The sequence below is a fragment of the Polymorphobacter sp. genome (assembly GCF_051860865.1).
Taxonomy (GTDB): Bacteria; Pseudomonadota; Alphaproteobacteria; order Sphingomonadales; family Sphingomonadaceae; genus Sandarakinorhabdus.
In genome coordinates this window covers 35,087-90,743 of record NZ_JBIMKZ010000002.1, presented here as the reverse complement: position 1 = coordinate 90,743, position 55,657 = coordinate 35,087, and the positions used below count along the sequence as shown (strand labels likewise).

Below are 55,657 nucleotides of genomic sequence, written 5' to 3'. Positions count from 1 at the left end.
GGCCAGGTCTCCGGCGGGAAACACGTCGGCACGCCCCTCGGCGAACAGCAGGTAGATTTCCGCTGTCCAGCGTCCGATCCCCTTCACCGCCGTCAGCGCGGCGATCGCTGCCTCGTCATCGGCCGGCAGGGCGTCGACATCGAGCTGGCCCGACAGCACGGCCTCGGCCAGCGCCCGCACATAACCGGCCTTCTGGCCCGAGAGCCCGGCTGCGCGCAGCGCCTCGGGCGATAAGGCGGCCAGCCGCGCCAAGTCCGCCGCATCCCCGCCGCAGGCTGCCTCCAGCCGCCCCCAGATGGCGCTGGCTGCCGCCACCGAGACCTGCTGACCGATGATAGCCCGCAACAGCGTCGCCACACCACGCGGCGAGCGGCGCGGCGCCGGCGGGCCGGCAGCCCCTATCGCAGCCGCGAGCCGCGGGTCGGCGGCCGCCAGCCTCTGCATTGCGGCCTCGAGAGTGGGTGCATCAAGGCCCATGGCGGCCATTCGTTAAGGGTTGGCTGCGAACATGGCCAGAGGCTTCCGCCTGGTCTATGAAGACGGTCCGATGATCGACGAGCCACGCCGCCCCGGGTTCTTCCAGGACAAGAACCGCGCCTTCTGGACGCTCCAAAGCGCCGGCTGGATCGCCTATCTGCTGCTGCGGGCGCTGTCGGGCCTCGCCAACCGCATGGGGCTCAGCTTCATCCTGCCGGCGATGATTGTCACCGCCACGGGATTCTCGCTCACTCTGCTGATGGCCGCCGCCTACCGGCGGATCATCGTTATGAAGCCGCTCTATGTCTGGACGCTGACCCTTGTCGTGCTTGGCGTCGCTGCCGGTATTTTTTCGGTGCTCGAGGTCTGGGCGCATGCCACCTTCTACGAGCCGGGCTGGACGCCGCAGGGTATCGAGTTCCTCGGCGCGATCCTGCTCGATTTCTCGGTGCTGGGCGCATGGACGGGCCTGTACTTTGGCATCAACTATTATCTGCTGCTGGCTGCCCAGTCCGAGCGGATGGTCAATATCGCCCGTCAGGCCAACAGCGCCCAGCTCGAAATGCTGCGCTACCAGCTCAACCCGCATTTTCTGTTCAATACGCTCAATTCGATCTCGACGCTGGTGCTGATGCGCCAGACCGAGCGCGCCAACGCCATGCTGTCTCGCCTCGCTTCCTTCTTGCGCTACAGCCTCGTCGGCGAGCGCGAGGGGCTGGCGACCGTGGCTCAGGAGGCCGAGGCGTTGAAGCTTTACCTCGACATCGAGCGGACCCGGTTCGAGGACCGGCTGCGCACCCGCTTCGATATCGCCGACGAGGTGATGCAGGCCAGGCTGCCCTCGCTGCTGCTCCAACCGATTGTCGAGAATGCCATCAAATATGCGGTCACCCCGTCCGAGGACGGCGCCGATATCCTGATCGACGCGCGGCGGATGGACGACCGGCTGGTACTGACCATTGCCGACACCGGGCCGGGCCTCGCGGGCGGACCCCCAGCCGGCGAATCCGAATCGACCACCGCGAGCACCAATGTCGGCATCGCCAATATCCGCGAGCGGCTGATCCAGGCCTATGGTCCCGATCATCGCTTCGAACTGGCAGAAAATGAGCCGCATGGGTTGATCGTGTTGATCGACATTCCATATCAGGTGATGACAGGCGACCGTGCCAGGGACGAAACCAGAGACGATCTCAGAAGTTTCGACAATCTGAACACCGACACCGTGGGGGCACCCCTCGCCACGACGCCCAGCGTCGTGGCCAGCTGAAGGGCCGAAAATTCATGCCGATCACCACCATCCTCGTCGATGACGAGCCTCTTGCCATCCAGGGCCTCGAGCTGCGACTTCAGGCCTTCGACGACATCGAGATTGTCGAACGCTGCGCCAATGGCCGTGAGGCAATCCGGGCGATCAAGACCCTGAAGCCCGATCTGGTGTTTCTGGACATCCAGATGCCGGGCTTCGATGGTTTTTCGGTCATCTCCGGACTGGCCGATATCGAACCGCCGCTGTTCGTCTTCGTCACCGCGTTCCAGCAACACGCGCTGAAGGCGTTCGAGGCCCATGCAGTCGATTATCTGCTCAAGCCGGTCGAGGATGACCGGCTCGCGGCGACCATCGAGCGCGTCCGCCAGCGGCTGTCCGAGCGCCGATCGAGCGAGGACAAGGCCCGGCTGCAGGGCATCCTCAGCGAACTGGCGCCTGATGCGGTGCCTGCGACCATGGGTGAGGCCGACCAGCCTGCCGCAAGCCGTTATGAAAAGACCCTCAACATCAAGGATCGCGGCCAGATCTTCCGCGTCGACGTCGACGATATCGAGCGGATTGACGCCGCCGGCGACTATATGTGCATCTACACCGCTGACCAGACGCTGATCCTGCGCGAGACGATGAAGGATCTGGAAAAGCGCCTCGATCCGCGCAAATTCCAGCGCATCCATCGATCGACAATCGTTAACCTCGACAATATCAAGAGCGTCAAGCCGCACACCAATGGTGAATGCTTCCTGGTTCTTGGGTCAAATACCCAGGTGAAAGTATCCAGATCCTATCGGGAAGTGGTTGCGCGCTTTCTGTAATCACAGGCCGGACGATCTGAACGCTAGCTTTCCGCTGGTTTCAGAACTGGTTCACCGAATCGCAGGCATTCTTGCATCATCGCCCATCGGTAAGTCCGATGCGGTCGAGCAAGGAGGCAAGTGATGCGCACGCTGATAGTTGGGATAATGGCCGCCACGATGCTCGCTGGCCCGGTGATGGCGCAGCAGCGAGGCAACGATAGGCAGGAATGGCGCGAGGACCGACAGGAGTTTCGCGACGATCGTCGTGATGATCGCCGCGATTTCCGTGAAGAGCGCCGTGAAGATCGCCGCGACTTCCGCCAGGATGTCCGACGCGACCAGAACAATTGGTATCGGGACCAGCGGCAATGGCGCTCGGTTGGACGCGACGACTGGCGCTGGGCCGGGCAGCGCTTCCAGGCACCCCGCTATGTCTATCCGCGCGGCGCCCGCTATCAGGCCTGGGGCGTCGGAAACCGCCTGCCGCAGGCTTATTTCGGCCAACCCTATTGGATCGCCCAGCCGAACATCTACCGGCTGCCGCCCGCCAATCGCGGCGCCCGCTGGGTTCGCGTCGGTCCTGATGCGCTGATGATCAACAGCGCCAATGGGCTCATCCTGCAGGCGGTCCGCGGCCTTTGGTAGCCGCTATGAAATAATCGAGACTGGTGTCCTGGCCAATCACAAAGCCGGGGCCAGGACGCCAGCTCAGCCCGGTCACAATCCCCACCACGAGCCCGGCATGAACCAGCGCCTCCTCCAATTCGGCCGGCGTCATGAAACGCTGCCACTGATGGGCGCCGCGCGGGATGGTCCGAGCGATCCACTCGGCGCCGGCAATCAGCACCGCCCAACTGGCCGGCGTGCGGTTCGGCGTGCTCATCACCAGCAGCCCACCCGGTGCCAGCAGCGACGTGATCGCTTGCAGGAAGGCATCTCGCCGCTCGACATGCTCGATTACCTCCAAGACCGTGATCAGGTCGAACCGGGCCCCGGTCGCTGCCAGCGACTCGACGGACTGGCACTGATAATCGATCGACAGACCCTGAGCGGCAGCATGGGCGCTGGCCACCGCGATATTCTCCGGTGCCGCGTCGATCGCCGTCACCGCCGCGCCCATCCGCGCCAGAGGCTCGGCCATCAAACCGGCACCACAACCGATATCGAGCGCCGCCAGCCCGGCGAGTGGCCGCCGGCTGCGTCCCGACACCCCGAAGTGCGCCGCCGCCTGGTCACGGATAAAGGCCGAGCGCACCGGCGTGATCCGGTGCAGCATTGCTGAACTACCACGCGGGTTCCACCAGTCTCCGGCGAGCGCGCCGAAAAAGGCGGCTTCCGCCGGTGCAATGCTGTTCGGAGTCTCGGACAAGGCCTGTGAAGTCATTTCGGCACCATAGTCCGCTTTGACGCTTGCCGCCATGCGGCGCCTTGCTTGCCAAGCCGCCCTCGCGTTTCTAAGTGGCTAGGCCCGTCATGCTGGCTGGCAAAGAATACAAGGACCGGGCAGCCGACCATGGCGCTGATCGTGATGAAATTCGGGGGCACCTCGATGGCAGGCGCCGAGCGCATCCACAATGTGGCGACGCGCGTCAAAGCCGCCGTGGAAGCCGGGCACCAGATCGCCGTCGTCGTGTCGGCGATGGCCGGCGAAACCGACCGACTGATTGGCTTCACCCGCGAGGCCGCCGCCTCGGGCGGCAGCGCGATCGCCGATCGCAAGGAATATGATGTCGTCGTCGCCGCCGGCGAGCAGATCACCTCGGGGTTGCTGGCGATCACGCTGCAGGCGATGGGGATCAAGGCGCGTAGCTGGCTCGGCTGGCAGCTTCCGGTGCAGACCTCGAGCGCCCATGCGTCCGCGCGCATCGAATCGATCGACACTCGCGCAATCCTCGCCGCCATGGCATCGGGTGAAGTCGCTGTCGTGCCCGGATTCCAGGGGCTCGACAGCCTCGGTCGCGTCACCACGCTCGGCCGGGGGGGCTCGGACACCTCGGCGGTGGCGCTGGCCGCGGCGCTCAAGGCCGAGCGCTGCGACATCTATACCGATGTCGACGGCGTCTATACCACCGACCCGCGGATTGTGCCCCGCGCCCGCAAGCTGCCGCGCATCACTTATGAGGAGATGCTGGAACTGGCCAGCGTCGGCGCCAAGGTGCTGCAGACCCGGTCGGTCGAATTGGCGATGAAGGAAAAGGTCCGCGTCCAGGTGCTGTCGAGTTTCAGCGACGCGCCAGGCACGATGGTCGAGGATGAGGATAGCGAAATGGAACGGGAACTGATTGCCGGTGTCGCCTATGACCGGAACGAGGCCAAGGTCACGCTCGTCGGCGTGCCGGACCGGCCGGGTGTCGTCGCCGCCATCTTCGGGCCGCTCGCCGCGGCCGCCATCAATGTCGACATGATCGTCCAGAACATCGGAACAGGCGTCGGTGCGGGCGGCGAGGGCCATACCGACGTTACCTTCACTGTGCCACGCGCCCAGTTGCCGCTCAGCCTCGACGTGCTGGAGCGCGCCCGCGCCGACATCAAGCATCGTGACGTGCTTTCCGATCCTGCAGTGGCCAAGGTCAGCGTCGTCGGTGTCGGCATGCGCAGCCATGCCGGGGTGGCCGTCACCATGTTCGAGGCGCTGGCGGCGCGCGGCATCAACATCCAGGCGATCACCACCTCCGAGATCAAGATCAGCGTGATCATCGCCGAGGAATATGTCGAGCTCGCGGTCCGCGTGCTCCACACCGCCTATGGCCTCGACGCGCCCGAAACCGACCTGCTGGAACCGGTGGCATGAGCCAGCTCGATCAGTTGACCGCACGCGGGCGCGCCCTGCTCGGCAGCCGCCATGCGATCATGGCTGGCGCGATGAGCTGGGTCAGCGAGCGCAATCTGGTCAGCGCCATCTCCAATGCCGGCGGGTTCGGCGTCATCGCCTGTGGCGCCATGACCCCGGCGCTGCTCGATGCCGAGATCGCTGCCACCCGCGCGCTCACCGACAAGCCGTTCGGCGTCAACCTGATCACCATGCACCCGCAGTTGATGGAGCTGATCGCTGTCTGCGGCAATCACGGCGTTACCCACATCGTGCTTGCCGGCGGACTGCCGTCGGGGGCTGCCATCGAGGCGATCAAGGCGGGCGGCGCCAAGCTGATCTGTTTCGCCCCCACGGCGGCGCTGGCCAAGAAACTGGTCCGTTCGGGCGCCGATGCGCTGATCATCGAGGGCTCGGAGGCCGGCGGCCATATCGGACCGGTGTCGCTTTCGGTACTGGCGCAGGAGATATTGCCGGTCATCACTGACGTCCCGGTGTTCGTCGCCGGCGGCATCGGGCGGGGCAATGCGGTAGCGCTGTGGGCGCAGATGGGCGCGTCGGGCGTCCAGCTCGGCACTCGTTTTGCGGCGGCGACCGAGAGTATCGCCCATCCGGCCTTCAAGAAGGCGTTCTTCCGCGCCTCGGCGCGCGATGCCATCGCCAGCGTCCAGCTCGATCCACGGCTGCCGGTGATCCCGGTGCGCGCCCTCAAGAATTCCGGGGCCGAGGCGTTCATTGCCAAGCAGCGCGAGATGGCCGAAAAACTTGATGCCGGCGAGGTCGACCTGCCCGCCGCCCAGCTGGCGATCGAGCATTACTGGGCCGGGGCTCTCCGTCGCGCGGTGATCGATGGCGATGTCGAGGGCGGCTCGCTGATGGCCGGCCAGTCGGTCGGGATGGTCACCCATGAGCAATCGGTCGCCGAGATTATCCAGGACCTGGTCACCGAGGCAAATGGCGCACTGGCCACGCGTGCACCCCCCATCGCGTTCGCAGCGGCGTAAGGAGGGCTGATGCCGCCGGCCAACGCCGCCCGTGAAATCCTTCGCCGCCTCCACGAGGTCATGGCGTCGCGTACCGGTGCCGAGGCCAAGCTGGGGCAAGTCGTCCGTATCATTGCCCAGGCGCTGTCCAGCGAAGTCGCCTCGATCTATCTGCTGCGCGACGGGATGCTCGAGCTTTATGCCACCCAGGGGCTGAGCCAGGCTGCCGTCCATGTTACCCGACTCGCCATGGGCCAGGGGCTGATCGGCGTCATCGCGGCCACCCGCGAGCCGCTGAACCTCGCCGAGGCGCGCGAGCATCCGGATTTCGCCTATCGCCCGGAAACCGGCGAGGAGCTTTATCACAGCCTCGCGGGGGTGCCGATCGTCCGCCGCGAGGCCGCCATTGGCGTTCTCGCCGTCCAGCACCGCGAGCCGCGCGACTATGACGATGTCGAGATAGAGGCGCTGCAGACGGTCGCCATGGCGCTGTCCGAACTGATTCACGGCGCCGGCATGGTCGATGATGCCGAGGCGGCCCGCGCCCGCGCCACCAACACATTGCCCGGCCGCCTGCAGGGCCTTCGCCTCGTCGACGGGCTGGCGCGCGGCGTCGCCGTGTTCCATCAGCCGCGCGTCATCATCGAGCACACCATGGCCGATGACGTCGAGGCCGAGCGCAACCGGGTCCAGACCGGCTTCCTCCGCCTGCGACAGCAGATCGATGCGATGATGGGCACCGCCGAATTCTCGGCCGGCGGCGATCACCAGGAGGTGCTCGAGACCTACAAGATGTTCGCCTATGACGAGGGCTGGCTGCGCCGCATCAACGAGGCGATCGACACCGGCCTCACCGCCGAGGCCGCCATCGACCGGGTCCAGGCCCGCACCCGCGCCCGGATGCGCTCGATCGAAGACCCCTATTTGCGCGAGCGCCTCGCCGACCTCGATGATCTCGCCAACCGTCTGCTGCGCATCGTCTCCGGCCAGCTCGGCACCGCCGCCCAGATGGGCCTGCCCGGCGACACCATCCTGCTGGCTCGCAACCTCGGGCCGGCAGAGCTGCTCGAATATGACCGCCGCTTCCTCAAGGGCGTCGTGCTTGAGGAGGGCAGCCTGACCGCCCATGTCACCATCGTCGCCCGTGCGATGGGGGTGCCGATGCTCGGCCGGGTGCCGGAGCTGTTCGGTCAGGTCAGCGAAGGCGACGAGCTGATCGTCGATGCCGGCAATGGCATGCTGCTGCTGCGGCCGCAGGCGGCGATGATCAAGGGCTATACCGAGATGAGCGAGGCGCGCGCGCGGCGTGCCGAAAGTTTCGCCCGGCTGCGCGACCTGCCCGCGGTCAGCCGCGATGGGCGCCGCATCGAGGTGATGATGAATGCCGGCCTTGCCGATGACACGCAGGCGCTGGACCAGACCGGTGCCGACGGCATCGGCCTGTTCCGCACCGAATTCCAGTTCCTGGTCTCCGCCACATTGCCCCGCCGTGAGCGCCAGCAGGCACTCTACAAGCATGTGCTCGATGCTGCAGGGGACCGCCCGGTGGTTTTCCGCACCGTTGACATCGGCGGCGACAAGACGGTGCCCTATCTGTCCGGCGGCGAGGATGACGAAAATCCAGCGATGGGCTGGCGGGCGCTGCGACTCGCGCTCGGCCGCACCGGGCTGATGAAGGTCCAGGCACGCGCCCTACTGCAGGCCGCCGCCGGGCGCACGCTCAACGTGATGTTCCCGATGGTCAGCGAGCCCTGGGAGTTCGCCGAGGCGAAGGCACTGGTCGAAGCCCAGCGCGCACTGCTCGCTCGTCAAGGCCATCCATTGCCCTCCCGTGTCGCCTATGGCGCGATGATCGAGGTGCCGGCACTGATCGAGGTGCTCGATCACCTGCTGCCAATGACCGATTTCGTCTCGGTCGGCACCAATGACCTCACCCAGTTCCTGTTCGCCGCCGATCGCGCCAACCCCCGGCTTGCCGACCGCTACGACTGGCTGTCGCCGGCGATCCTGCGCGTTCTGCGCCGGATCGTCCGCGCCGCCGGCGCCGCGGGCAAACCCGTGACCGTTTGTGGAGAAATGGGCGGACGCCCGCTGGAGGCGCTGGCCTTGCTGGCGATCGGCATCGACCGGCTGTCGATCACGCCGGCCGGCATCGGGCCGGTCAAGGCCATGGTCCGCTCCACCGATCTGGCCGTCATCACCGAGGCGATGCAGGGCTGGCTCGACGCGCCGGGAAGCGATGTCCGCGCCTGTTTAAGCGCGCTGGCCAGCGAGCAGGGGATCGATCTTGGCTGAATGCCCTCAGGCGGCCGGAATGACCTTGTGCCAATTCGTAACCGACCGGCTCTCGAATAGCCCGACCTGATGATAGGGATCGTTGGTAGCAAACGCGATCGCTGCATCGCGGTCGTCGAAGTCGATGATCAGCAACGATCCCATAGCGCGCCCATCGGGCCGCAGCAATGGACCCGCGACCAGGACGGCTTCCCCCATCGCCGCGATATGCGCCAGGTGCGCTGGCCGATTGGCGAGCCTCAACTCCGCCGAATCCGGCTTGTCGATGCAATGTATGGCAAAATAGGGCATTCTGAACCTTGTACGACCATTACCGCGAGCCCCGAGCCTAGACCGCCAGCGGCGCAGCGGAAAGTCCCCGCGTGACGGGTCCGCAACATTCGCTGCTCGCTGTGGTGCCAGGCATCGCCCTGTGCGTCGTGCTGGCGATAGCCGGCGAAGCGCTGGTGACCGTGCTGGCGCTGCCACTCGCCGGCCCGATCATCGGCCTGCTGGTCTATGCACTGTGGCTGGCGAGTCAGCGCGCCGTCGACTGGAGCCGGCCCGGCGCGCTGATGCTGGCCCGCTGGCTCGGCGCCATGCTCGTTCCGGTGCTGGTCGGTCTCACCGTCCATGTCGCAATGCTGGCCGCCGCCTGGGCGCCGCTACTGCTGTTGATGGTCAGCACGACGCTGGCCACCGCTTTGGTCACCGGCCTGCTCTATGCCTGGCTGGTCCGCCGATGACCCTGCTGTCCAGCGCCGGCACCTGCCTGGCCGTCCTGACAGTCTTCGCACTGATGCGCCGCCTGTCGGCCCGGCTCGGTCATCCCGCCTGGGCAAACCCGGTCCTGGCCGCCGCCCTGACGGTCATCGGAGTGCTCGCGGCCACTGGCGTGCCGATCGCGACCTTCCAGCGGCTGGCAGCGCCGCTGGGCTGGGCGCTCGGCCCGGCGATCGTGGCGCTCGCCGCCGTCGCCGATGTCGTCCGCCCACTGCTCGCCGGCCGCGCCCGCCCCGCACTGATCGCCATCCTCGGCGGCACCATTTTCGGCCTCGGCATTGCCTGGGGGATGGCCCGGCTGCTGGGTCTCGACCCCCTGCTCATCACCGCGCTGGCGACCAAGACCATCTCCTCGCCATTCCTGATCACCATTCTCGGCCGCCTCAATGCGCCGGTCGCGCTGCCGGCCGCCCTGTCGGTTGCCACCGGAGTGATCGCCGCGATGCTGGCGCCGCCGCTGTTCAACCGACTCGGCCTGCGCGACCGCGATGCCCGTGCGCTGGCGCTGGGTGTCTCCGGCCATCTCGTCGGCAGCGAATATGCGATCCGCCAGGACCCCCAGCGCGGCGGCCTGGCGATCATGGCGCTGGTCACCGCCGGCCTGACCGCCGCCGTCCTTCTGCCGCTGGTTTGGCAGATGCTGGCGGGCTAGAGCAACCCTGTGCCGATATTAGCCGGGCGCGGCGGTTGACCCGCGAGCCGCCCTCCGCTAATGCGCCCTCTTCGCTCGCCTGCCTGCAGGCCGGGCCATGCAGACAAGTCGCCGATCAAGCTAAGGACGTTCATCATGTCGCGCGTATGCGAACTCACTGCCAAGGGCCGCATGGTTGGGAACAACGTGTCCCACGCCAACAACAAGACCAAGCGCACCTTCCTGCCCAATCTGCAGAATGTGACGCTGATCTCCGACGCCCTCGGTCGCTCGGTGCGCCTTCGCGTCTCCACCAACGGCCTGCGCTCGGTGGAGCATGTTGGGGGCCTCGACAACTGGCTGATCAAGACCAAGGCTGACCTGCTCAGTACCCGCGCCCAGAAGCTGAAGCGCGAGATCGCCAAGAAGCTGACGCCGAAGGACAGCGCGGCCGCCTGAGCCTCACTGCCGATTCGAATCGACCAGCGGCCCGGGTTTCCCGGGCCGCTTTCGTTACGAGGACAGCATCAGCTCAAACTTCATCAGCACGGTCTTCTGCAGGCTCGTCAGATTGTCGTCCGAGACGATGAATACAAAGGTCCGCTTGCCTTCGCGGACCACGGCAATGCCTTCCATATTGTCGAGAGTGAACGGCATTGCCCACGAGGCCAGGACTTGCCCTTTCAGCCGCGTCGCCGGCTTTACGGCCAGCAGAGGCGACAGGTCGACCATACTCACCGCCGCCCCGATACCCTTCAGATTGAACCGACGGTGCAACAGCAGCATCCGCGATCCGTCTAGCATCACTGCGTCTGTAGGCTTGTGCTCGGGCACACCCTCGATCCCGACATAGCGCGTCCGCGACTTGTGAGTGAACAGCGTCAGCCGATGGCCATCCTCGAGCACCCGGTCCTCGCCGACAATGACCCGAGCCGGCTGCCCGTCGGGCGCCTTCCAGACCACCACCGCCTCGCCGCCGCCATTCGACGGCCAGTCGACCATCTCCGGCAGTCGTTCCGTCCAGCGCGCGGGCGCCGACAGCGTCGCGGGCCTGGCCGGATCGAGGCCCTTCCAGTGCATCAGGCGATGCTGGCCTTCGAAGACGACGCTGGCGTCGCCACTCTCAGGATCCCATTCCAACGCTTCGGCATCGATATCGCGCTTGAACTCGGGTATTTTGCCTTCGCCATCGCGCATCGGGACCAGCCGCGCCTCGCGGATGCCGACCAGCCGGCCATCCCGTTCGAGCGACCGGAAGCTGAGCCAGTTGCCGGTGTCGGTGACCGCCAGGAAATAGCCATTTTTACCGGCCCGCAATCCTGAAATGCCCCCGAAGGCCGGATCGGACGACCGGATGTGCACGGCGCCCATGAAGCGCAGCGCGCCGATCCGGTCGACGCCGGGATCGTTGACGTTGAGCGGCAACGGCGCCGCGCTGATCGGCAGCTCATCGCCCGGCGAGGCGGCGCGCGAATCGTCGCCGCCAAGATTGGCGGGATCGTAGAAAAGCGCGCAGGCGGCGACCGCAAACATCATGACGGCCACACGAACGGGCCGCCGGGCCTTCAACCTCGCGGCCGTCAGAAAAGCGCGATATTGCATTGCACCAAGCAGTAGCAGCCCCCGCCGCAAGCGGCTATCCATGCCGCGATATGATGCCCTCCCCCCACGATGTGCTGCACCGCGTCTTCGGCTTCACCGCCTTTCGCGGCCAGCAGCAACCGATCATCGAACGTGTCTGCGGCGGCGGCGACGTGCTGGCGATCATGCCGACCGGTGCGGGCAAGTCGCTCTGCTATCAAGTGCCGGCGCTGGTCAGGCCTGGTTGCGCGCTGGTGATCTCGCCATTGATCGCGCTGATGGAGGACCAGGTCCGCGCCCTGCGTGCCAGCGGGGTGCGCGCGGCCACGCTCAACAGCCAGAGCCAGGACAGTGGCGCCACGCTCGACGCGCTGCGCGACGGCCAGCTCGACCTGCTCTATGTCGCCCCCGAGCGCGCCGCCACCGAAGGCTTCCGGTCGCTCATCGGCCGCATCGAGATCGCCCTGATCGCCATCGACGAGGCGCATTGCGTCAGCCAATGGGGCCATGATTTCCGTCCCGAATATCGCCGGCTCAAAAGCCTTTGCGATGCCTTGCCCGGGGTACCGCGCGTAGCGCTCACCGCCACCGCCGATGTCGAGACCCGTGCGGACATCTGCACCCAGCTCGGCATTGACATCGCCCATATGGTCGTAGCCGGGTTCGACCGGCCCAACATCCGCTACCAGGTCGCCACCAAGACAGACGCACGCCGCCAGCTGGTCAGTTTCGTTCAGACCCAAGGTGGCCAGTCCGGCATCATCTACGCCCCCACCCGCGCCGATACCGAGCGGGTGCGGGACTGGCTGAACGAGGCCGGCCTCAACGCGCGGGCCTATCACGCCGGCATGGACCCGGCCGATCGCCGCGCCAACCAGGCGGCCTTCGTCCGCGCCGAGGACATGGTGATGGTCGCCACCATCGCCTTCGGCATGGGCATCGACAAACCGGATGTCCGCTTCGTCGGCCATCTCGGCCTGCCGAAATCGATCGAATCCTATTATCAGGAGACCGGCCGCGCCGGCCGCGACGGCGACCCGGCCACTGCCCAGCTGATCTGGGGCGCCGACGATATCCAGAGGCTGCGCGGTTTCATCGACCAGTCCGATGGCAATGATGATCACAAGGCCCGGGAGCGCACCCGGCTATCAGCTCTCGTCGCCTTCCTGGAAACCGCCAACTGCCGCCGCCAGCCCTTGCTCCGCTATTTCGGCGAGCCGACGCCGCCGCCATGTGGCAACTGCGACAATTGCCTGTCGCCGCCGCCGGTCGACGACATGACCGAGGCGGCGCAGAAATTCCTCTCGGCCGTCGTCCGCACCGGCCAGCGCTTCGGCGCCGGCCATGTCATCGATGTCCTCTCCGGCAAGCCGAGCGAACGCAGCAGCCGCTTCGGCCATGAGACGCTCAGCGTCTGGGGCATCGGCAAATCGCTGAGCACCACCCGCTGGCGCGACGTCGTGCGCCAACTCGAGACGATGGAGGCACTGTACCGCGATCCGGAGCATCGCGGCCTGACGCTCGGCCCCGCTGCCCGTGGCTTGCTGCGTGGGGAAACGCAGCTGTCGATGCGCCGGGAAGTCAGCGACCCGCTCAAACCCGACCGTGGTAGCGCCCGCAAGCGCGACACCGCCGCTGCTAGTGAGAGCCTCAGCGGTGCCGATCAGATTTTGTTCGAAAAGCTGCGGTCGCTGCGTCGCGAACTCGCCGTCGAGGCCGGCCTGCCGCCCTATGTGGTGTTCCATGATTCAACGCTGCGGGCCATGGCGAGCCGCCGGCCGGCGACGCTGGAGGCGATGGCGGGCATTTCGGGCGTTGGGGCCGGCAAGCTCGCGGCCTGGGGGCCGGCATTCCTGTCAGCGATCACCGAGGGCGAGGGCCTCCGCTAGGCGGAGGCCCGTGCCGTCAGCGGCAGCGGCGATCGCGGCCGCTGCGCTCGATGGTCGACCCGAGGACGCCACCAAGACCGGCGCCGACAACGGTACCCATGGTCTTGTCGCCGCGCTGGGCGACCTGGTCGCCAAGCACGCCACCGATCACCGCACCCAGGACCGCGCCGGCGACGCCGCTGTTGCCACGGCATTGGTCGAAGCGGCGATCATAGCCGTTATAGCGCGGGTCATAACCCCTGCCCTGCCAGCCGGGCTGGGGATAGCCGCGCGCCGGGGCGTAATAGCCGCCCCCATTCTGATAATAGCCGTTCTGATAGCCGCGCCGATCGCCACGACGGTCGAAGTGGCGGACATCCTGATAGCCGTTCCAGCCATGCGGGGAGCCCCGGCGCCAGTCATCGGCCAGGGCGGGAGCGGAAAGGCCACCAAGCGCGGCAGCCGCAGCAACAACAAGGGAAATGCGCATGATCGCGGTCTCCATGGCAACCCGCCAATCGGGCTGTGTTAGAATGAATGATCGAGTCGCACTTAATCGGTTCTGAATTCCGCTATAAGCACATGTTCAGGATGAAAACGGCAGGGTGCGACGATAACAGAGGAGCCGTTCATGCGCATTTTCACCCCACTCGCCTGTCTCGCCATCGCCGGCCTGATGCCCTTGTCTCCGGCCATGGCACAGCGCACTCGCTATGAGCATAACGGGAAATATTACCAGAGCCGGGCCGAATGCCTGCAAGCCAAGAAGCGGGCCGAAAAGCGCGGCACCATCGTCGGCGCTGCGGCGGCCGGGATCGGCGCAGCGCTGCTTGGCGGCAATGTTGGCGAAACGGCGCTGGTCGCCGGCGGCGGTGCGGTCGTCGGCAATGTTATCGCCGGTAAGTCGAAGCGCTGCTAGCCTGAACAGCTGGCCCCGCCAAGCACGCAAAAGCGCGCACAATGCGGGTGATTGAGCGCCACCGGGGCTGACGCCTCGGCCAGCGTTTCGCCCATTTCAAAGTCGGATCGGTCTGCGATCAGCGTACACGCCAGTACCACCGGCCGGTCGGCGCCGCGCCGCTTCACTACCATACGAGAATGGGAGCACATCTGGTCCTGTGGCCGTACGCCCAAGATCTCCCAGCAGCCGGTGCTGATCTCGGGCACATCGGCAGCGGCGTCCATCTCCGGAAACAGCACCAGCGGTGGACAGGCCATGCCGATCCCGGCGAACAACCTTGCATAGCCCTCACGCGCGGTGGCCTCATCCTCGCCGGTCAGGTGACGTCCGGCGACGGCTACAGCAAACCCCTGCCCCACCAGCCAGCACAGCCCGTCCAGCGCCTTGTCGAAGCTGCCGGCGCCGCGCTCGGCATCATGGACAGCGCGACTATGATGGTCGAGGCTGACCCGGAACGTCAGCCGCTCGCGCCGCAGCCCGGCCAGCGCCGCCTCGAACCGCCGCATCGGCCGCATCGCATTGGTCAACACCAGAACATCATGGCCGCACGCCTGCGTCGCCGCGATCATGGCCACCATCTCGGGGTTCATGAACGGCTCGCCACCCGTGAAGCCGATCTCGCGCAGCGGCAGTCCCGTCTGCGCCGCCTCGTCGAGAAACACCATCATCTCCGCCAACCGCAGATAGACCAGCGCGTCGTTGGTCGGTGAGCTTTCGATATAGCAGTGCTTGCAGGCGAGGTTGCAGAGCGTGCCGGTGTTGAACCACAGCGTCTCCAGCCCCACCAGCGCCACCTGCGCCCGCCGCTCGCCGCGCGCCGTGACCTGCGGATCACGGAACTTGTCCGGCGCTGATGTAACCAGGCTCTGCGTCATGTCGCGGGACGTCTCCAAGTAAGTCAGCCTATTGAGGCCCCAATGTTTTACAACCACAATGCGGCATGAGCGAACACCAGCCCTACGCCAACCGGCCGTGATCCACTGACATGCGCGTGCTCGTCACCGGCGCCGCCGGACTGATCGGGGCCGAGCTGGTCGGCCGCCTGGCCGCCCAGGGCCATGCTGTGACAGCCCTTGTCCATCGCAACTCGATGCTTATCGATAACGGCGGCCGCGTGCTGCCCAGCCGTGAGGACGCCCTGCCGGCAGCCGGCGACATCGTCATCCGCCACGGCGATGTTCGCCTGCCCGGCCTCGGCCTCGCCACGCCGCCGCCGATCGACTTACTCGTCCACGCCGCTGCGGTGACCAGCTTTGATGCGCCCCGAGCCATGCTGGAAGCGGTTAACGTCAGCGGCACACACCATGCTATCGATGTAGCGCGAACGGCCGGGGCACGGCTGCTCCATATCAGCACCGCCTATGTCTGCGGCACCGACGACGGACCGACCAGCGCCAGCCACATCGGCCGCCGCTTCACCAACGGCTATGAAGCCAGCAAGGCCGCCGCCGAGGCGCTGGTCCGGGCGTCTGGCATACCCTTCGTCATCGCCCGGCCCTCGGTGGTCGTGGGGGACTGGGCGGAGGGGCAGATCGCCCGCTTCGAGAATATCTACATGATTTTCAAGCTGATCGCCGAGCGCCGCATCCGTATGCTGCCGGCCGCCGAGGGCGCGACGCTCGACCTGGTGCCGATCGACCACGTCATGGCCGGGCTGCTGGCCATCATCGCGCATTTTCCTGCGCTCGCCGGGACCAGCCGGCATCTGGTGGCGGCGACACCGACCCCGGTCCCGGCGATCCGCGCGGCGATGGCACGGGCCGGGCTGGGCATTCCCGAGTTCGTTCCCTCCGCACACTTCGATCCCGCCAGCCTGCCGGCCGGCGAACGCCGTTGGCACGCCGCCGCGGCCGCGCTCTACACGGCCTATCTGCTGCGCAATCCGCGCTTCGAGCCCGGTGGCCCGCCCCTGCCGGCCTGCCAACCGACCGACGATGCCTGGCTTGACCGGCTGATCGCCCATGCAGTGCGGGCCGGCTTCGTCAGCGCACGTCCGGATAAAGGCGTCCCAGCGTCTTCAGCCGCCACCCCAGCCCCCAGCGAATGCCGACCTTGAGATAGATCCAATTGGCCCGCAGCTCGCCCCAGGCGGCGACGCGCCGGTCCGAGGTGATGACAATGCGGTTCAGAAGGCGCGTCCGCCCCTGCGGCACCATCCGCACGCAAAGATCGGCCTCCTCCATTACTGCCAGCTGCGCGTCGAAGCCGCCAACCGCCTCGAACGCTGTACGCCGAAAAAACATCGCATGGTCACCGAACAGCAGCCGCCCGCCGCGCAGGAACAGCCAGGGCCGGAACAGCGCCGGCGCATACCAGGTCTTCAGCCAGTTGTGCAGCGAGGTCACCCAGCGAGTCTTCTCCGGGCCGGCGAGGATCGCGGTGAAACCGGCAAGCACGGTCTTCGGATCGGCCATGGTGCGTACCGCCACCGCCATCGCATCGTCGGGCAGCCAGGTATCGGCATGGAGGATCATCACGATCGGTGCCTTGGTCGCCGCCACCCCGGCGTTGGCCTGTCGCCCGCGCCCCTTGGCCGAGACCATGACGGGGATGCCCAGCCGCGCCGCCACCTCCAGCGTGCCATCCCCGCTGCCGCCGTCGACAAGCATGATCTCGGCCGGCGGCGGATCGAGTGCAGCCAGGCAGCGCGCCAGGCGCGGCAGGGTTGCCGCCTCGTTCCAGGCCGGAATAACGATGGCGACGCTCATGCCAACAGCCATGGCCAGCGAGCCAGATCTTCGGGCCGGTCACAATCGGCGAGCACCGGCAGCTGCGGGATGCCCGCCGGCAGCCGCGCCAGCGTCTGTGTCGCCACAAGGTCGCTGCCCCAGTCGATCCCCTCGAACACCCCCGGCAACGGCGCCGCGAGCCCGAGCAGCCAATAGCCGCCGTCCGCCGCCGGTCCCAGCACCGCAGGATGGTCGTGGAGCGCCGCCGCCGCCGCCTGCAAATGGCCGGGCTGGAGATCGGGACAATCGGCGCCGATCAGCAGGCATGGCGCCGGCACCCGCGCCAGCCGCGCGCCAAGATCGCCGTCGCCCTGATCGACAATCATCAGGTCATCACCCAGCCAGCGGGCAAAATCCGCTGCGGGCGCACCGGTCACCCGCATCTCAGCCGGCAATCCCGAGGCGCGTACCACCGCCATGGTCATCTCCACCAGCCGCCGGTGCAGCGCCGCCGCCCGCTCAGCCCCCAGCGCCGGGATCAGCCGCGTCTTCGCCACGCCCGGCACGGGAAAGCGCGTGACCACGCAGACCCGCAGACCGGCAGGGCTAGCGGCGGCCACGCCTGGGCGTATCGCTCTCGAACAGGCCGGCCAGCTGGTCGATGATCGTGCCGCCCAGCTGCTCGGCATCCATGATCGTCACCGCGCGGTCGTAATAGCGCGTCACGTCATGGCCGATGCCGATGGCGATGAGCTCGACCGGCGACCGCGTCTCGATGCCCTTGATGACGTGACGCAAATGCCGTTCCAGATAATTGCCGCTGTTTACCGACAGCGTCGAATCGTCGACCGGCGCGCCGTCGGAGATCACCATCAGGATTCGCCGGTCCTCGCGCCGCGCCAGCAGCCGGTCATGGGCCCAGAGCAGCGCCTCGCCGTCGATATTCTCCTTCAGCAGCCCCTCGCGCATCATCAGCCCGAGGTTCTTGCGGGCCCGCCGCCACGGCGCATCGGCGGGCTTGTAAATGATGTGGCGCAGGTCGTTGAGCCGCCCGGGCTTCGGCGGGCGGCCATCGGCCAGCCATTTCTCGCGCGCCAGCCCGCCCTTCCAGGCCCGCGTCGTGAAGCCGAGGATCTCGGTTTTCACCGCACAGCGTTCGAGCGTGCGCGCCAGGATATCGGCGCAGATCGCCGCGATCGAGATCGGCCGCCCGCGCATCGAGCCCGAATTGTCGATCAGCAACGTAACCACCGTGTCGCGAAAATCGGTATCGCGCTCGACCTTGTAGCTGAGTGCATAGGCAGGATTGGTGACAATCCGGCCAAGCCGCGCGGCATCGAGCAACCCCTCCTCCTGGTCGAAGTCCCAGCTGCGGTTCTGCTGTGCCATCAGCCGGCGCTGCAGGCGGTTGGCCAGCTTGGTCACCGCCGATTGCAGCGGTACCAGCTGCTGGTCGAGATAGGCCCTGAGCCGCGTCAGCTCGTCGGCGTCGCACAGCTCCTCGGCAGTGATCACCTCGTCATGCGCGGTGGCATAGGCCTTGTAGTCGAAGTCGGACGGCAGACCGCTGTCGGGCCGATCGGGACGCCAGGGGGTCATCCCCTCCTGCCCCTCCTCGCCCATCTCGGCCTCGGACACCATGTCGGTGTCCATCTCGATCTCACGGGTCTCGCCGTCCTCGGGCGGGTCCTCGCCCTCTTCGGCGCGCATCTCGGTCGACTGCTCGTCGCCGCCCTGCTCGGGCGTGTCATCATCCTCGCCGTCGCCGGGCTGGTCGTCCTGATCCTCGGACTCATCGCTCGCCTCGTCGTCATCCTCGTTCAGCGTGTCCGGGTCCTCGCCCAGCCCGAGGTCGGCGAGGATGTGGCGCATCACCCGGGCAAAGGCCGCCTGGTCACCGGTTGTCCGCGCCAACTCGTCAAGATGTTCCCCCGCCTTCGCCTCGAGGTCGGCGCGCACCATGGCCAAAGCCGTCTGCGCCGTCGCCGGGGATGGCGCACCTGTAAGCCGCTCGCGCGCCAGCAGCCCGAGAGCGGTCGCCAGCGGCACTTCCTCGGCCGAGCGGGCGCGCACGATCGGATCGGCCCGCACCCGCGTCTCGGTCATCCGCGCCAGATTGACCGCAACGCCGGCCATGTCGTTGCTGCCCAGCGCCTCGACCCGCGCCTGCTCAAGCGCGTTCCAGATGTCGCGCGCCGCGCCGCTTTCGGGCTGGCTCTGGCCATGGAGCCGGGCGTCATGATGCCGGTGCCGCAGCGCGAAGCTGTCGGCCCAGCCGCGCACCTCGGCGACCTGATCGGCCGGCAACGCCCGCCCCGGCTGCGGCACCCGCGCCGAATCACCGATGCAGCCCGGCTTGTCGGCGGTATAGGCGAGCTCCACCTCCCAGCGCGGATCGCCGGTATTGTGGCCCATCGCCCGCAGCGTCGCCGCCACGGCCTGGCGAAAGTCCTCGAGCGGATTGTCAGCCTGGGCCATGCCGCACCCGGCCTAGCGACGCGCCTTGACGGCGACCGATTCGGGCAGCTCCTCGCCGAACACCCGCTGGTAATATTCGGCGACGATGCCCCGCTCGGCCTCGTCGCACTTGTTGAGGAAGGACAGGCGGAAGGCGAAGCCGATATTGCCGAAAATCTTGGCGTTCTGCGCCCAGGTGATCACCGTGCGCGGGCTCATCACCGTGCTAATGTCACCGCCGATGAAACCGGCCCGCGTCATGTCGGCGACGCGCACCATGTTCGCCACCTGCTTGCGACCCTCATCGGTATCGAAACTCGGCTCCTTGGCGACGACGATCGCCGTTTCGGTATGGTGCGGCAGATAATTGAGCGTTGTGACGATGTTCCAGCGGTCCATCTGCCCCTGGTTGATCTGCTGGGTGCCATGGTAAAGCCCGGTGGTATCGCCCAGGCCGACCGTGTTGGCGGTAGCGAACAGCCGGAACCACGGGCTCGGCCGGATCACCCGGTTCTGGTCGAGCAGCGTCAGCTTGCCCTCCACTTCCAGCACGCGCTGGATAACGAACATCACATCAGGGCGGCCGGCGTCATATTCGTCGAACACCAGCGCGGTCGGCGTCTGCAGCGCCCAGGGCAGCAGCCCCTCGCGGAATTCGGTGACCTGCTGGCCGTCCTTCAGCACGATCGCATCCTTGCCGATCAGGTCAATGCGGCTGATGTGCGAATCGAGGTTGATGCGGACGCACGGCCATTTCAGCCGCGCCGCGACCTGCTCGATATGGGTCGACTTGCCGGTGCCGTGATAGCCCTGGATCATCACCCGCCGGTTGAAGGCGAAGCCGGCCAGGATCGCCAACGTGGTATCCGGATCGAACACATAAGAGGGATCGAAATCCGGAACCCGCTCGTCGGCGACCGAAAAGGCCGGAATCGCCATGTCGACATCGACGCCGAACATTTCGCGGGCATCGACGGTCATGTCCGGCGCCGACAATACGGTGCTTCCATGGGGGTTGGCGAATTCGGGAACAGCGGGGGCAGTGGCCACAGGAATCAGGACTCCGACTTGAAACGAGGTTGTGCGCGCAAATGCGTATAGGCTGCGACGATGGCCTGCAACTTTCCTTCGTGCGCTCTGTCGCCGCCATTGCTGTCCGGATGATAACGGCGAACCAGCGCCTTGTAGGTGCGGCGCACGGTCAAGGCGGTGGCGCTGTCGTCAAGCCCGAGCGCGCCCAGCGCCCGTGCGTCGCCGGCCGCCGGCCAGCGCAGCACCGGCCGGGCTGGCCGCGCGTCGGCCCCGAACATCTCGTGGATATCGCCGAAGTGAAAGGCCTGGCGCCCCCGTTCGGTCACCACCTTCTCCCAGCCGGCCAACGGCGACTGCGCTTCGTAGATCTCGTCCGGGGACAGGCCATCGAAGAAATTATACCGCGCATTGAACGCCCGGACATGCTCCAGGCAGAAATATTGCCATCCGGCGCGGTCGCCGGGCACGCGGTTGCTCAGCGGCGCGCGGAACTCGCCCGCCTCGGCGCACCCCGTTGCGGCGCAGGCACGCGGCTCGGGCTGGGGCATGCGGCCATGAAAGCGGCTGGCGGCGATGGGGGTCTATCCTTGGGTTCAGGGAAAACTATTGTATGAAGCGGCTCACCCGCCAGACGCAATGGCCGACAGGAAGACAAAAATGGGCCCAGTCGCAAAGGAAATGCAGGCGCGGTTGATCGCCGCACTCGCCCCCAGCCATCTCGAAATCATCGATGACAGTGAAAAGCACCGCGGCCACGCCGGCCACAATGGCGCCGGCGAAAGCCATTTCACCGTCGTCATCGAGTCCGCAACATTTGCCGGCCAGAGCCGCGTCGCCATGCAGCGCGCGATCTATGCCGCGCTCGGCGACCTGATGCACGAACGCGTCCATGCGCTGGCCATCCGCGCGTCTGCGCCAAAGGCGCCCTGATGCGCCCGATGTTGCTCGCCGTGCTGCGCCCGCTGCTGCTCGCCCCCCTACTGATCGCCCCGCTGCTGACCAGCCAGGCGCGCGCCGCGACCGAAACCGTCGGCAGCCTTGACGGCATTCCGGTCATCGACCGGCTCGACGTTGCCGACCAGCCTTCGGGGCGCACCAGCCGCTTCTGGTTTCGCGCCGGCGACACGGCGACGGCCCAGCGCTGGCTGGTGCCGGTCATCGTCGTCAAGGGCGCCCGGCCCGGCCCGCGGCTGCTGGTCACCGCGGGTGCCCACGGCGACGAACTGAACGGAATCGACGTCATCCACCGTCTCGTCGCCAGCCTCGATCCGGCCGGCCTCGCGGGCACGGTCATTGCCGTCCCGGGTCTCAACCCGCCCGGTCTGTTGCAGAGCACCCGGGAATTCACGGCCACCGGTTCGCACAACAGCCCCAATCTCAACCGCGAGATGCCGGGAAGCCTCGATGGCAGCGCCGTCGCCCACCATGCCGCGCTGCTGTGGCAGAACCTGATGCGGCCCAATGCCGATCTCGCTGTCGACCTTCACACCCAGTCCCGCGGCACCGCCTATGTGATGTACGTCTTCGCCTCCAATGCGCGGACGCGGCGTATGGCAGAGCTGATGCTGCCCGATGCCATCAAGCTCGATCGCGGCGACAAGGGCACCATCGAGAATACCCTGACCGACGACGGCGTACCGGCGATCACCCTCGAACTCGGCCATCCCGAACGCTTCGACGCAGCCATGATCAGCCGCGGCGTCGCCGGCCTGCAGAACCTGATGCGCGAGCAGAAGATGCTCGCCGGCACGGTCATCGAGCCGACAGCGACGGTCACAGGCAATGCACTCGCCAGCGTGCGCGCACCCCGCGGCGGCTGGGCCCGGCTCGTCGTCCCGCTCGGCAGCCGGGTGGAGCAGGGCCAGCCCGTCGCCAGCATCTCCGATGCCTTCGGCCGCACCACTGACACGCTCGTCGCGCCCCAGGCCGGCATCATCTCCAGCAGCGTCACCGATCCGCGCGTCGAGCGCGGCAGCACGCTGGTCCGCATCCTCTACAGCTCGCCCGATCCGGCCTGCGCCTATGGCTGTCCCTGATCTTGCCCCTGAACCCGCTCGCGGCTAGTGCAAAGCAGATGCCGGATTAGCTCAGCGGTAGAGCAGCGGTTTTGTAAACCGAAGGTCGGGGGTTCAATCCCCTCATCCGGCACCAGCATTGCCGCCTGTGAAAGACGTGCGGCTGCGCACCCCATAGCCGATCGGCCGGCACATACACTGGTCTCCTCTTGTCAGGTTCGGTGCGGGTATCGCAGGCCACGGTCTCCGGGACATTTCAACCATGCTCGCACCCACCTCCGACCGGGGCAGACCATGACCCTCGCGTCGGCAATGCCGACAGCGCCGCGGTGGATCTGTCTATTGCGTCAGACGCCCTGCACGACGCCGGCAGTTGTCGGCGGTTGAAAGCTATAGCAGGATCGTCGACAGCCAATCATGGGAAGACTGGTCTGCGCCGATTTCACATTCTTGCGGTTGCAACGTTGGTCGCCCTTGCCGGGGCGATTGTCCCGATTGTCGGGATGCTATGGATCACGTGGTCGCTGGCAATCAGTGATGAAGAGGCAATGCTGGACGCCATCGCCGAGCGGATCCTGACCAGGACGCGAACGGCCACGGCCGACGCCCAGCGCGTGTTTGATGAACTGGCCACGGATCGCGCGAAACCCTGCTCGCCTGCGCATATCACCTTGATGCGCCGGCTAGTGTTCAACACCCGCGCCATCGAGGAGATCGGCTATTTCGAAAATGGTCGCCTGCGATGCACATCTTGGGGGCCGATCGGCGACGAAATCATGTTCGAAACGCCGGACTTCGTTACCCGGGACGGGTTGGGGCTGACGCGAGGTGTCCAGCCCGCGCTGCCGGGCGGCGCCGTCAAACTGGCGATCAGTTCGGGACAATATAATGCGCTGATCGATCCGTTGCGGTTTGTTGACGTCATCGCCGAGCCGCAGATCATGATGGGACTAGCGACGCGCGACGGCCTGATCATCGCCACGAGCAACGACACCATAGGCCATGACGAGCTTATGGCCCGATTGGCCGACGCGCCACGCACCGACCGAGATGGCAAATTCGCTTTCAGCGCCATTCGATCCGGCGACTGGACGGCCATTGCCATGGAACGCGAGCCGAGCTTCCTGTCGACCCTGCGTCGCGAGCAGTTGCTCCTGCTGCCCATCAGCCTGTTCATCGGAGCGTTGGTCGTGTCGCTTGTCATCTGGCAATCGCGACGGCGACTGTCGTTCAAGGCCGAGATCGCAACGGCGCTCCGCAACGGCGAGTTCGAGGTCCATTACCAGCCAATCGTCGAGATCAGGACCGGACGCTGCGTCGGCGCCGAGGCCCTCGTCCGATGGCGGCGGCCGGACGGCAGCTGGGTCAGGCCAGATCTTTTCATCCCCGCGGCCGAAGATACCGGGCTGATCGGCGATATCACCAAGTTGGCGATCCAGCACATCGGCACCGACCTCGGCACCACGCTGGCCCGCAACAGAGAGTTGCACATCTCCGTGAATCTGGCGCCGGACGCATTGCACACCGATATGGCGCTGGCGCAGCTGGACGAACTAGTATCGTCCCATGGCGTTGCCACCAGCCAAATCTGGCTCGAAGTCACCGAGCGCAGCTTCATGGATTATGATGCCGCCCGCGAGATCATCTTTAAGATACGGGCATCAGGCTATCGCCTGTCAATCGACGATTTCGGCACGGGCTATTCCAGCCTTCAGCATCTCCAACAGATCACCTTCGATGCCATGAAGATCGACAAGTCCTTCATAGACACGATCGGCGTGCCATCGGCCAAAAGCGCAGTGATCTTCCACATAATTGAGATGGCCAAGGCGCTTGAGGTGACAATCATTGGCGAAGGTGTCGAGCGGCAAGAGCAGGCGGACTATCTGCGCGACAACGGCGTCCCCTTTGCGCAGGGCTGGCTTTATGCACGGGCACTGCCGGCGCCGGAGTTCAACGCCTATCTGGCCACCCAATGTCCGGATCTCAACGCCTGACCGGCGCAGCTACCGGCCTGTCGGCTCGGGAGCGGTATCGACAAGCGCATCCCCGCCGAGCGCCCGATACAGGGCGACCGCGTTGCTGGCGGCGATAAGCCGCGTGTTTACCTGCGCGCGCTGGGCGACGTAGAATGACCGCTGCGCATCGAGGCTGGCAAGGAACGTGTCGATGCCACCGCGATAGCGAGCCTCTGTCAGCTTGAACGTCTCTCCTGCTGCTTCAGCCTGCCGGTCGACGGCACCGAGCTGCGCCGTGATCGTCCCTTGCCGGGCCAGCCCGTCGGCGACGTCCCGAAAACCGGCCTGAATGACGCGCTCATAATTGGCGAGCGCGGCATCGCGCCGCGCGCGGCTAACCTCGACCCCGGCGCGACCCGCTCCGGCGCGGAAAATCGGATAATTGACCGCCGGACCGGCGCGCCAGGTAAAGCTGTCGCCGCTGAACAACGACGACAGGGCATCACTCGCAAAGCCGACGATGCCGGTCAGCGAAATCGTCGGAAACAGCGCCGCGCGGGCCGCGCCGATCTCAGCATTGGTGGCACGCAGTTCATATTCAGCCTCGACGATATCGGGCCGGCGCAGCAGGATCGCCGAATCGAGTCCGGCCGGCGGAGGGGCCACGGTGGGCGCTGCCACGTCGATCGACGCCGGCAGCAGCGCCGGGTCGATGCCGCTTCCGACGAGCAGCCGCAAGGCATTGACGTCCTGCGCCAGCGCCGTCGTCTGCGCCGCGACATCAGCCTCCGCCTGCGCGAGAATCTGCCGGGCCTGAGCGAGATCGGTGCGCGGGGCAATCCCGCCGCTCAGCCGGGCCTCGGTAAGCGCGACACTTCGCCGGGCATTGGCGACCGTGTCCTGTGCCACGCCGAGCAGGCTGCGGTCGGCAGCATAGGCCAGCCAGGCGTCGGCGACATCGCCGACCAGCGTCAGCCGGGTAGTGCGCGCCGCCGCCTCGGTGGCGAACCAACGGTTGAGCTGCGCGTCAGAAAGGGATCGTAATCGCCCAAAAAGGTCGATTTCAAAGCCACTGACACCGATATCAGCAGAGAAATTATTGCCGGAACGAGCAAATCCGCCGCCAGTTCCGGTCCCGCTGCTGGCAGTCTGAGAGCGGATATAGCCGGCCCCGCCATCGAGCTGCGGGAAGATGCTGGCCCGCTGGACGCGATATTGCGCCCGCGCAACGGCGATATTGGCCGCGGCGATCCGCAGGTCGCGGTTATTGGCCAGCGCCGTCTCGATCAGCGCTTGCAACGAGGGGTCACGGAACACGTCCCTGTAGGTGACCGTCGGCAGCCCCGCTTCGGTCTGACGCAGATAGGCATCGCCGACCGGCCAGGACGCCGGCACCGGCGGCGCCGGCCGATCGAGACGCGAAGTCAGCGAACAGCCGCTCGTCGCCAGCAGAGCCAGCAAGGCGAATTGCCGGTTCATTCGGCCGCCACCGGCTTGGCGAAGGCATCGCGGACCGTTCGCCGCACCAGCACGAAGAACAGCGGGATGTAGAAGACCGCCAGCACCGTCGCCGTCAGCATGCCGCCGATCACCGCCGTGCCGATGGCAATCCGGCTGTTGGCCCCCGCTCCGGTCGACAGCGCCAGCGGCAGTACGCCGAAGATGAAGGCCAGGCTGGTCATCAGGATCGGGCGGAAGCGGCGGCGCGACGCCTCCAGGGCCGCATCGATGACCCGCTGCCCCTCGCGTTCGGCCCGCTCGGCGAACTCGATGACCAGGATTGCGTTCTTGGCGGCGAGCCCCATCGTGGTCAGCAACCCGATCTGGAGATAGACGTCATTCTCTAGTCCGCGCAGCGTCACCGCGAACACCGAGCCTACCAGCCCGAGCGGGATGATCAGCATCACCGCGATCGGCACGGTCCAGCTCTCATAAAGTGCGGCCAGGCAGAGGAAGACGATCAGCAGCGAGATCCCATAGAGAAATGGCGCCTGACCGGACGACAGTCGCTCCTGGAAGGACAGGCCGTCCCAGGCGACGCTGGTGCCCGGGATTTCGTTTGCCAGCGCCTCGATCCGGTCCATCGCCGCGCCCGAGCTGACCCCTGCTGCCGCCTGGCCCTGGAACTCATAAGAGGGCAGCCCCTGAAAGCGCGACAGGCTCGTCGGCGCCTGCGACCAGCTGGTGCGGGCAAAGGCATCGAACGGCGCCATCTGGCCATCCGACCCGCGCACGAACCACTGGCCGATGTTATCGGGCTCGGCGCGGAACTGGGCGTCGCCCTGGACAAACACCCGCTTGACCCGGCCACGATCAATGAAGTCATTGACATAGCGCCCACCCCAGGCCGTCGAGAGGGTCTGGTTGACATCATTCTGGTTGAGCCCGAGCGCCGCGAGCTTCTGCTGGTCGATCTTCACCTCGAGCGTGGCAACTTTGGGCAGTTCGGACAACCGCACGCCGGTGAGCTGCGGATCGGCATTGGCCGCCGCCAGCAGCCGGTCGCGCGCGGCGTCGAATTCCTCGGGCGGCATGCCGCTGGCATTTTGCAGCTGCATGGTGAAGCCGCTGGACTGGCCGAGCCCGCGCACCGACGGCGGCACCAGCGCGAACACCTGCGCGTCACGGAAATTGGCAAAGGCCGCCGTCGCCCTCGCGACGATGGCATCGGCGCTGTTCTCCTCGGCTTCGCGTTCCGACCAGGGGGTGAAGTTGAGAAACCCCTGGCCGGTATTCTGGCCCGAGGAGCCACCACCGCCACCGCCGGCAACGGTGAAGATCACGCTGGTATTGGCGCGCTCCTGCTCAAGAAAATATTTCTCGACCGCCCGCTGCACCTCGATGGTGCGCCCCTGGGTGGCGCCGGCCGGTAGGCGGATTTGCAGGCTGGCGGCGCCCTGGTCCTCAGTCGGCAGAAATCCCGTCGGCAATCGAACGAAAAGCAGGACGAGAATGGCCAAAATTCCCGTGTAAATGGCAACAAATATCCATTTGCGGTCGACCATATAGGATACCGCGCCGACATAGCGTTCAGTCGTCTCGGTGAAGCGCCGGTTGAAGCCTTCCCCGAGACCGGACATGAAACCATAGGCGCGCGGGAAGCGACGTTCCGCCCAGCCCTTCTCCTCTCCGCCCTCCTCCGACGGCGACTTGAGCAGCGTCGAGGTCAGCGCCGGGCTGAGGATCAGCGCGACCAGCGTCGAAAGGATCATCGCCGCGATCATCGTCACCGAGAACTGGCGGTAGATGACGCCGGTCGACCCGCCGAAGAAGGCCATCGGCAGGAACACCGCCGACAGCACGATAGCGATGGCGATCAGTGCCGCCTGGATCTGCTCCATCGACTTGATGGTTGCGTCCCGCGCCGACAGCGTCGGGTCCTCGCGCATCAGCCGGTCGACATTCTCGACCACGACGATCGCATCATCGACGAGCAGGCCGATGGCCAGCACCAGGCCGAACAAGGTGAGCGTGTTGATCGAGAAGCCCGCCACATAAAAGATCGCGAAGGTGCCGAGCAGTGTCACCGGCACGGCGATGGTCGGGATCAGCGTTGCCCGCCAACTCTGCAGGAACAGGAACATGACAAGGACGACAAGGACGATTGCCTCGAACAGCGTCTGCACCACTTCCTCGACCGACAGCTTGATGAACGCCGTGGTGTCATTGGCATAGGCAAATTTGAGGCCGGCAGGAAAACCTGGCGCGGACGCCTCGACCATCGCCTTGACCAGTTCGGCCGTCTTCAGCGCATCGGCGCCCGGCGCCAGCGAGACCGAAATGCCGGCGCCGGGATGGCCGTTGATCCGGCTACTCGAAGCATAATTTTCCGCCCCCAGCTCGACCCGCGCCACATCCTGCAGGCGCACGGTGGCGCCGCTCGGCTCGGTCTTAAGAACGATGGCCCGAAATTCCTCCGGCGTCTGTAGCCGCGCCTGGGCGGTGACGGTCGCGTTCAGCCGCTGGGTCAGCGGCTGCGGCTGCCCGCCGATCTCGCCGGCGGCCACCTCGGTGTTCTGGTTCTGGATGGCGGTCACCACGTCGCCGGGCATCAGCCCATAGCTGGCGAGTCGATCGGGATTGAGCCAGATTCGCATCGCATATTGCGATCCATAGACGTTGATCTCGCCGACGCCCTCAATGCGGGCCAGTCGATCCTCGAGATTGGAGGTCAGATAGTCGGAAACGTCCCGGTTGGTGCGTTGGTCGGTCTCGTCATAGACGCCGACAATCATCAGGAAGTCGGGGTTCGACTTGGTGACGCGCAGCCCCTGCTGCTGAACCTGCTGCGGCAACCGCGGCAGCGCCTGCTGGACCTGGTTCTGGACCTGGACCTGGGCGATATCGGGATCGGTGCCCTTCTCGAAGGTGGCGGAGATCGTCACCTGCCCGCGCGAGGACGAGGAGGAACTGAAGTACAGCAGGCCGTCGATGCCCGTCAGCTGCTGCTCGATGACCTGGGTAACGCTGTTCTGGATGGTCTCGGCCGAGGCGCCGGGATAGGTGGCGCGGACGTTGACGCGCGGCGGTGCGACATCGGGATATTGAGCGATCGGCAAGGACAGAATGGCGCCGACACCGGCCAGCATGACGATGATCGCCAGTACCCAGGCGAAGATCGGCCGGTCGATGAAGAACCGGGACATCAGCGCGTCTCTGCGGCGGGGGCCACGATATTCTGCGGCGCATCAGCCCGGACCGGCCGGACGGCGGCGCCCGGCTCGATGGACCCGGTGCCCTGGACCACAACCTTGTCGCCCGGCTTGAGACCGCCGGTCACCACCCAGTCCGTGCCCTGTGTCCGGGTCGCCACGACCGCACGCTGGGCGACCTTGTTGTCGGCGCCGATGACATAGACCGTGGCATCGCCGCGCGCCTCGCGGGCGACGGCCGCCTGCGGCACCAGGATCGCATTGGTGTCGATGCCCTGCGCCAGCCGGGCGCGGACGAACATGCCGGGCAGCAGTTCGCCTTGCGGATTGGGAAAGCGGGCGCGCAGCGTCACCGTGCCGGTCGTCTGGCTGACCATCACTTCCGAGAACTGCAACGTACCGGCCAACCCATATTCGCTGCCGTCCTCGAGCAGCAGCCGGACGCGGGGGCGGGGCGGGGCGAGCCCCCCCGGCGCCAGCGCCCGCCGCAGCGCCAGCAGGTCGGCGCTCGACTGCTGGATGTCGACAAAGATCGGATCGAGCCGCTGGATCACGGCGAGCGGTTGGGCCTGGTTGGTCGTAACCAGCGCCCCCACGGTGAACAGCGACCGGCCGATCCGGCCGCTGATCGGCGCCGGTACGTCGGTGAAGGCCAGGTTGATCCGGGCAGTCTCCACCTGCGCCCGCGCCTGCGCCACGCTGGCCTCGGCCTGCCGTGCGGTGGCCTCGGCATCGGTCAGGTCCTGGGCGCTGACCGCTTCCATCTTCGCAAGCGGCGCCAGCCGCCCGGCCCGTATCCGCGCCGCCTCGACGGTTGCCTCGGCGCTGGCGAGGTTGGCGCGCGCCTGGTTGAGGGTGGCGGCGTAGAGCCGGGGGTCGATCCGGTACAGTGTCTGCCCGCGCCGCACGACGGCGCCTTCGGTAAACAGCCGCTCACGGACGATGCCCTCCACCTGCGGTCGCACCTCGGAGGTTTCATAGGCCGTCACCCGACCCGCCAGCTCGGCGACCAACGGCACATTGGTATAGACGACGGAGACATAGCCGACCTGGGGCGGCCCCTTGGCCTCACGCGCCGCATCGTCGCCCTTATCGCACGCGCTGAGCATGGCGCCCGCGACGATCATACTAAAGGCAGCAAAATGGCGACGCCGGGAGGGTTTCAATACAACACTCGCTCTCGTTCGGCGGAACACCAGAGCCGCACGCCACTGAACCATACCTGCCCGGGCAGGTTGACTATCGATAACGGGTCGCAACGCGTCTGGCCAGCCGGCATATCGATTTCTCGGCTCGTGAGAAGCGATACGTCGGGACTGCACTCTGCGTTCCACCGGGCGCGGGATGACAAGACTGGCGGATGCCGATGAAATAGCCTGTACTGCCATGGCACCACAAAGCTCAGGCTCCGAATGATCGACCGACCCCTCATCGACCGCACCCCGCCCCGCCAGTGTTCACCGGCGCCGCTGCCATGAGCGGTGCCGTCCCGCACCATGTCCGGCAGTTCACCCCCACCGCCCATGCCGACATCACCCGGCCGCTGCCGGTCGAGGCGGCCGTCGCAATCGAGATCAACGGGCTCGGTTATGCGGTGATGATGGCGACCCCCACCGACCTCGAGGACTTTGCCACGGGATTCCTGCTTGCCGAACGGCTGGTCGATGCCGCCAGCGATATACATGAGGTCAGTACCCAGGAGACTCCGCTCGGCTGGCGGCTGATGGCCCGGATCGACCGTCGTCTGACCGACGCACTCGTCGACCGTGTCCGCGTCCGCCTGTCCGAGGGCAGCTGCGGCCTGTGCGGTCTGGAGACGCTTGAACAGATCGCCCGGCCGCTGCCGCCGATCACCGCCACGCTCGATGTGCCCAGCGCCTCGATCTTCACGGCGCTGGCGTCGCTGCGCCCTCACCAGCCACTCAATGCCACGACCGGCGGTGTCCATGCCGCTGCCTTCTGCGGGCCCGATGGCCGGATCCGCCTGGTGCGCGAGGACGTCGGCCGCCACAATGCGCTCGACAAGCTGATCGGCGCTCTCGCCCGAGCCGGCATCCTGCCATCTACCGGCTTCATCCTGGTCACCGCGCGGTGCAGCTATGAGCTGGTGGAAAAGACCGTCATTGCCGGTTGTCCGCTGCTGGTCAGCATTTCGACCGCGACCACGCTCGCCGCCCGCCGCGCCGCCGCAGCCGGGCTCCGGCTGGTGGCGCTGGCCCGGCCGGACTCGGCGCTGGAAATCGGCGCCGAGGCTGGCGCATGATGCTTGTGCTGGTTCCCCCTGTCACCAAACCGCTCTAGAGTATTGCCATGCAGAACTTCTTCATCTTCGTCTCCTGCGAGCGCGGCCAGACGTACAAGGTCGGCCGACGTATCGTGAAGGAGGTTCCGGGCGTGCTCGAGGTGTCCTCGATCAGCGGCAAATGGGATCTTCTGGTCCGACTTGCCATCGAAGAGCGCAAGGATGTCGGCGAACTGGTCAACGACAGCCTTGCCGCCATCGATGGCATCCGCAAGACGAAGACACTTGTCGCCTATCATGTGTACAACCCGGACGACGTCTATTTCTGAGGACTGGTCCGGGAGGAGGCCGGCTCAGCCCGGCACCACCGCGGTCGCCTCGATCTCGATCATCGCCGCCGCTTCCATCAGCGCGCTGACCTCGACAACGGCCATCGCCGGAAACAGCTTGCCGAACGCCGCGCGATAGGCGGCGCCGATGGCCGGCGCCTCGTCGAGATAGGCCTGGCGGCTGGTGACATACCAGGTCATCCGCACGACATGTGCGGGCTCAGCCCCAGCTTCGGCGAGGATAGCAACGATATTGGCGAAGGCCTGGGCCGCCTGGGCCGTCAGGCCCTCCGGAAAGGCCGACTGCGCGTCCCAGCCGACGACGCCGGCGGTAAAGACCAGCCGGCCCTCCGGGGCGATGGTCGCCGCAACGCCATTGGCATAGCCCTTCGGGCGCGGCCAGCCGGCGGGCTGGAGGATCTGATGGGTCATTCAGCAGCGTTCCGGAAAGCGAGCGTGGCATCGGTATGATGCCGCTTGGGCTTGGCCTTTTTGGCGAGTTCGGCCTGTTTGTCACGGGTCTTTTCGCTCTCCCGATAGAGCTGCGAAGCGCCCGGGAAATAGGGCGCCGGCACCGCAATCGCCCGTGTGCCATACCAGGCGGCGGCGTGCAGGCTGAAGTTCGGGTTGGTCAGGTGCGGCCGGCCGACGGCGACCAGATCGGCACGGCGGCAGGCGATGATGGTGTTGACCTGCCCGGCCTCGGTGATGGCGCCGACGCACATCGTCTTCAGCCCGAGCACGTTCTTGACCGCCTCAGCGAAAGGCACCTGGTACATGCGGCCATAGACCGGCGATTGGTTGGGCACGGTCTGGCCTGTCGAGACGTCGATCAGATCGCAGCCGGCCTCGCCGAACGCCTTGGCGATCGCGAAGCAATCGGCCTCGGACAGGCCGCCGTCCGCCCAGTCCGATGCCGAAATGCGCACCGACATCGGCCGCTCTTCGGGCCAGACCGCCCGCATCGCCGTGAACACCGCCAGCGGAAAGCGCAGCCGGTTCTCGATCGAGCCACCATAGGAATCAGTGCGCCGATTGGTCAGCGGCGACAGGAAGCTGGCCAGCAGATAGCCGTGCGCGCAGTGCAACTCGAGCAGGTCGACACCGGCGCGGGCCGCGCGCTTGGCACCCTGGACGAAATCGCCGGTGATTGTCGCCATGCCGGCCTCGTCGAGCGCGATCGGCACCTGGCTGGTGCCTTCGAACCACGGGATTGGCGAGGCCGAATAGAGCGGCCAGTTGCTGTGTGCATCGGCGATCGGATAATCCATCTTCTCCCAGCCGAGCTGGGTCGAGCCCTTGCGCCCGGCATGGCCGAGCTGCATGGCGATCTTCGCGCCGCCATTGTCGTGGCTGAAATCGACGAGCTTCTTCAGCGCCGCTTCATGCTCGTCGCTCCACAGCCCGGGGCAGCCGAGCGTGATCCGCGCATCGGGGGTCGGGCAGGTCATCTCGATATATACCAGCCCGGCGCCGCCGAGCGCCCGGGCGCCATAATGCATCATGTGCCAGTCGCCGAGCACGCCGTCTTCGGCCTTGTACTGCGCCATCGGCGAAACGACGACGCGGTTCGGCAGGGTCAGTCCGCGCAGCGTCAGCGGCGTGAACATCGGCGTTGGGCGTGTTTTGCGGCAGTCATGGCCGGTCTCGGCGAGCAGCGTCTCGTAGAATTCGTCGTCAACGGCCTTCACGAACTCGGCATCGCGCAGCAGCAGATTGTCATAGGTGATCGACTTGGCGCGGCTCATCACGACATTGGCAAACTGCATCTTCGGCATGTCCCAGCTGCGCGCGACATGCTCGAACCAGGCAAGGCTGACCTTGGCATTGTGCTGGATGATCTCGACCGGCGTGCGCCGCGCCGCTTCATAGGCGGCGAAGGCGGCCGGCACGTCATGCTCATTGGCCAGCAGCGCATCGGCGAGCGCGATCGCGCATTCCATCGCCAGCTTGGTGCCCGATCCGATCGAATAATGGGCGGTCGCCTTGGCATCGCCGAGCAGCACGATCCGGCCATGCGACCAGGCCTTGCACTCGATATGCGGGAAGTTGCGCCACAGCGAGCGGTTGGTGATCAGCCCATGGCCTTCGAGCTCGGCCGCGAACACGCCTTCCAGATAACGCGCCGCCTCGTCTTCGCCCATCTCGGCGAAGCCGTGGGCCGCCCAGCATTCAGGGTCGGTCTCGAACACCCAGGTCGAGCGGCCCGCCTCATATTGATAGGTGTGTGCGGTAATGATGCCATGCGCGGTGTTCTGGAAGAAATAGGTGAAGTCGGTCAGCGGTCGGGTCGAGCCCATCCAGGTGAATTTGTTGTTCATCAGCGTGAGTTCGGGCTGGAAATGCTCCGCGAACTGCGTGCGAATGCGGCTGTTGATGCCGTCCGAGGCCAGGATCACATCGGCATCGGGGAACCGGGAGTCGAGATCCGCCGGATCGATGACCTCGCCGAAGCTGATCGGCACGCCGAGCTGGCGGCAGCGCGCGATCAGCACTTCGAGCAACGCAAGGCGCGAACAACCGGCGAAGCCATTGCCGCCGCAGCGCACCGCCTCGCCGTCGCGAACGATACGGATATCGTCCCAATAGGCGAAGCGGTCACGGATCATCGCATAGGATTCAGGGTCGCGGCTGAGGAATTCGTCGAGCGTCTCGTCGGAGAAGACGACGCCGAAGCCGAAGGTATCGCCTTCGCGGTTCTGTTCATGGACGCTTATCTGCCAGTCCGGCCGCGCCTTCTTGGTCAGGATCGCCGTATACAGCCCGCCGGGGCCGCCACCAATGACTTCGATCTTCATGTCCGGGCTCCTTTTGCCAAAGCCAGATGCTCGCGGGCGATGACCACCCGCTGCACCTCGGATGCACCCTCATAGATCCGCAGCGCCCGCACCTCGCGGAACAACGTCTCGACGATATGACCATGGACCACGCCCAGCCCGCCATGCATCTGCATCGCCTTGTCGATCACGCTCTGGGCGCTGTCGGTGGCGTGGAGCTTGGCCATCGCCGCCTCGCGGGTATTGCGCAGGCCCTGCACATCGCGCGTCCAGGCGGCGCGGTAGATCAGCAGCGCCGCCATGTCGATATCGAGCGCCATGTCGGCCAGCTGCGCCTGCACCACGGCATTCTCCGCCAGTGCCTTGCCCTGAAGCTGTCGCCCCAGCACCCGCTGCGTGGCCTCGTCCAGCGCACGCCGGGCAAAACCCAGCGCCGCGGCGCCGACCGTGGTGCGAAACACATCGAGCGTCGCCATCGCCTGCATGAAGCCGCGCCCGGCCTCGCCGACCAGCGCATCGCCTGGCAGCCGCATTGCGTTGAAGCGCAGCGTCGCCAGCGGGTGCGGCGCGCTGACTCTGATCCGCTCAACAATCTCCAGCCCGGGCGTATCGGCCGGCACCAGGAACGCCGAGATCCCGCGCGCGCCGGGCGCCTCGCCGGTGCGGGCGAACAGCACATATTGCGAGGCGATGCCGCCGTTCGAGATATAGGTCTTGGCGCCGTCGATCACCCAGTCGTCGCCGTCCCGAACCGCCTGGGTGGTCATGCCGGCAACGTCCGAGCCGCTGTCGAGCTCGGTCAGCGCGAACGCGCCCATCCGGCTGCCCTCGGCAATGCCCGGCAGGATCGCCGCCTTTTGCGCGGGGCTGCCGAACAGCGAGACCGTGCCCGATCCCAGCCCCTGCATGGCGAAGACAAAATCGGCCAGCCCCGAATGGCGCGCCAGCGTCTCGCGGATCAGGCACAGCGACCGCACGTCGAGCGTCTCGAACACGCCGCCAAATTGCGCCGGCACGGCATAGCGCAGCCAACCGCCCTCGCCGAGCCGGCTCAGCAGCGCCAGGCATTGTGCATCGATATCGCTGTCGTCATGGCCGGGCGACGCCAGTTCCTGAACGCACCAGTCCTCCAATCGCTCGGCCAGCGCCCGGTGACTGTCATCGAGGAACGGCCAGTCGAGGAAGCTGCGGTCAGCCATTCAATTGCCTTCGAACAGCGGCTGGCGCTTGTCGGCAAAGGCCTCGAACGCGCGCACAAAATCCTGCGTCTTCATGCAGATCGCCTGGGCCTGCGCCTCCATCTCGATCGCCACGTCGAGGCTGACCGACCATTCGATATTGAGCTGGGTCTTGGTGATGCCATGGGCGAAATTCGGTCCGACGGCGAGACTTGCCGCCAACGCCCGCGCCTCATCGAGCAGCGCCTCTTCGGCCACCAGCCGGTTATGGAACCCCCAGCGCTCGCCTTCCTCGGCGGTCATCACCCGGCCGGTGAACAGCAGATCGCTCGCCCGGCCCTGGCCGATGATGCGGGGCAGGATCGCGCACGCCCCCATGTCGCAGCCGGCCAGTCCGACACGCGTGAACAGGAAGGCGGTCTTGGTCCGCGGCGTCGCCAGCCGCAGGTCGGACGCCATGGCCATGATCGCCCCGGCGCCGACGCACACGCCGTCCAGCGCCGCCACGATCGGCTGCGGGCAGCCGCGCATCGCCTTTACGAGATCGCCCGTCATCCTGGTGAAATCGAGCAGCTCGGGCATGGTCATCTTCGTCAGTGGCCCGATGATCTCGAAGACGTCGCCGCCGCTCGAGAAATTTCCGCCGGCGCCGGTCAGCACCACGGCCTTGACCTTGGGCCAGTAGACAAGGCTACGAAACAGGTCCCGCAGTTCAGCATAGCTTTCGAAGGTAAGCGGGTTCTTGCGCTCAGGCCGGTTGAGGGTGATCGTCGCTACCCCGGCATCGAAATCCCAGCCGAAATGCTGCGCAGCATAAGTAGCGGCAGTCATGCGTCGTCCCCGCCGACAGCCGCCGCGATCGAGCTTTTCAGTCGACCGAGCTGACCCATCAGCGCCAGCCGTTCCGCGTCCGAAAGACCGGAAAACATGTCCGCCACCCAGTCATGATGCGCCGTCGCCATCGCCTTGAAACGCGTGCGGCCCTCGTCGGTGATGGTAACGATCGCCGTGCGGCGGTCCCCCGGCGCGCTTGCCATCGTCACATCGCCGTCGCGGACCAGCGTCTGCACCAGCCCGGTGATATTGCCATTGGAAACCAGCAGCGCCCGACCCAGCGCGCTCATGCTCAGCCCGGCCTCGGCACGGTCGAGTGCCGCTAGAATGTCGAAGCGCGGCAAGGTGGTCTGGAACTGCTCGGCCAGCCCGCGCTTGATGTGCTTCTCGATCACCATGGTGCAGGAAAGCAGCCGCAGCCAGAGCCTGACCGCATCGCGCTGCATCTCGTCGTCGGCATCGCCGAGCACGCCATCATGTTTCTCGCGCAGCAGCGCCACAACCTGTCCGCTCACATCACCTCCCCGCCGGCCACCGCGATGGCCTGGCCGTTGATCGATCCGCTGCCGGGCGCGCACAGCCACGCCACCGCATCGGCAACTTCTTCCGGCATCACCAGCCGCCCCTGCGGATTGAACGCCGCCAATTCCTCGCGCGCCTCGGCCTCGCTGCGACCGGTCCGCGTCTGGATCTTGGCCACCGCTTCGATGACGATTTCCGTTTCGGTAAAGCCGGGGCAGACGGCATTGACCGTCACCCGCGTCCGCGCCAGTTCCAGCGCCAGCGCCCGCACCAGCCCGATGGCGCCATGTTTGGCCGCGCAATAGGCGGAGGTATAGGCATAGCCCTTCAGCCCGGCGGTGCTGGCGACCACCACCAGCCGCCCCGCAGCGGCCGCCCGCAAATCGGCCAACGCGGCGCTGGCGCAATGGCTGAGTCCATCGAGATTGACCGCCATGATCTGCCGCCAGACATCGAACGACTGGGTTTCGAACCGGGCACTGACAACGGCGCCGGCGTTGCAGACCAGAACCGAAATCGGGCCATGCGCCGCTCGCGCGTGCCGGAAGGCGGTGGCCACACTTTCAGCATCGGTGACGTCGCCGGTGACCCATTGCGCCCCCGGCAGCGTCGCCGCGACTTCAGCCAGCGGCCCCTCCCGCCGACCCATCAATGTCACCCGATGTCCGCTGGCGGCCAGCCCCTGCGCGATTGCCGCGCCAATTCCCGTCCCGCCGCCGGTGATCAGCGCATGCGGTCCGGCCGGCAAGGAAGTGGAAGAGGCACCGGTTGTCATAAATTCGTGCGCAAACGCCCCGTATCAAGAAACTGGCATACGCAATATTTCATAGTTGAAGAATTGCCTGTCGCCAAGGGCCCTTCCGCCGCAGCCAGCCCTACCAGGCCCGTCCACCCACCCAGTCCCCGGCCACCGCGCTGAACGCCCGCACCTCGATCACTGCCCAGACGCCAGCCTTGAAATAAGGGTCCTGCGCGATGAACGCACGGGCATCGGCCTCGTCTTCCGCGTGCACCACGAGCAACGATCCGCTCACCGCGCCGGTCGCATTGCGTAGCGGCCCCGCCACCGCCAAGCGTGCCATATTGGCCTCCACATGGGCCAGATGTGCAGCCATATACTTGGCCCTGATCGGCCCGCTGCCCGGTGCGTCCTGTCCCATTACGGCAAACAATGTCGTCATGATCATCTCTCCCACCGGTTGGCATCGTGTCTGGAACGGTCTAGCTTCGCCCAAAATCATGGGGAGGCAAGCTTGCACCGCACGCTGATGCTGATCATCCTGATGCTGGCGCCCGCCCGCGCCGACGCCGCCGCCCGCATCGCCGAATCGGGCCGCTACATCTGCACGGACGGCAATGACCTCCGCTTCGATCGGCGTGGCTATGGCCCGGTGCTGATCCTCGATGGCCGCGAGCACCGTCTGGCCCAGCGCTGGGTCTGGAGCGGCTTCCGCTTCACGGCGCCCGGCCTCGCCGTCCGCGGCCGGGGCCGTGAAGGCGAGAAGACGGTCACCCTGTCCCGCTCCAACCGGCCCGACCTGCTGTGCAATGCCGTGCCGGCCGGCACCAGCCCGGGCGTCGTCACCGGCAGCGTCACTGGCGCCGTTACCATCCCCCAAGGCGCGCGGCTGACAATTACGCTGGCCCGGCCCGGCAGCACGACACCCATCGCCAGCACCATTATCCGGCCAGGCCGCACGCTGCCGTTGTCCTGGTGGCTGGCCTATCCGACCAATGCCTCGGGCGCGGTACTCAGCGCCACGCTGCGCAACGCCCAGGGCCTGCTGCTCGCCCGCAGCGCCGCCACCCCGTTACCAACCGCCCCGCCTCGGCGCCATGCAGCGGCAACACTGGTCTTGCAATAGTCCCGCCTAAAGCAGCCAGCGCGCCGTCCAATAGGTCCCCCCGGCCGCCAGCCACGCTGCGGCGAACAAATAGCTGAACATGAAGATCGGCCATTTCCACCCCCCCGTCTCGCGCTTGGTCACGGCCAGCGTCGACAGGCACTGCGGCGCGAACACGAACCAGGCGAGAAAGGCCAGCGCCGTCGGCAGTTCCCAACGGCTGCGCAGCGTCTCCACCAGCGAACCGGTGTGTTCCTCATCCACACCCTGCAACGAATAGACGGTGCCGAGCGCGCTCACCGCGACCTCGCGCGCCGCCATGCCCGGCACCAGCGCCAGCACGATCTCCCGGTTGAAGCCAATGGGCCGGAAGATCGGCTCCAGCGCCTCGCCGATCCGCCCAGCATAGCTATAGTCGAGCGCCGGCCGGTCCCAGTCCGCCGGCGGCTTGGGGTAGCTGGCCAGCAGCCACAGCGCCATCGTCGACAACAGGATGATGGTACCGGCACGGACAAGAAAGGCGGCCGCCCGCTGGTACAGGCCGATGGCCATATCGCGCATCGCTGGCCACTGGTATTTCGGCATTTCCATCAGGAACGCCGGGCTGCTGCCCTTGGTCACGGTCCGGCGCAGCACGGCCGCCGCGACCAGCGCCCCGACGACGCCGGCCACATAAAGCCCCGTAAGCACGACGCCCTGCAGGTTGAATATCCCCCCAACGGCCCGGTCCGGAATAAAGGCGGCGATGATCACCGCATAGACCGGCAGCCGCGCCGAGCAGGTCATCAGCGGCGCGATCAGGATCGTGGTCAGCCGATCGCGCGGCGAATCGATGGTACGCGCCGCCATGATCCCGGGGATGGCACACGCAAAGCTGGACAGCAGCGGGATAAACGCCCGGCCATTCAGCCCCACGCGCGCCATCAGCAGGTCCATGATGAACGCGGCGCGCACCATATAGCCCGACTGTTCGAGCAGCAGGATGAAGAAAAACAGGATCAATATCTGCGGCAGGAAGACAATCACCGCACCGACGCCGGCCAGCACGCCATCAACAATCAGCGACCGTAGCCAGCCCGGTGCCAGCGCGGCCTGCGCCGCCTCCTGCGCCGCGGCGATCAGCGCTTCGATGCCGGCCGTCGGCAGCGCCGCCCAGGCGAACACGGCCTGGAAGATCAGGAACAGCAGCGTCGCCAGCAGCAGCGGACCGGCCACCGGATGCAGCGCCAGGGCATCGAGCCGGTCCGACCAGCGCTTGGGTGAGCCGATGGTTCGCGTCGCCGCACTGGCCATCGCCCGCGCCTCGCGCTGGAGCGGTGCCAGGCTGGCCTGCACATCAGGCAGAGCCGCCGCGGCTACTGGCTCGGCCAGCCGTCCGCCAACGGCGTCGACCAGCGCCGCCAGCCCGCGCTTGCGCACCGCCACCGTAGGCACCACCGGCAAGCCGAGCAGCCCTTCCAGCCGCGCCACATCGATCTCGATCCCATCGCGCTCGGCAAGGTCGAACATGTTCAGCGCCACCACCATCGGCAGCCCAAGCGCCTTCAGCTCGAGCACGAAGCGCAGATGGTTGCGCAAATTGGTCGCGTCTATCACGGCGATGATCGCATTGATCGGCCGTTCTCCCTTCAGCCGCCCCAGGATCGCATCGCGCGTCACCGCCTCGTCGGGGCTGCGCGGTGCCAGGCTGTAGGTGCCGGGCAGGTCGATCAGTTCGGCCATCCGGCCATCGGCAAGCGCGAGCCGTCCGGACTTGCGCTCCACGGTGACACCGGGATAATTGCCGACCTTCTGGCGCGATCCAGTCAACGCGTTGAAAAGGCTTGTTTTTCCGGCATTAGGATTGCCTACCAGGGCAATGACGGGCGACACCGGGGCCGCGGTCAAGACAAGGGCTCCACTTCGATCAGCACCGCCATGGAGCGCCGCAACGCCACCACCATATTGCCCACCCGCACAGCCAGCGGATCGCCGCCAAACGGCGCACGGTGCAGGACCACGACGTCCACCCCCTCATCGAACCCGAGTTCCATCAGCCGACGTGCGGTATCGGGATCAAGCCCCTGACGGTCGATCGCCGAGATCAGCGCGTGCTGGCCCGGCTCCATCCGATCGATAACAAGGGGTTCGGCCATTGCCGCCGCGTCCGTTCAGCCAAGAGATTGCGAGGCGTTATCATGTGCGCCCTGCCAGCGCCAGTGGCGAATTCAGGAGACCGGGTAGCGCAGCCGCCCGAGGAAGCGGGCGGGGTCGGGCAGCCAGTCGACCATGCCGCGCGCCTGGGCCTTGGCCTTTTCGATTCCGATCACGCCATCGATCCGCCGTTCAATGAAGGCGCGAGTGTCGGCCATGTCCTCGCTGTCGTCATCGAGCCAATAGAGCAGCACCGCCGAATAGACCGACGCCAGGATTGCCCGCTTGGAATAATGGTTGAAGTCGGTGGACGTGTCACCGGCGGCCCGCCACATCGTATCGGCCGTCCGCCACAATGTCCGCAGTCCCATCGCCGCGTTGGCCGGCAGCGCCATCAACGCCAGTGCCCGACGCACCGCTTCCTTGTCGTGGCGGGCATTCTCAAGCCGCACGGTCAGCGCCATCCGGATCCGCTCGCGCACCTTCATCGCCGAAACATTGGCTTCGGCCATGGCCGCCGTCATCCGCGCATCGGCCAGCGCCGTATAGGCATCGCACATCGACGTCGCATCCGGCAGCGCCATGGCGGCAATGTCGGGGTCGCTGCCGAGGTCGCCGGCCGCCGCATCGCGCGCTGCAGCCGTCCAGCCCTCGAACGGCACATGCACGAGCATCGCCGAGATCAGGCGGGGCCGCAGGTCCGCCAGGGGCACATCATTGTCATTGTCCATCCCTGATGTTTACCGCCGAACAGCCGCCATCTCCAGCCGCAAAGTCGTCGCGGCTCAGCCAAGCGGGTGACGCTGCTGGACCGAGAAGAAGCGCAGGATCTCGGCCGAGGCGTCTGGCCCGGCGGCACTGGTGTGGCTACCGGCGGGGTTGCCGCCTGCCCAGCTGTGCTCGACACCGGCCAGCATGAGCCGCGCCGCGCGGACGTGGCCTTCGCTGTCGGTTCCGACGGTCAACCGCCCCCAACGAGACGCCGGCGTCTCGACCGTCAGACGATCGCCGGCGCGGCTGAGTGCATCGACAAACAACGCATCCCCGTTGCCTGGCGCCACGACGGAATCGGCGTCGCCGTGAATGACCATCATCGGCACGAATCTTCCGGCCGACCGAGCGCTTGCCGGTGCCCGCTGCATCGCTGCCAGCGCGCCGGCCATGGTGCCCGCCGCGCCCGCAGCCAGCCCGGAATGCACGGCGACACCCCGCACTTGATCGGGCGCGACATCGGCCAGCACGGCCGCCATCGCCCCGCCCGCCGACATGCCGGCGACGAAAAAGCCGCTTGTATCGAGCGCATTTTCGGCAGTGATCTGACGGGCCAGGGCCAGCAGCAACGCCGGCTCCCCCGCCTCGGCGCGGTGATGCGCCGCCTCGAACCACCGCCAGCAGCGCCGCGGATTGGCGCGCGTCGATTGCTCGGGCCAGAGCACGGCCATGCCGGCGGGGGTGGCGCGCGCGTTCATCCGCGTGCCCAGCGCAAAATCGTCCGCGGTCTGGGTGCAGCCATGAAGCATGACCAGCAGCGGCGCGCCGCTTGGCAGATCCGCCGGCCGGTGCAGCCGGTATCCGATCTCGCCATCCCGCGACCGAAAACTGTGGAGCCGGTCCGTGCGCGTCGCCGGCTCGGCTACCAAGTCGATGATATCGGTCGCGTCCGCGCGATTGGGGGCATACCCGCCCCCGGGCGCTTGCCCGCCCTCCCCCTGGAGCAGGCGCGTCGCGTCCATAGGCCGCCCGGCCCGGACAAGGGCCAGCGCTTCGGCCATGCGGGGATCGATCTTCATCATCTTATCCTGTCATCAACGCGCGAAGCGAGGCACGCACGGCCGGGGTTGCATCGATCGCGCCGAGCACCTCGACATGGGCAATGGCTGCGGTGATCAGCGAAGGGTCGACATCGGCCGCCACCGATAACAGCCCCAGCACCTTGAAGTTCAATCGCCGCCGCTCGGCGACCGCGGTCTCCAGCATCGTCCGGTCGATGCGCAACAGTCCGGTATGGAACTGCTGGCGGCTGACCGCCTCGGCGAGCAACGGATCATGGCGCGCCAGCTGGTTGCGGATCGCGGTGCGGATGAAGTCCGAACGATTGCCATAAAAACCTTCGCGGACCAGCAGATCGACATGACCGAGATCGACGAAGCCGAGGTTGATAGTGATCTTCTCGCTGTCAGGCCGATTGCTCATTTGCCATCCATATACCATCCACATGGATGGTCAACAGACACTTGTTGACCAAATATCGTTCTGCCGCACAATCGCGACGAAGGTTGCGGGACAAATGCGCCGTTGCGGCGTTGTCCGACCGCAATCGATGGAGAATGCTGATGGCCGCACGCCCCTATTGGAAAGGCCAGATCCGCCTGGCGCTGGTCTCCATCCCGGTCGAGATCTATTCGGCCACCAAAAGCGGTGCGACAATCGCCTTCAACCAGATCCACGAGCCCTCGGGCAAGCGCATCAAATATGAAAAGACCGTCCCCGGCATCGGCCCGATCGACGTCGAGGACATCGTCAAAGGCTTCGAATATGCCAAGGGCGAATATGTCATCCTCGACGACAAGGAGATCGAGGGCGTCAAACTGGAGAGCAAGAAGACGCTCGAACTGACCCAGTTCGTCGACAGCCACGACATCGACCCGATCTATTTCGAAAAACCATTCTACGTCATCCCTGCCGACGACCTTGCCGAAGAGGCGTTCATCGTGCTGCGCGAGGCGCTGCGCCGCAGCCGCAAGATCGGCCTCGGCCAACTGGCGATGCGCGGCCGCGAGCATGTCGTCAGCATCAAGCCCTGCGGCAAGGGCCTGGTGATGGAGACACTGCGGTATGCCGACGAGATCAACAAGGCCGCCAGCTATTTCCGCGAGATCGGCACCGGCGATCCTGATTCGGAGCTGCTCGACCTCGCCACCACGCTGATCGACAAGAAGACCGGCACATTCGACGCCAGCGACTATCATGACCGTTACGTCGATGCCCTGAAGGACATTATCGAGCGCAAGAAGAAAGGCAAGACGATCAGCATCGACAGCGATGAGCCTGACAGCGATCCGCGCGGCAGCAATGTCGTCGACCTGATGGCCGCGCTGAAGAAATCGATCGGTAGCGGCAGCAAGCCAGCGGCAAAAAGGCCGGCCGCCAAGCCAGCGGCCAAGGCCCCGGCCCGCAACGCCAAATGACCAATGCCAGCGACCCGGCGCTGCGCGAGATGGCGGAGCATCGCGGGCTGAAGCTGGTCAAGTCCCGCCGCCGCAAGCCCGGCACCGGCGATTTTGGCAAGTACGGCCTCACCGATATGGCCGGGAAGCCTCTGCTCGGCATCGACGGCGACAGCCTCACCGCCAGCGCGTCCGACATCGAGACCTACCTTCGCTCCAGCGCCCAGAGCAGCTGGCAACAGTCCGCCGAGGCGCCGGCACCCCGACCGCTTCCCAGGAAGCAGCGCAGGACCACCCGCGAACCAGATAAGGCTCCGTCAGCCCGCCCTTCGCCGCGCAAGGTGTCACCCATAGAAAAGCCCAAGCCGCCGCCGGCGCCCACGCCCCAACCGGCGTCAGCACCGAAGCGGGAGCCGGTCTTGGCTCTGCGCGCCGCCCGTGCCGGCGATGCCGACGCCCTGGCCATGCTGTTCAGCCAGCTCGACAGCCTGACCATCGATGCTGGCACCATCCGCGACAACCTCAAGCCACTGTCCGGCCGCGCCGCCGGGCTGATCGTCGCCGAACAGGGCGCACTCATCGGCTGCTGCGCCTGGGCAATGATCTCAACGCCCCATCGCGGCCCGGTCGGCCGGATCACCATGCTCGTCGTTGACAAGAAGCACCGCCGGCGCAGCATCGCCACCCGCCTGCTCGCCGCCGCCGAGCAGGCGTTGGCCCGCAAGGGCTGCACGCTCGTCGAGGCGATGAGCGACATCGAGGTCAGCCACATGCATGGCTTCTTCCGCAGCCTGAAGTTCGACCAGACCAGCTACCGCTTCGCCCGCGCCGTGCATCAGGACGATGGCGCGGGAACAAGCCCGCCCGCTGACGATTGAACCGAGGATCGGAACAGGCAGATGGCGCCGCGCACCCCAAAATCCAAGGCAGCGACCGACACGCTCGAGAAATACCGGGCGATGCGGGATTTTTCACGGACCAGCGAACCCTCTGGGGCCAGCGGGAAGACGAAAGGTGACGGCTTCGTCGTCCAGAAACACGCCGCTACCCGCCTCCATTATGATTTCCGGCTGGAACTCGACGGCGTCCTGCTCAGCTGGGCCGTCACTCGCGGCCCCAGCGCCAACCCCGACGACAAAAGGCTCGCAGTGCGCACCGAGGACCATCCGCTCGACTATGCGGGGTTCGAGGGCAGCATCCCCAAGGGCCAATATGGCGGCGGCACCGTGATGCTCTGGGACCGGGGCCGCTGGGAGTCGATCCCCGGCAAGGACCCACGCAAGACGCTGGCCGACGGCCATCTCCACTTCATCCTCTACGGCGAGCGGATGAAGGGCGAATGGATCCTCGTGCGCCTCAAGCCCCGGCCGGGCGAGAAGCGCGAGAACTGGCTGCTGCGCAAGGTCGCCGACGCCCATGCCGGCGGCTCGGACGATCTCGTCACTATGCACCTGACCGGCATCGACAGCGGCCGCACGATGGACGAGATCGCCGCCGGAAAGGCCCGGCCGAAACAGCGCAGCCAAAAAAAACACGCCGACACGAGGCCGCCGTCGTTCCAGCCCGTCCAGCTCGCCTCACTTGTAGACCATGTCCCGCCCGGCGAACGCTGGGTGCACGAGCTGAAGTATGACGGATATCGCACGCTGCTCGCCATCGGCAGCGGCGAGGGCCGGGCCTATACAAGGTCGGGGCTCGACTGGTCCGACCGGTTCAGCGGTCTGATCAGCGAAGCGCTGACATTAAACGCCCGCAGCGCGCTAATTGACGGCGAGGCGGTGGTGCTGATGCCGGACGGACGCACCAGCTTCCAGGCACTGCAGGCGGCGCTGAAGGACGATCCCGGCCGCATCGACTATTTTGCCTTCGACCTGCTCGAACTCGATGGCGAGGACCTAACCCGGCTGCCGCTCGTCGAACGCAAGCAGAAGCTGCAAGCGTTGCTCGCCAACGTCAGCACCCGCCTGCGCTATTCTGACCACATCGCCGGCCAGGGCGAGAGACTTTTCGAAAGCTTCTGCGACGCCGGCCTCGAAGGTGTCATCTCGAAGCGCGCAGACTCCCCCTATACCGGCGCCCGCAGCAGCGCCTGGGTGAAGACCAAATGCACCCGCCGGCAGGAGTTCATCGTCATCGGCTGGCTGCCGTCCGACAAGCAGCGCGGCTTCAAGTCATTGCTGCTCGGCGTCAACGACAAGGGCGGGCTGCGCTATGCCGGCAAGGTCGGCACCGGTTTCACCGGCGACGAAATCGAACGCCTGCTTGGCCTGATGACCCCGCTCCTGCAAAAGGCGGCCCCTGTCGACGCTCCCGCCGCCGCCGTGCGCGGCGCCCGCTGGATTAAGCCCAAGCTCGTCGCCGAAATCGCTTTTATGGAAGTTACCGGGGACGGCGTGCTCCGCCATTCGAGCTACCTCGGCCTGCGCGAGGACAAGAAGCCCGAGGCGGTCGTCCGCGAGACCGAGGCCCCGGTGGCCAGCATCGAAACGAGCGGCGTCAAGATCAGCAACCGCGACCGCGTCATCTTCCCTGAAAGCAAGCGCACAAAGGGCCAGCTCGCCGACTATTATGAAGCCGTCGCCCCGATCATGCTGCCCTGGGCCGGCAACCGGCCGATCAGCCTTGTCCGCTGCCCGCAGGGGCGCGACAAGAAATGTTTCTTCCAGAAGCACGATGCCGGCAGCTTCGGCGAGCATGTCAAACAGGTGGCGATCCGCGAGAAGGACGGCGGCGAAGAGGCCTACCTGTTCATCGACAGCGCCGCCGGCCTGCTCAGCTGCGTGCAGATGGGCACGATCGAATTCCACGGCTGGGGGTCGCGGATCGAGGATATCGAGAAGCCCGACCGGCTGGTTTTCGATCTCGATCCCGACGAGGGACTGGATTTCGCAGCCGTCGTCTCCGCCGCCTTCCAGGTCCGCGACGTGCTGGCGAAGATGGGCCTCGTCACCTTCCCGCTCGTCACCGGGGGCAAGGGCGTCCATGTCATCGCGCCGCTGACCCCGGCGGTCGAATGGCCCGAGGTCAAGGATTTCGCCCATCGCCTCGCCACCGCCCTCGCCCAATCCGAGCCCGATCGCTTCACCGCGGCACTGGCCAAGGCCAAGCGCCAGGGCCGGATCTTCATCGACTATCTGCGCAACCAGCGCGGCGCCACGGCGGTGATGCCCTATAGCGCCCGCGCCCGCGAGAATGCGCCGATCGCCGCGCCGCTGACCTGGGAAGAGCTGCGCAAACTCGAAGCACCGGCCGGGTGGCACATCAACGATGCCGCCGAGATGCTCGCCCGCGCCGCCTCGAAGGACCTGCGCCACTGGGGCCGGGCCGACCAGAGTCTGCCCGATCTCTAGCGGCTGGCTTTCAGCGTCGCATCGGGATCGATGAACGCCCAGGCCAGCCCGCCGGCCAGGCATACGCCGGCGGTGAACAGGAACGACACTGACCATCCCAATGACTCGGCAAGCACCGGCGTCAGCAGCGCGACCGCCGCGCCGCCGATCTGGCTGCCCATGTTCATCACCCCCGACACCGCGCCCGCCGAGCTGCGGCCGATGTCGGCGCTCAACGTCCAAAAGGCGCTCTGGGCAAGGTAAAGCGAGCCCGACCCCAGCGCCAGCACCGCCGCCACCACCCGAACATCCTCGACCTGGGTGGCGGCGGCAATGAACAGCGCTGCCAGTACCATGCCGACCCCTGCCACGCCGCTGCGGCCGACCCTGCCGCCATGGCGCACCGTCAGCCGGTCGGCAATCCAGCCGCCCACCGGCGACGCCACCGCCATGGCGATGAACGGCAGGGTGCCATAAATGCCGCTCGATTTCAGGTCGAGGCCGCGCACCGTCGAGAGATAGGTGAAGAACCAGGTGAAGAAGATATAGGCAGCGTAGCCGAAGCAGAAATAGCTGAAGATCAACAGCTGCACGGTCCGGTTGCCGGTGATCGCGCCCCAGCTGGCACGCGCCGGCTCGCCGGCCCGGCGCTCGGGCATCCCTGCCTCGATATAGGCGCGCTCGGCATTGCTGGCCCAGGGATGGCGGGCCGGCGTTTCGCGCGCCATCAGCAGCCACAGGAGCAGCGCCACCAGGCCGATCGCCGCCGTCGCCCAGAATGCCGCCCGCCAGTCATGGGTCAGCATGATGGTAGTGATAAGCGGCGGCGCCACCCCGGCGCCGACCCCGACGCCGGCGAAGATCAGGCCATTGGCCAGCCCGCGCTCAGACGATGGCATCCAGTTTGCAACCATCCGGTTGCTGGCGGGAAAAATCACCGCCTCGCCGACGCCAAGCGCAAAACGCACCACCAGCAATGTCATGAACGCCAGCCCAAATCCGGCGGGTATCGAGGCCGTCACCGCCGTCAGCACGCTCCAGATGATAACGCCGGCGGCGATGATGCGATAGGCGCCGAACCGGTCCGCCAGCCGTCCGGCAATCGGCTGCGTCGCTGCATAGCCGAATGAAAAGGCACTAAACACCACGCCGAGCTGGACGTTGGAAAGCCCCAGCTCCTCCTTCAGCAGCGGCGCGGCGATGGCGATATTGCTGCGATCGAGATAGGCAACCGCGGCGACCATGAAGGTCAGCGCAATCATCACCCATCGCGTATGGCCACCCGGCGTGCCCACCGCGATGCCGGGCGCCTCGGTCGCCACTCAGGCCTGCACTTCGCCGATAACCTCGGGGTCCATTCCCCAGCCGGGCAGTTCGAGCGGCCGCGTATAAATGCCCTCGGGCCCGCGCGTGATCGCATATTGCTCCTCGAACATCTGATAGACCTCCCGCGGCCCCCCTGGCGCCGGCAGGAATAGCTCGGCCCAGGGTGCATTGACCGTGGCGATCGAATAATGCGTCGAACCATTAAGGCCACCGCCATGCGGGATGACGGGAATGTCATACGCCGCAGCGAGCGCGCCGATCTTGCGCATCTCGGTCAACCCGCCACACCAGTTGAGGTCTGGCTGCCAGATCTGGGCGCCATTTGTGCGCAGCAGCTCACGGAAGCCATAGCGGCCATATTCATGCTCGCCAGTCACGATGCGGGTCGACTTGATCGCCTCGTTCAGCCGGCCGAAGCCCTCATAGTCATGCGGCTGCAGCACCTCCTCCATCCAGTAGACGCGGTAGGGCTCGAGCATCTCGGCCATCTCGATCGTATAGCGCTCGGTCCACGCCATCCAGCAATCGAGCATGATCTCGCCGTCCGGGCCGAGCGCCTTGCGGGCGCGCTCGACCAGCTTGACGTTCTCGCGCATGCCCTCGCGGCCACTGGCCGGTCCATGCGGGATCGCCAGCTTGAGCTTGGTGTAGCCGAACTCGACATGCTGCTCGATATCGTTGCCGGTGCAATAGGCCGGCACCCGGTCCTTGGTCTCGCCGCCGAGCAGCCGGTAAATCGGCACCCCCAGCGCCTTGCCGACAATGTCCCACAGCGCATTGTCGAATCCGCTGATGGCATTCATGGTCACGCCCATGCGGCCGTAAGACATGGTTGACCGCCAGTTGATGTCCCAGTTGCGCTCGATGTCGAACGGATCGCGGCCCATCATCAGCTTCTTCAGATGGCCCATGACGATCTTGCCGCCGCCCGCCCCGCCCCGGCCATAGCCGGTGATGCCCTTGTCGGTGGTCACCTCCACCGTGAAGCCGGGGACATTGTCGGCGAAGAACAGGCTGCGGGTCGCCTTGTACTCCGGGTAGATCGACATTGGGTTGGCGACTTCGACGGTATCGGTGGACCAGCTGCCCTTGGCCGGCGTGTATTTGGGATAGGGTCGCTTCGGCCGCGTCTCGACGAGCCTGATCCCGGTGATCTTGAGCCGGGATTTCTCCTGCGCAAAGGCCAGCTCGGGGAGGGCAATGCCCAGCGCGGCCAGGCCGGCTGCGCTGGTAATCAACTCGCGACGATTCATGCTACCCTCCCCGGTCTGTCAGAAGTTGAACCGAACCCCGGCACTGAACATGCGGCCGATCTGATCATAGAGCGTCCGGTTGCCGAAGCTGCTGCCCGCAATCAGGAAGGACGGCGTCTGCGGCGGGTCCTTGTCGAACAGATTGTTGACCGTGACAAAAGCCTTGAAGCGCTCGTTGGCGTCAATATCGAAGTTGAGGGTGATGTCGGTATAGACCACCGCCTTCTGATAGTTGATGTCGATCGCCGATGCATTGAAGCTCTTGTCGAAATTGCCGGGGCCGATGTACCGCCCCTGCAAAAACACGCCGTAGCGGCCGAAATCGAGATTGGCAGACACCACCCCCTGCCACTTGGGCGTGCTGTTGCCGATATCGCCCGCCAGCTCCAGCGGCAGCCCGCCGGGGATCTGGTTCTGCAGCGTGATCACATAGTTGAAAATGCCGCGCAGATTCAGATCGGCGCCGCCGATGCTGGTCTGATAATTGGCTTCGAAGTCGATGCCCTTGGTGCTGCGAAGATCGACGTTGAAGAACGGCAGTTCGATACGCGCCAGTTCGCCATCAGCGCCCCGCTGCAGGAAGCGGCAAAGCTCGGTGGCGCCCTGGAAGCAGAGGTCGACGGTCCGCTGCGCCGTCAGGGCCGAAATCGCATCCTCGATATCGATCTTGTACCAGTCCGCCGAGAAGGTGAACCCAGGGATGAACGACGGCTGCAAGACAACGCCGACAACCGTGGTATTGGCGATTTCCGGCGTCAGGTCCAGGTTGCCGATGTTGCCGGTCAGGGCGTTGCGCGAGGCATTATTGCGGAACGGATCGGTGACAGTCGCCGTGCCCTGGCTCGACCCACGATACAGCTCGGCCAGGTTGGGCGCCCGGATATCGCGGGAACGCGTGGCGCGGAACCGGATATCCCGGATCGGCGCATAAACACCGCCCACCTTCCAGGTCGTCACACCACCGCTGTTGCTGTAGTCGGTGTAGCGGATGGCGCCATTGAACGACAGTGTCTCGGCCAACGCCTCCCCTTCGAACAGCGGCACGTTCACCTCGCCGAATGCCTCCTTCACGGTGACGTCGCCCTGAGCCGGCTGCGGGTTAGAGCGTTCGAAGCCGCCCAGCGTGTTGCGCAGTCCTGGTGGGAAGCCCTGGATGCCGGCGCCAGTACGGATGCTCGACGAGATCGGATCGGTGATCTGGACGAAGCTCTCCTTGCGCCAGCCGACGCCCGCCGCCACCTTCAGCGGACCGCCGGGCAGCTCAAAGAGCCCGCCCTGCACGCTCGCTTCGAAGACATCCTGCTTGACGGTCACGTCCTGCACGGCAGTGCCGGTGACATAGCGAAGCGCCGCGTCCGAAGGCGCGCCATTGCCGAAGATGTTCATCGGTACGCAGCCATCGGTCGGCACGAGCAGCGTCGAGCGACAGATGATGGTGCCGGCAGGAACGCCGGCGGCGTTGCCGGCCTGCGCCACCACCGCATCGGCAGCCCGATAGAGATTGTTGGAGATCGGATTGTCGCTGGTCGCGAAAACCGAACGGTTCTGGCCGTGCTGGAAATAGGCGTTATAGGTCCAGTCGCTGCTGCCGATCTTGCCGTCGAAACCGAAGACGAAGCGCTTGGTGTCGCTGCGACCGTCCAGCGTCGGCGTCGCCATGTCAGGGCTGACACGACCCAGGGTGAACTGGGTGATGCCGCCGTTGATCATTGCCTGTCGGGTCGCCGCCGGAAGATAGGCATTGTCCTGGAAGATCGGGAAAGCGGTGTTGCCGAGTTGGAACGTCGGCAAGCTCGCATAATGGACATCGTTGCGGGCCAGATTGGCCTCGGCATAGATCTTGAAATTGCTGCTGACCTCATATTCGACATGGAGGAAGCCGACGATACGGGTCTGTGCCGGCTGCAGCACGAGCAGCAGGTTGGGGTTGTACGCGTTGGGGTCCGAGCTGCCGGCCATCTGGGTGGCCGTGCGCGATGTGCCATATTGGAATGCCCGCGGCGTGCTGATGCCATTGGCGAAATCAAAGGTGGTGCCGGCCAGCGCCGTATTGGTGATGAGGCCGCCGAGCGAAGCATTGGCGGCGAGCGGATTGACGACCACAAGCCGCGTCGGATTGGTCGGCGAGGCGGGATTGGTGGCGGTCACATTGGGATTGGTGATGATGCCGCGGCCGCCGGCTGTCCAGTCGCGCTGCCGGGCTTCGCCGATGCCGGCGCTGTCATAATATTCGAAGCTGCCGATGACGTTTAGCCGGTTCTCGAGGAAGGACTTGCCGGCCGCCAGCGTGACCTTGAAATATTCATTGTCACCCTGGCCCGAGACGCCGCCGGACGCATCGCCCTTGAAGCCTTCGAACTTGGTGTTGAGCCGGAAGTTGACGACACCGCCGACCGCATCCGAACCATAGGCGGCCGAAGCGCCGCCCGTGACGACCTCGACCTGGCTGATCAGCGCTTCTGGCAACAGAGCGACGTCAACAGCGCCCGAGGAGGAGGCCGGGACGAAACGGCGGCTGTCGAGCAGCACAAGCGTCCGCGAGGTGCCGAGACCACGCAGGTTGAGATTGGCCGCGCCGTTGCTCCCGGTGGTGCCGGTGCTCTGGTTGGCGACGCTCACTGAGCCCGCAAACACCGGCAGCTGCAGCAGGCCTTCGGTCACGGTACGCGGGGCGGCAAGCTGCAACTGCTCGACCGTCGCCACCGTCACCGGCGTCGGCGCCTTGGTGCTGTCGACGACGACGCGGGACCCGGTAACGACCATTTCCTGGTCGCTGGCGGCCTGGTCGGCTGCGGCCGTCGCCGTGGCGGCGGGCGCTGTCTGCGCCCAGGCCGGCACGGCCAGACAGGTCAGTGCGGTGGAAGCCGAGAGAGTCAGAAAACGGGACGCGCGCCCCCGGAACTGCGCGCGTTGCATGGACGGCATGGCGATCATGTCATTCTCCCCAAAGCATGCATCTCGGGCTCTTCGGCCTCTCGATGCTGATGAACGCACGTCTTGTTTACACCCCGATCAAGCCGGATTTCCGTCCGGCAAGGCACTTATCCCTATATTTGGGACAGCGTCTTATCATATAGGACACCACGCATTTCATTGGCTGTCAAGCGGTCCTGAGACAACGTTCAATAGGTCGTGCGACCACCCGATGTGTCGAAGGTCGCGGCGGTCGAAAAGCTGCATTCCGCACTCGCCAGCCAGCAAACGAGAGCCGCACTTTCCTCAACTTCGCCGAGCCGGCCCATCGGGATTCGCGAGCGCATATAGTCGATCTGGCTGGCCGGCAGTTGCTCGAGAATCGGGCTTTCGAACGTCGCCGGCGTGATGCAGTTGACCAGCACGCCGGTCAGCGCGAGCTCCTTGCCGAGTGACTTGGTGAAGCCGATCACGCCGGCCTTGGATGCCGAATAGGCGGACGCGTTGGGATTGCCCTCTTTGCCTGCCACCGACGCCACGTTGATGATCCGGCCATAACCATTGGCCACCATCAGCGGCACCACCTCGCGGCAGCAATAGAAGACGCCGTTCAGATTGATATCGATAACACTGCGCCACTCATCGACAGGGAACTGCACGACCGGCACACTGGGGCCGGTAATCCCGGCGCTGTTGACGAGGATATCGACCCGACCGAGCACTGTTTGGCTTGCCCGCGCCGCCTCGGCGACCGCGTCATGATCGGCGACATCGAGCGCCACCACATGGCTAGCGCCGACCTCGGCCATCGCCTCGTCGAGCATCGCTGCATTGCGGTCCCAGAGCACCACTTGGCCGCCCTCGGCGATGATCCGCTGCGCCGTCGCCCGGCCGAGGCCCGAGGCGCCGCCGGTGATGATGGCCGTGCGCCCGGCAAAGCGCAACGATCGGTCGGGAAACGCAGTCATGATCGGGCCCCTTGCCTGGCTGGTCTGTAAGCGAGCACGCGCTGGCGATGCTCGCCGAGCTTCTCGATCCCGAGGCGCATGGTATCCCCGGGCTTCAGATAGGTGGGCGGGTTCATTCCCAGCCCGACGCCCGGCGGCGTGCCCGTGGTGATGATATCGCCGGGCATCAGCGTCATGAACTGGCTGACATAGCTGACGATTTCGGCCACGCTGAAGATCATCGTCCGGGTGTTGCCGGTCTGCCGGCGCTGGCCGTTGACATCCAGCCACATGTCCAGCGCCTGCGGATCTCCGACTTCGTCGGCGGTCACCAGCCACGGCCCGATAGGGCCGAAAGTATCGCAGCCCTTGCCCTTGTCCCAAGTGCCACCCCGTTCCATCTGGTAGGCGCGCTCGCTGACGTCGTTGACCGTGCAATAGCCGGCGACATGGTCGAGCGCGGCAGTCAGCGAAACATGGCTCGCCCGTGTCCCGATGACGACGCCCAGTTCGACTTCCCAGTCGCTTTTTGTCGATCCCGGCGGCAGCATGACATCATCGTCCGGCCCCTGGATGCAGCTCGTCGCCTTCATGAAGATCACCGGCTCCTCGGGCACGGGCAGGTTCGATTCAGCGGCATGGTCCGAATAGTTGAGCCCGATGGCGATGAACTTCGGTATGTTCGCCACCGGTGGCCCCAGCCGTACATTGCCAGGTACTACCGGCAGCCGCTCTGGATCGACCGCCCGCAACCGGGCCAGACTCGCCGGCGCCAGCGCCGACGGGCTGATATCGTCGACCAGCGCCGACAGATCGCGGATCAGGCCATTGGCATCGAGAAGGCCCGGCAGCTCGGCGCCGGGCGCGCCATGACGCAGCAGCTTCATCGCCAGCCCGCGACGCGGTATCTGGTCAGTGTCATCAGTTGCGCCTCCCCAAATTTTTCCTGTTGATTCGGTTGTTTTTGTCCCGATATATGAGATAGGTGTTTATATTATGGATAATCTGAAATCAAGCCCGCCTGGCAATGCTTCGGCAAAGCCAGCGCCAAAGAAAATTCCTGCTGAAAAATCAACGGCTGCGGGAAGCCAGACCCTGTTGCGCGGGCTCGACCTGCTCGAGGCCGTGGTCGAGCGGCCGGCGTCACTCTCCGACCTGTCGAAGCGCCTCAACATCAACCGCAGCACCATCCACCGGCTGGCCTCGGCACTGGTCGACCGCGGCTACATGAAGCTCGTCAGCGGCGAGGGCTATATGCTCGGCGCCCGGCTGCTCGAGCTCGGCCACGCCGCACGCCAGCAGATCAGCCTGCCGCGCGTCGCCCGCCCCTATCTGGAGCGGCTCTGCGAAGCCACCAACGACGCCGTCCATCTCGGCGTGCTCTACAATGACAAGGCACTGTACCTCGACAAATTATCCGGAGGGCGCCGAATCGAGATCGGCTCGCGCGTCGGCGAGCGCCACCCTCTGTCCTCGACCGGGCTCGGCAAGTCGCTGCTGCTCGACCGCAGCGAGGCCGAATGGCACGAAATCTTCCAGAAGGAGCACGGCCCCTGCGCCGAAGACAGCCCGCGCTTCGCCGGCTGGCGCGCCAAGATGCGCGGCTATGCGGCGAACGGCTATTCGTTCGATCTCGAGGAGAATGAAGA

The 55,657-nt window shown here is 66.1% G+C and carries 53 protein-coding genes and 1 tRNA gene (1 of these 54 only partly in view); 23 read left to right on the top strand and 31 right to left on the bottom strand.

What is annotated here, in order from left to right:
• A protein-coding gene (locus tag ACTIFJ_RS01020; protein ID WP_439532211.1) for a DNA-3-methyladenine glycosylase family protein crosses the window boundary here: on the bottom strand, positions 1–477 show its 5' portion. 144 nt of this gene lie to the left of the window's left edge; the window shows 477 of its 621 coding nt (coding positions 1–477); it begins with the start codon at positions 475–477; its stop codon lies beyond the left edge, outside the window.
• A 70-nt stretch (positions 478–547) separates the two neighbouring features.
• Between ACTIFJ_RS01020 and ACTIFJ_RS01015 the strand changes: the two genes are divergently transcribed.
• The 3 genes from ACTIFJ_RS01015 (at position 548) to ACTIFJ_RS01005 (ending at position 3,186) form a co-directional block, all read left to right on the top strand.
• Positions 548–1,747, top strand: coding sequence for a sensor histidine kinase (locus tag ACTIFJ_RS01015; protein WP_439532221.1), 1,200 nt, complete (start codon positions 548–550; stop codon positions 1,745–1,747).
• A gap of 14 nt (positions 1,748–1,761) precedes the next feature.
• Positions 1,762–2,559 carry a LytR/AlgR family response regulator transcription factor gene (locus ACTIFJ_RS01010; protein WP_439532210.1) on the top strand — a complete coding sequence of 266 codons (798 nt, stop codon included), beginning with the start codon at positions 1,762–1,764 and terminating at the stop codon, positions 2,557–2,559.
• 123 nt (positions 2,560–2,682) lie between these two features.
• The gene (locus ACTIFJ_RS01005) at positions 2,683–3,186 is read left to right on the top strand and encodes an RcnB family protein (RefSeq protein ID WP_439532209.1); all 504 of its coding nucleotides are present in this window, start codon (positions 2,683–2,685) and stop codon (positions 3,184–3,186) included.
• Here ACTIFJ_RS01005 and ubiG read toward each other — a convergent pair.
• The gene (gene ubiG / locus ACTIFJ_RS01000; RefSeq protein ID WP_439532220.1) at positions 3,155–3,925 is read right to left on the bottom strand and encodes a bifunctional 2-polyprenyl-6-hydroxyphenol methylase/3-demethylubiquinol 3-O-methyltransferase UbiG; all 771 of its coding nucleotides are present in this window, start codon (positions 3,923–3,925) and stop codon (positions 3,155–3,157) included. The genes ACTIFJ_RS01005 and ubiG overlap by 32 nt on opposite strands.
• Positions 3,926–4,054: 129 nt before the next feature.
• Between ubiG and ACTIFJ_RS00995 the strand changes: the two genes are divergently transcribed.
• Genes ACTIFJ_RS00995 through ptsP form a run of 3 tightly spaced genes read left to right on the top strand, consistent with a single transcriptional unit; the run spans position 4,055 to position 8,628 of the window.
• The gene (locus ACTIFJ_RS00995; RefSeq protein WP_439532208.1) at positions 4,055–5,332 is read left to right on the top strand and encodes an aspartate kinase; all 1,278 of its coding nucleotides are present in this window, start codon (positions 4,055–4,057) and stop codon (positions 5,330–5,332) included.
• Positions 5,329–6,354, top strand: a complete 1,026-nt coding sequence (locus tag ACTIFJ_RS00990) for an NAD(P)H-dependent flavin oxidoreductase (protein ID WP_439532207.1) — start codon at positions 5,329–5,331, stop codon at positions 6,352–6,354. Before ACTIFJ_RS00995 ends, ACTIFJ_RS00990 begins: the two co-directional genes overlap by 4 nt.
• A gap of 9 nt (positions 6,355–6,363) precedes the next feature.
• Positions 6,364–8,628 carry a phosphoenolpyruvate--protein phosphotransferase gene (gene ptsP / locus ACTIFJ_RS00985; protein WP_439532206.1) on the top strand — a complete coding sequence of 755 codons (2,265 nt, stop codon included), beginning with the start codon at positions 6,364–6,366 and terminating at the stop codon, positions 8,626–8,628.
• Positions 8,629–8,634: 6 nt separating this feature from the next.
• Here ptsP and ACTIFJ_RS00980 read toward each other — a convergent pair whose 3' ends face one another.
• Positions 8,635–8,919, bottom strand: a complete 285-nt coding sequence (locus ACTIFJ_RS00980; RefSeq protein ID WP_439532205.1) for a YciI family protein — start codon at positions 8,917–8,919, stop codon at positions 8,635–8,637.
• Positions 8,920–8,990: 71 nt separating this feature from the next.
• On the opposite strand from ACTIFJ_RS00980, the gene ACTIFJ_RS00975 reads away from it, so the two are divergent.
• From ACTIFJ_RS00975 to rpmB, 3 genes are all read left to right on the top strand, one after another.
• The gene (locus ACTIFJ_RS00975; RefSeq protein ID WP_439532204.1) at positions 8,991–9,353 is read left to right on the top strand and encodes a CidA/LrgA family protein; all 363 of its coding nucleotides are present in this window, start codon (positions 8,991–8,993) and stop codon (positions 9,351–9,353) included.
• Positions 9,350–10,042, top strand: coding sequence for an LrgB family protein (locus ACTIFJ_RS00970; RefSeq protein WP_439532203.1), 693 nt, complete (start codon positions 9,350–9,352; stop codon positions 10,040–10,042). The genes ACTIFJ_RS00975 and ACTIFJ_RS00970 overlap by 4 nt, the downstream gene beginning before the upstream one ends.
• A 135-nt stretch (positions 10,043–10,177) precedes the next feature.
• Positions 10,178–10,480 carry a 50S ribosomal protein L28 gene (gene rpmB, locus ACTIFJ_RS00965; protein WP_439532202.1) on the top strand — a complete coding sequence of 101 codons (303 nt, stop codon included), beginning with the start codon at positions 10,178–10,180 and terminating at the stop codon, positions 10,478–10,480.
• Positions 10,481–10,534: 54 nt separating this feature from the next.
• Here the strand turns inward: rpmB and ACTIFJ_RS00960 are convergent, their stop codons facing one another.
• Positions 10,535–11,557: an esterase-like activity of phytase family protein gene (locus tag ACTIFJ_RS00960; RefSeq protein WP_439532201.1), complete on the bottom strand. Its 1,023-nt coding sequence runs from the start codon at positions 11,555–11,557 to the stop codon at positions 10,535–10,537.
• A 116-nt stretch (positions 11,558–11,673) separates the two neighbouring features.
• Here ACTIFJ_RS00960 and recQ point away from each other — a divergent pair, with 116 nt between their 5' ends.
• On the top strand, positions 11,674–13,491 hold the full coding sequence (gene recQ, locus ACTIFJ_RS00955) for a DNA helicase RecQ (protein WP_439532200.1): 1,818 nt from the start codon (positions 11,674–11,676) through the stop codon (positions 13,489–13,491).
• 16 nt (positions 13,492–13,507) lie between these two features.
• Here the strand turns inward: recQ and ACTIFJ_RS00950 are convergent, their stop codons facing one another.
• Positions 13,508–13,960, bottom strand: a complete 453-nt coding sequence (locus ACTIFJ_RS00950; RefSeq protein ID WP_439532199.1) for a glycine zipper 2TM domain-containing protein — start codon at positions 13,958–13,960, stop codon at positions 13,508–13,510.
• Positions 13,961–14,101: 141 nt separating this feature from the next.
• Here ACTIFJ_RS00950 and ACTIFJ_RS00945 point away from each other — a divergent pair, with 141 nt between their 5' ends.
• Complete coding sequence (locus ACTIFJ_RS00945) at positions 14,102–14,389, top strand: hypothetical protein (protein ID WP_439532198.1); 288 nt, start codon at positions 14,102–14,104, stop codon at positions 14,387–14,389.
• Here the strand turns inward: ACTIFJ_RS00945 and ACTIFJ_RS00940 are convergent.
• Positions 14,386–15,306, bottom strand: a complete 921-nt coding sequence (locus tag ACTIFJ_RS00940) for a radical SAM protein (protein WP_439532197.1) — start codon at positions 15,304–15,306, stop codon at positions 14,386–14,388. The two genes, ACTIFJ_RS00945 and ACTIFJ_RS00940, sit on opposite strands and share 4 nt — an antisense overlap.
• A gap of 110 nt (positions 15,307–15,416) precedes the next feature.
• Here ACTIFJ_RS00940 and ACTIFJ_RS00935 point away from each other — a divergent pair, with 110 nt between their 5' ends.
• Entirely contained in the window at positions 15,417–16,487 is a 1,071-nt protein-coding gene (locus tag ACTIFJ_RS00935) for an SDR family oxidoreductase (protein ID WP_439532196.1), read from the top strand.
• Here the strand turns inward: ACTIFJ_RS00935 and ACTIFJ_RS00930 are convergent.
• From ACTIFJ_RS00930 to ACTIFJ_RS00910, 5 genes are read right to left on the bottom strand one after another with little or no spacing between them, the layout of a single operon-like run.
• Positions 16,414–17,151 (bottom strand): glycosyltransferase, encoded by a 738-nt coding sequence (locus ACTIFJ_RS00930; protein ID WP_439532195.1) that lies wholly within the window; start codon positions 17,149–17,151, stop codon positions 16,414–16,416. The genes ACTIFJ_RS00935 and ACTIFJ_RS00930 overlap by 74 nt on opposite strands.
• A complete protein-coding gene (locus ACTIFJ_RS00925; protein ID WP_439532194.1) occupies positions 17,136–17,684 on the bottom strand; it encodes a TIGR04282 family arsenosugar biosynthesis glycosyltransferase in 549 nt (182 codons plus the stop codon). Before ACTIFJ_RS00925 ends, ACTIFJ_RS00930 begins: the two co-directional genes overlap by 16 nt.
• A 22-nt stretch (positions 17,685–17,706) precedes the next feature.
• Positions 17,707–19,578: a cobaltochelatase subunit CobT gene (gene cobT / locus ACTIFJ_RS00920; RefSeq protein ID WP_439532193.1), complete on the bottom strand. Its 1,872-nt coding sequence runs from the start codon at positions 19,576–19,578 to the stop codon at positions 17,707–17,709.
• Positions 19,579–19,590: 12 nt separating this feature from the next.
• Positions 19,591–20,607, bottom strand: a complete 1,017-nt coding sequence (gene cobS / locus ACTIFJ_RS00915) for a cobaltochelatase subunit CobS (RefSeq protein ID WP_439532192.1) — start codon at positions 20,605–20,607, stop codon at positions 19,591–19,593.
• 5 nt (positions 20,608–20,612) lie between these two features.
• Positions 20,613–21,137 (bottom strand): DnaJ domain-containing protein, encoded by a 525-nt coding sequence (locus tag ACTIFJ_RS00910; RefSeq protein WP_439532191.1) that lies wholly within the window; start codon positions 21,135–21,137, stop codon positions 20,613–20,615.
• 109 nt (positions 21,138–21,246) lie between these two features.
• Between ACTIFJ_RS00910 and ACTIFJ_RS00905 the strand changes: the two genes are divergently transcribed.
• The 4 genes from ACTIFJ_RS00905 to ACTIFJ_RS00890 all read left to right on the top strand — a co-directional run bounded on the left by ACTIFJ_RS00905 (position 21,247) and on the right by ACTIFJ_RS00890 (position 24,601).
• Complete coding sequence (locus tag ACTIFJ_RS00905) at positions 21,247–21,519, top strand: BolA family protein (protein ID WP_439532190.1); 273 nt, start codon at positions 21,247–21,249, stop codon at positions 21,517–21,519.
• Positions 21,519–22,625 (top strand): succinylglutamate desuccinylase/aspartoacylase family protein, encoded by a 1,107-nt coding sequence (locus ACTIFJ_RS00900; RefSeq protein WP_439532189.1) that lies wholly within the window; start codon positions 21,519–21,521, stop codon positions 22,623–22,625. The genes ACTIFJ_RS00905 and ACTIFJ_RS00900 overlap by 1 nt, the downstream gene beginning before the upstream one ends.
• Positions 22,626–22,665: 40 nt before the next feature.
• A tRNA-Thr gene (locus tag ACTIFJ_RS00895) sits at positions 22,666–22,740 on the top strand.
• A gap of 328 nt (positions 22,741–23,068) precedes the next feature.
• On the top strand, positions 23,069–24,601 hold the full coding sequence (locus ACTIFJ_RS00890) for an EAL domain-containing protein (RefSeq protein WP_439532188.1): 1,533 nt from the start codon (positions 23,069–23,071) through the stop codon (positions 24,599–24,601).
• A gap of 9 nt (positions 24,602–24,610) precedes the next feature.
• Here ACTIFJ_RS00890 and ACTIFJ_RS00885 read toward each other — a convergent pair whose 3' ends face one another.
• From ACTIFJ_RS00885 to ACTIFJ_RS00875, 3 genes are read right to left on the bottom strand one after another with little or no spacing between them, the layout of a single operon-like run.
• Entirely contained in the window at positions 24,611–26,041 is a 1,431-nt protein-coding gene (locus ACTIFJ_RS00885; RefSeq protein ID WP_439532187.1) for an efflux transporter outer membrane subunit, read from the bottom strand.
• Positions 26,038–29,208, bottom strand: a complete 3,171-nt coding sequence (locus ACTIFJ_RS00880) for a multidrug efflux RND transporter permease subunit (RefSeq protein WP_439532186.1) — start codon at positions 29,206–29,208, stop codon at positions 26,038–26,040. Before ACTIFJ_RS00880 ends, ACTIFJ_RS00885 begins: the two co-directional genes overlap by 4 nt.
• Positions 29,208–30,323: an efflux RND transporter periplasmic adaptor subunit gene (locus tag ACTIFJ_RS00875; RefSeq protein WP_439532185.1), complete on the bottom strand. Its 1,116-nt coding sequence runs from the start codon at positions 30,321–30,323 to the stop codon at positions 29,208–29,210. The genes ACTIFJ_RS00880 and ACTIFJ_RS00875 overlap by 1 nt, the downstream gene beginning before the upstream one ends.
• A 365-nt stretch (positions 30,324–30,688) precedes the next feature.
• Here ACTIFJ_RS00875 and fdhD point away from each other — a divergent pair, with 365 nt between their 5' ends.
• Together fdhD and ACTIFJ_RS00865 are read left to right on the top strand one after the other, a co-directional pair.
• Positions 30,689–31,477 (top strand): formate dehydrogenase accessory sulfurtransferase FdhD, encoded by a 789-nt coding sequence (gene fdhD / locus ACTIFJ_RS00870; RefSeq protein ID WP_439532184.1) that lies wholly within the window; start codon positions 30,689–30,691, stop codon positions 31,475–31,477.
• Positions 31,478–31,524: 47 nt separating this feature from the next.
• Positions 31,525–31,785 carry an Lrp/AsnC family transcriptional regulator gene (locus ACTIFJ_RS00865; protein ID WP_439532183.1) on the top strand — a complete coding sequence of 87 codons (261 nt, stop codon included), beginning with the start codon at positions 31,525–31,527 and terminating at the stop codon, positions 31,783–31,785.
• A 24-nt stretch (positions 31,786–31,809) separates the two neighbouring features.
• On the opposite strand, the gene ACTIFJ_RS00860 is transcribed toward ACTIFJ_RS00865, so the two are convergent.
• The 7 genes from ACTIFJ_RS00860 to ACTIFJ_RS00830 all read right to left on the bottom strand — a co-directional run bounded on the left by ACTIFJ_RS00860 (position 31,810) and on the right by ACTIFJ_RS00830 (position 38,256).
• Positions 31,810–32,217, bottom strand: coding sequence for a RidA family protein (locus ACTIFJ_RS00860; protein WP_439532182.1), 408 nt, complete (start codon positions 32,215–32,217; stop codon positions 31,810–31,812).
• A complete protein-coding gene (locus ACTIFJ_RS00855) occupies positions 32,214–34,583 on the bottom strand; it encodes an FAD-dependent monooxygenase (protein ID WP_439532181.1) in 2,370 nt (789 codons plus the stop codon). Before ACTIFJ_RS00855 ends, ACTIFJ_RS00860 begins: the two co-directional genes overlap by 4 nt.
• Positions 34,580–35,761: an acyl-CoA dehydrogenase family protein gene (locus tag ACTIFJ_RS00850; RefSeq protein WP_439532180.1), complete on the bottom strand. Its 1,182-nt coding sequence runs from the start codon at positions 35,759–35,761 to the stop codon at positions 34,580–34,582. The genes ACTIFJ_RS00855 and ACTIFJ_RS00850 overlap by 4 nt, the downstream gene beginning before the upstream one ends.
• Complete coding sequence (locus ACTIFJ_RS00845) at positions 35,762–36,571, bottom strand: enoyl-CoA hydratase family protein (RefSeq protein WP_439532179.1); 810 nt, start codon at positions 36,569–36,571, stop codon at positions 35,762–35,764.
• On the bottom strand, positions 36,568–37,089 hold the full coding sequence (locus ACTIFJ_RS00840) for a MarR family winged helix-turn-helix transcriptional regulator (RefSeq protein ID WP_439532178.1): 522 nt from the start codon (positions 37,087–37,089) through the stop codon (positions 36,568–36,570). Before ACTIFJ_RS00840 ends, ACTIFJ_RS00845 begins: the two co-directional genes overlap by 4 nt.
• Positions 37,086–37,871, bottom strand: coding sequence for an SDR family NAD(P)-dependent oxidoreductase (locus tag ACTIFJ_RS00835; protein ID WP_439532177.1), 786 nt, complete (start codon positions 37,869–37,871; stop codon positions 37,086–37,088). The genes ACTIFJ_RS00840 and ACTIFJ_RS00835 overlap by 4 nt, the downstream gene beginning before the upstream one ends.
• A 100-nt stretch (positions 37,872–37,971) precedes the next feature.
• A complete protein-coding gene (locus tag ACTIFJ_RS00830) occupies positions 37,972–38,256 on the bottom strand; it encodes a YciI family protein (protein ID WP_439532219.1) in 285 nt (94 codons plus the stop codon).
• A gap of 93 nt (positions 38,257–38,349) precedes the next feature.
• On the opposite strand from ACTIFJ_RS00830, the gene ACTIFJ_RS00825 reads away from it, so the two are divergent.
• The gene (locus tag ACTIFJ_RS00825) at positions 38,350–38,961 is read left to right on the top strand and encodes a hypothetical protein (RefSeq protein ID WP_439532176.1); all 612 of its coding nucleotides are present in this window, start codon (positions 38,350–38,352) and stop codon (positions 38,959–38,961) included.
• A gap of 6 nt (positions 38,962–38,967) precedes the next feature.
• On the opposite strand, the gene feoB is transcribed toward ACTIFJ_RS00825, so the two are convergent.
• From feoB to ACTIFJ_RS00800, 5 genes are all read right to left on the bottom strand, one after another.
• Positions 38,968–40,812, bottom strand: a complete 1,845-nt coding sequence (gene feoB, locus ACTIFJ_RS00820; RefSeq protein ID WP_439532218.1) for a ferrous iron transporter B — start codon at positions 40,810–40,812, stop codon at positions 38,968–38,970.
• An 11-nt stretch (positions 40,813–40,823) separates the two neighbouring features.
• Entirely contained in the window at positions 40,824–41,075 is a 252-nt protein-coding gene (locus ACTIFJ_RS00815) for a FeoA family protein (protein WP_439532175.1), read from the bottom strand.
• Positions 41,076–41,147: 72 nt separating this feature from the next.
• Positions 41,148–41,804: a COQ9 family protein gene (locus tag ACTIFJ_RS00810; RefSeq protein ID WP_439532174.1), complete on the bottom strand. Its 657-nt coding sequence runs from the start codon at positions 41,802–41,804 to the stop codon at positions 41,148–41,150.
• A gap of 54 nt (positions 41,805–41,858) precedes the next feature.
• On the bottom strand, positions 41,859–42,863 hold the full coding sequence (locus ACTIFJ_RS00805; RefSeq protein WP_439532173.1) for an extracellular catalytic domain type 1 short-chain-length polyhydroxyalkanoate depolymerase: 1,005 nt from the start codon (positions 42,861–42,863) through the stop codon (positions 41,859–41,861).
• Between the two features lie 4 nt (positions 42,864–42,867).
• Positions 42,868–43,266, bottom strand: coding sequence for a hypothetical protein (locus tag ACTIFJ_RS00800; protein ID WP_439532172.1), 399 nt, complete (start codon positions 43,264–43,266; stop codon positions 42,868–42,870).
• A gap of 140 nt (positions 43,267–43,406) precedes the next feature.
• On the opposite strand from ACTIFJ_RS00800, the gene ACTIFJ_RS00795 reads away from it, so the two are divergent.
• From ACTIFJ_RS00795 to ligD, 3 genes are read left to right on the top strand one after another with little or no spacing between them, the layout of a single operon-like run.
• The gene (locus tag ACTIFJ_RS00795) at positions 43,407–44,261 is read left to right on the top strand and encodes a Ku protein (RefSeq protein WP_439532171.1); all 855 of its coding nucleotides are present in this window, start codon (positions 43,407–43,409) and stop codon (positions 44,259–44,261) included.
• Positions 44,258–45,118, top strand: a complete 861-nt coding sequence (locus ACTIFJ_RS00790) for a GNAT family N-acetyltransferase (protein ID WP_439532170.1) — start codon at positions 44,258–44,260, stop codon at positions 45,116–45,118. The genes ACTIFJ_RS00795 and ACTIFJ_RS00790 overlap by 4 nt, the downstream gene beginning before the upstream one ends.
• 21 nt (positions 45,119–45,139) lie before the next feature.
• On the top strand, positions 45,140–47,590 hold the full coding sequence (gene ligD / locus ACTIFJ_RS00785) for a DNA ligase D (RefSeq protein WP_439532169.1): 2,451 nt from the start codon (positions 45,140–45,142) through the stop codon (positions 47,588–47,590).
• On the opposite strand, the gene ACTIFJ_RS00780 is transcribed toward ligD, so the two are convergent.
• The 5 genes from ACTIFJ_RS00780 to ACTIFJ_RS00760 form a co-directional block, all read right to left on the bottom strand.
• Complete coding sequence (locus tag ACTIFJ_RS00780) at positions 47,587–48,891, bottom strand: MFS transporter (RefSeq protein WP_439532168.1); 1,305 nt, start codon at positions 48,889–48,891, stop codon at positions 47,587–47,589. The two genes, ligD and ACTIFJ_RS00780, sit on opposite strands and share 4 nt — an antisense overlap.
• The gene (locus ACTIFJ_RS00775) at positions 48,892–50,148 is read right to left on the bottom strand and encodes an enolase C-terminal domain-like protein (RefSeq protein ID WP_439532167.1); all 1,257 of its coding nucleotides are present in this window, start codon (positions 50,146–50,148) and stop codon (positions 48,892–48,894) included.
• An 18-nt stretch (positions 50,149–50,166) separates the two neighbouring features.
• Positions 50,167–53,082: a TonB-dependent receptor domain-containing protein gene (locus ACTIFJ_RS00770; RefSeq protein WP_439532166.1), complete on the bottom strand. Its 2,916-nt coding sequence runs from the start codon at positions 53,080–53,082 to the stop codon at positions 50,167–50,169.
• Between the two features lie 188 nt (positions 53,083–53,270).
• Positions 53,271–54,029 (bottom strand): SDR family NAD(P)-dependent oxidoreductase, encoded by a 759-nt coding sequence (locus ACTIFJ_RS00765; protein WP_439532165.1) that lies wholly within the window; start codon positions 54,027–54,029, stop codon positions 53,271–53,273.
• Positions 54,026–54,895 carry a fumarylacetoacetate hydrolase family protein gene (locus tag ACTIFJ_RS00760; protein ID WP_439532164.1) on the bottom strand — a complete coding sequence of 290 codons (870 nt, stop codon included), beginning with the start codon at positions 54,893–54,895 and terminating at the stop codon, positions 54,026–54,028. The genes ACTIFJ_RS00765 and ACTIFJ_RS00760 overlap by 4 nt, the downstream gene beginning before the upstream one ends.
• A gap of 211 nt (positions 54,896–55,106) precedes the next feature.
• Between ACTIFJ_RS00760 and ACTIFJ_RS00755 the strand changes: the two genes are divergently transcribed.
• Positions 55,107–55,657 (top strand): IclR family transcriptional regulator (locus ACTIFJ_RS00755; RefSeq protein ID WP_439532163.1); only part of this gene is annotated, 551 nt, incomplete at its 3' end.

Coding starts and splice junctions, on each gene's coding strand:
- ACTIFJ_RS01015 (WP_439532221.1), top strand. CDS start 548: ATGATCGACGAGCCACGCCGCCCCGGGTTCTTCCAGGACAAGAACCGC.
- ACTIFJ_RS01010 (WP_439532210.1), top strand. CDS start 1,762: ATGCCGATCACCACCATCCTCGTCGATGACGAGCCTCTTGCCATCCAG.
- ACTIFJ_RS01005 (WP_439532209.1), top strand. CDS start 2,683: ATGCGCACGCTGATAGTTGGGATAATGGCCGCCACGATGCTCGCTGGC.
- ubiG (WP_439532220.1), bottom strand. CDS start 3,925: ATGACTTCACAGGCCTTGTCCGAGACTCCGAACAGCATTGCACCGGCG.
- ACTIFJ_RS00995 (WP_439532208.1), top strand. CDS start 4,055: ATGGCGCTGATCGTGATGAAATTCGGGGGCACCTCGATGGCAGGCGCC.
- ACTIFJ_RS00990 (WP_439532207.1), top strand. CDS start 5,329: ATGAGCCAGCTCGATCAGTTGACCGCACGCGGGCGCGCCCTGCTCGGC.
- ptsP (WP_439532206.1), top strand. CDS start 6,364: ATGCCGCCGGCCAACGCCGCCCGTGAAATCCTTCGCCGCCTCCACGAG.
- ACTIFJ_RS00980 (WP_439532205.1), bottom strand. CDS start 8,919: ATGCCCTATTTTGCCATACATTGCATCGACAAGCCGGATTCGGCGGAG.
- ACTIFJ_RS00970 (WP_439532203.1), top strand. CDS start 9,350: ATGACCCTGCTGTCCAGCGCCGGCACCTGCCTGGCCGTCCTGACAGTC.
- rpmB (WP_439532202.1), top strand. CDS start 10,178: ATGTCGCGCGTATGCGAACTCACTGCCAAGGGCCGCATGGTTGGGAAC.
- ACTIFJ_RS00960 (WP_439532201.1), bottom strand. CDS start 11,557: ATGATGTTTGCGGTCGCCGCCTGCGCGCTTTTCTACGATCCCGCCAAT.
- recQ (WP_439532200.1), top strand. CDS start 11,674: ATGATGCCCTCCCCCCACGATGTGCTGCACCGCGTCTTCGGCTTCACC.
- ACTIFJ_RS00950 (WP_439532199.1), bottom strand. CDS start 13,960: ATGCGCATTTCCCTTGTTGTTGCTGCGGCTGCCGCGCTTGGTGGCCTT.
- ACTIFJ_RS00945 (WP_439532198.1), top strand. CDS start 14,102: ATGCGCATTTTCACCCCACTCGCCTGTCTCGCCATCGCCGGCCTGATG.
- ACTIFJ_RS00940 (WP_439532197.1), bottom strand. CDS start 15,306: ATGACGCAGAGCCTGGTTACATCAGCGCCGGACAAGTTCCGTGATCCG.
- ACTIFJ_RS00935 (WP_439532196.1), top strand. CDS start 15,417: ATGCGCGTGCTCGTCACCGGCGCCGCCGGACTGATCGGGGCCGAGCTG.
- ACTIFJ_RS00930 (WP_439532195.1), bottom strand. CDS start 17,151: ATGGCTGTTGGCATGAGCGTCGCCATCGTTATTCCGGCCTGGAACGAG.
- cobT (WP_439532193.1), bottom strand. CDS start 19,578: ATGGCCCAGGCTGACAATCCGCTCGAGGACTTTCGCCAGGCCGTGGCG.
- ACTIFJ_RS00910 (WP_439532191.1), bottom strand. CDS start 21,137: ATGCCCCAGCCCGAGCCGCGTGCCTGCGCCGCAACGGGGTGCGCCGAG.
- ACTIFJ_RS00905 (WP_439532190.1), top strand. CDS start 21,247: ATGGGCCCAGTCGCAAAGGAAATGCAGGCGCGGTTGATCGCCGCACTC.
- ACTIFJ_RS00900 (WP_439532189.1), top strand. CDS start 21,519: ATGCGCCCGATGTTGCTCGCCGTGCTGCGCCCGCTGCTGCTCGCCCCC.
- ACTIFJ_RS00885 (WP_439532187.1), bottom strand. CDS start 26,041: ATGAACCGGCAATTCGCCTTGCTGGCTCTGCTGGCGACGAGCGGCTGT.
- ACTIFJ_RS00880 (WP_439532186.1), bottom strand. CDS start 29,208: ATGTCCCGGTTCTTCATCGACCGGCCGATCTTCGCCTGGGTACTGGCG.
- ACTIFJ_RS00875 (WP_439532185.1), bottom strand. CDS start 30,323: ATGCTCAGCGCGTGCGATAAGGGCGACGATGCGGCGCGTGAGGCCAAG.
- fdhD (WP_439532184.1), top strand. CDS start 30,689: ATGAGCGGTGCCGTCCCGCACCATGTCCGGCAGTTCACCCCCACCGCC.
- ACTIFJ_RS00865 (WP_439532183.1), top strand. CDS start 31,525: ATGCAGAACTTCTTCATCTTCGTCTCCTGCGAGCGCGGCCAGACGTAC.
- ACTIFJ_RS00860 (WP_439532182.1), bottom strand. CDS start 32,217: ATGACCCATCAGATCCTCCAGCCCGCCGGCTGGCCGCGCCCGAAGGGC.
- ACTIFJ_RS00855 (WP_439532181.1), bottom strand. CDS start 34,583: ATGAAGATCGAAGTCATTGGTGGCGGCCCCGGCGGGCTGTATACGGCG.
- ACTIFJ_RS00850 (WP_439532180.1), bottom strand. CDS start 35,761: ATGGCTGACCGCAGCTTCCTCGACTGGCCGTTCCTCGATGACAGTCAC.
- ACTIFJ_RS00845 (WP_439532179.1), bottom strand. CDS start 36,571: ATGACTGCCGCTACTTATGCTGCGCAGCATTTCGGCTGGGATTTCGAT.
- ACTIFJ_RS00835 (WP_439532177.1), bottom strand. CDS start 37,871: ATGACAACCGGTGCCTCTTCCACTTCCTTGCCGGCCGGACCGCATGCG.
- ACTIFJ_RS00830 (WP_439532219.1), bottom strand. CDS start 38,256: ATGGGACAGGACGCACCGGGCAGCGGGCCGATCAGGGCCAAGTATATG.
- ACTIFJ_RS00815 (WP_439532175.1), bottom strand. CDS start 41,075: ATGGCCGAACCCCTTGTTATCGATCGGATGGAGCCGGGCCAGCACGCG.
- ACTIFJ_RS00810 (WP_439532174.1), bottom strand. CDS start 41,804: ATGGACAATGACAATGATGTGCCCCTGGCGGACCTGCGGCCCCGCCTG.
- ACTIFJ_RS00805 (WP_439532173.1), bottom strand. CDS start 42,863: ATGAAGATCGATCCCCGCATGGCCGAAGCGCTGGCCCTTGTCCGGGCC.
- ACTIFJ_RS00800 (WP_439532172.1), bottom strand. CDS start 43,266: ATGAGCAATCGGCCTGACAGCGAGAAGATCACTATCAACCTCGGCTTC.
- ACTIFJ_RS00795 (WP_439532171.1), top strand. CDS start 43,407: ATGGCCGCACGCCCCTATTGGAAAGGCCAGATCCGCCTGGCGCTGGTC.
- ACTIFJ_RS00790 (WP_439532170.1), top strand. CDS start 44,258: ATGACCAATGCCAGCGACCCGGCGCTGCGCGAGATGGCGGAGCATCGC.
- ligD (WP_439532169.1), top strand. CDS start 45,140: ATGGCGCCGCGCACCCCAAAATCCAAGGCAGCGACCGACACGCTCGAG.
- ACTIFJ_RS00775 (WP_439532167.1), bottom strand. CDS start 50,148: ATGAATCGTCGCGAGTTGATTACCAGCGCAGCCGGCCTGGCCGCGCTG.
- ACTIFJ_RS00770 (WP_439532166.1), bottom strand. CDS start 53,082: ATGATCGCCATGCCGTCCATGCAACGCGCGCAGTTCCGGGGGCGCGCG.
- ACTIFJ_RS00765 (WP_439532165.1), bottom strand. CDS start 54,029: ATGACTGCGTTTCCCGACCGATCGTTGCGCTTTGCCGGGCGCACGGCC.
- ACTIFJ_RS00760 (WP_439532164.1), bottom strand. CDS start 54,895: ATGAAGCTGCTGCGTCATGGCGCGCCCGGCGCCGAGCTGCCGGGCCTT.